This is a genomic window from Corynebacterium vitaeruminis, assembly GCF_001054325.1.
GTDB lineage: Bacteria > Actinomycetota > Actinomycetes > Mycobacteriales > Mycobacteriaceae > Corynebacterium > Corynebacterium vitaeruminis_A.
The window spans coordinates 1-57,671 of sequence record NZ_JVVM01000004.1; the positions used below are offsets into that span (position 1 = coordinate 1).

Genomic DNA, 57,671 nt, shown 5'->3' on the forward strand with positions numbered 1-57,671 from the left:
CTACTTCTCCTGGTCGAAAGTGGTGATGCATTCACCGCCTGAACCTACCGGGCGATTTTTGTCATAAACGCAGTCAGTAACTCGGATCGGTCCACAACCGCCAGCCATAAACGAAAAACGGGCCCGAATAAGGAGCAAAACCTTATCCGGACCCGAATTGCAGTGTTTGATTAACGGTTATACAGCCGTAGGACTCAAATCTAACCAGCTCAAAACCCGCAAGCCTCAAACCTTAAGCGTTCTTTTCCGCCTCTTCGGCTTCCTTCTGAGCCTTCAGAAGGCGAGCGGCGTTACGACGACGCTTGCGCAGCAGGTCAATGCGCTCATCCAGCAGCACATCGAGCTCCTCAATGGAGCGGCGCTCACGGAGCATATCCCAGTGAGTCCTCGGCGGCTTAACCGGCTTAGCTTCAGTGCCTTCGCCCTCGACCAGCTCACCAATCTGGCCATTCTTGCATAGCCATTCACCTGGAATTTCCGCGTCATCCGCGAACGGGACCTCAAAGATCTCGCCGGATTCAGTGCGGTAGCGGACCATCATTCGCGGCGCGAGGTCATGATCGCGATCGGTCTCATACGAAACGGCGCCCATGCGGCTGCCGCGAAGAACTCGATCTGCCATGTGGAACGTGCCCCCTTTGGTAGAAATACTAGACCACATATTATAACGCCTAATTCGTTATTCATGCCATAATTGACTTCTGTGTCAGATCAAAAGCCGAGCACAACTACCGCCAATTGCCAGTGGTGTGGCCGCGAAATGGAGGTCGCCATCCGCGGTCGCCGTCGCAAATTTTGCAGCCAAACCTGCCGGCAGCGCGCGTATGAAAAGCGCACTGGCGTGGCAAAAGGCGCTTCCAAGCCCATCGCCGAGCGGATCAATTCGGACTTCACACCGAAGACCGCCGCTGATGCAACGAGCAGGTCTGCAGCCGATGACGTCGTAAAGCGAATAGGGGATGGGCTCTTTGAAGTGCGCTGTCTCGCCGAGGACTTGCGCACCGCGCTTGACGACGGCATGGAGACCGCTGTTCTACAGGAGATTACGCAGGAATTGATTATGAAAACGCGTGAAGTGGAACGGTTTATCCCATAGCGGATTTAAAGGATAGGATGAGCACTATGAATTCTGGTGTCCGTAAGTCGATTATTACTTTGATAGCCGTTGCAGTTGTTGCGCTCGCAATTGTTATTGTGGGGCCAGTTTTGTACCGCGTTTTCACGCATGAAGGGGTGCGCACTGGGGATTTCGAGGCCACGGAACTGCCTGCGGCGACGACTGACGCGAATGGCACCTGGAAGATTATCGGTGGCGATAACTCTCAGAACACCTCCGTTGGCTTTACTTTTAACGAGGTACTACCGGGCAGCAAGCGCACAACATCCGGTTCGACCCACGATGTCACAGGCGAACTGAAGGTTGCTGACAATAAGCTTGAGGACGCATCTATTGTTGTTGACATGGCAACACTGACCAGCGATATTGAACGTCGCGACATCAACGTCCGCAACAACATTTTCAGTGTCGAGCAGTACCCAGAAGCCAAGTTTGAGCTTTCAGAGCCGCTTGACATTTCAAGCATTCCAGATAACGGCCAGTGGGAGAACATCGAGATTCCGGGACGCCTGACCATTCGTGGTGTCACCAATGATGTCACTGTGCCAATGAAGGCCGCTCGTACCGAAAACCTGGTTTTGCTCTCAGGCAATCTGCCGATTAACCGCCTGGACTACAACGTGCGTCTACCACAGTTCGTAGCTGCAACCATCAACGAGAACGGCGAACTAAATCTGCGTATCGTCGCAGAGAAGCAGGATGCGTAAGCACTATCAGACGCCCCGTTTCGTCACTGTGACGTAATATAGCTATTTAGCCGCACACCACAAAGACCCACGAGAAACGATTCTGGTGGGCCAGTTGGGAGTCACAACGTTATGAACACCTACGAAGCAATGTTGCTCGCACGAAAGGTGCGAATGGTACTACTGATCGTCTTCATTGCATTCATGGCCTACAAGGGCGTGTGGTGGCTCGTGGCCGTCGGCATATTATTGATTGGCATGACACTATGGCAGAACAAGCGACTGCGTGAAGAGATCGCTGTCCGCAATGCGGATGAGCTCGGAGCCGACGCCAAGGCCAATGAATCCGGTGGCGCGGACAAGCGGAACAGGTAAGCCAGCTACGCAACGCCACCATAGGCCGAGCCACCGTAAGCCGCGCCGCCATAGGCCGAGCCACCGGAGGCCGAGCCATCGGAGGCCGAGCCATCGTAAGCCGAGCCGCCATAATCAGACAAACGCCAACACTGAGACAGCCAACCTGGAACGCAAGCACCAAGACAGAAAAGCAGCCAACCTGGGAATTCAGGAAACCCCAGGCCTAACCACTTTCAACATTTGGCCGATAATATACATTATGACATTTTGGCCTTAACGTCCCATCCTCCCCCTTTGCCCGCCGTCATGCCAGATTCGCTCAGTAAATCTGCCAAGTAGGACCGCTCAGTAAACCTACTCAGCAAACAACTATTTTTCGCTACACGTCTATTCAGGAATTTTTAGTAAAATTTCCCGCATGCCTGAACTCTCAGACACATCCAGTAGCTCCGACAGACCCAACACGTCCGACACGTCAGATAGATCTGACTCGTCCGACGACCCTGAGCCTCACGCCAACGTAGACGGGCTCTCTGTAGCCGCAGTAAGCGCAATCACCGAGACAACCGCAACCGCCTCAACGACCGCAACAGCCGCTTCAGGTGATGCCGCGTGATTGTATCCGCGCTCATTGTATTTGCAGTTTTTCTTTTTCTCGTTTTCGGGAACGCCATTTTCGTTGCCGTCGAGTTCTCCTACCTCACGGTTAATAGAAATGACGTCAAGAAAGCCGCAGACTCCGGCTCAAGATCCGCGTACTTGGTAGACCGTGCCCTATCACAGACCTCTACTAATCTCTCCGGCGCACAGCTGGGAATTACGGTCACCAGCCTCCTTGCTGGTTTCCTTACCGGGCCTTCCCTCGGAGTGCTCCTCGAAGCCGCTTTTGGCGGTACCAGCATCTCTCCCACCACCGTCACGGCGATTAGTACCACGGGCGCATTCATCATCGCGACCTTCACTCAAATGGTCTTTGGTGAACTCGTACCAAAAAATTGGGCCATCGCAGAGCCCGGAAAAGTCGTAAACCTTGTGGTCAGGCCACAAAACGCCTTTATGTTCACTTTTGGTTGGCTGGTGTGGTTACTCAACAGTTCGGCTAATTGGGTACTGAAAAAACTCGGCTTCTCCCCTGAGGAAGAGGTCGCCAGTGCCAGGACTGCGGAGGAACTCCGTGCCGTCGTCACGCGCTCTGGCGATGAAGGAACCATCAATCCACAGACAGCGGAGCTGGTCGCTCGGTCCATTGAGTTCGGCGAGCGCACGGCAGCTGATGTGATGACGCCACGCACGCAGATTATCTTCGTTGAAGATCAGAGCGTCGCCGAGATGCTGACGATCGTCGCCGACTCTGGGCACGCCCGCTTCCCCGTTGTTGGCGACAGCGTCGACGACATTCGCGGCGTGGTGCACTACACCGATCTGCTCAGCGCGCCGCATGCACAACGCTTGACGACGTCCGCTGCGAGCCTAGCCAAGGACGTGCTTGTGGTGAACGACTCGACCACACTCGATCCGCTGATGCGCCAACTACGTGAGGACGAATACCAGTTTGCGGTGGTCGTCGATGAGTACGGCGGCACGGACGGCATCGTGACTCTGGAGGACCTCGTTGAGGAAATCGTCGGTGAAATCGACGATGAGCAGGATGATCGCTCGTTACTCTACAGTCGGATCAGCCCCAATACGGTGATTGTCTCCGGCCTTATGCGCCCGGATGAACTCGGAGAGATTCTGAATCTGGTTTTGCCGGAGGGCGATGAATCCGACACGATTGGCGGATTTATTACCGAGCGCTTAGATCGCATGCCGCGTTTCGGCGACACGATTACGGTCGAAGCCACCGACCATGAAAACCTCGATGAGGAAGGCCTGCCCACCACCGCTGAAGCCTCCTTCCGCGTTGAGCGTATGGCGCGCCACCGCGTTGGCCGCATTCGGGTTCAGGTGGATCGCGTCGGAAATAAAGTCGCGCACACGTATGACGGCGCTCATCAGGATGACGCTGATCACGACCGCAGCCAGCACAGCGACAGCGAACGGGAGGGCTAAACCATGCCACTAATTACTCTAATTCTGCTGCTAGCCCTCAATGCCTGGTTCGTCGCCGCTGAATTTGCGATGGTCTCCGCTCGCCGCGACCAGATTGAACCAGATGCTGTCAATGGCTCTACCAGCGCAAAGTACGCGCTGCGCGGTATCGAGAACGTGTCGGTGTCACTAGCTGCAACGCAGCTGGGCATTACCGCCTCTTCCCTGCTCATCGGTGCCGTCGGTGAGCCTGCAATTGCACATTTCTTCGAGCCCTTCATGACAGAATTTGGACTGCCCGCGGGCACTGCTCACGTTGTTGCGCTGGTATTGGCGCTGCTCATCGTCACTTTCTTGCACATGGTCGTCGGCGAAATGGTGCCGAAGAATATCGCAATTTCCGCTCCCAGCCCAACGGCGAAGTTCGTGGCTATCCCACTGCACATCATCGTGCGGGTGCTCAACCCAGTTATTTGGGCGATGAACACGACTGCGAACGCCGTGGTTCGCAAGGTTCTGCGTGCCACGCCAAAGGACGAGGTCGATTCCTCTTTCACCGCTAGTCAGGTTCAGGATTTCGTCGCCGAGTCCGGGCGTCAGGGACTTCTCGACAATGATGAGCTGGCTTTACTCCACAAGGCCCTCGGCTTCGAGCAACTCACCGCCGCTGACGTCACGATGCAACCTGACACGCTCGTCACCGTTGCGCCAGACGCCACCGTCGCTGACATCGAAGCGCTCAGTGCCCGCACGCGTTTTTCCCGCTTCCCCATCGTCGATAGGGACGGCAGTTTCATCGGCTACATTCACGTCAAGGATTTGCTCTCGCTTGACGACGATCACCGCGACCAGCCTTTCCCGCGGAATCTGATTCGCACCTTCGCAAGCGTTAGCCCTGAAGCCAAGCTCCAGTCGGTCATGCGGCTTATGCAGCGCGAACAGGCACACTTCGCATTGGTGACGGAGGAAAATAGTACTTCGGAGAGCTCAGCAGGTTCAGAGAGCTCAGCGGCCTCGGCAGGTGTGGCGAATTCCGTGAACGGCATTGTCGCCCTGGAGGATGTACTAGAAGAGCTCGTCGGCGAAGTCCGCCAGGCAACTGCCTAGCGAGTGCGCCGACGAGCCCCGTCGATTCAAGCTGGTTACTAATTACTGAAGCTAATTAGCTGATTACTTCAGTGCGGCCAGTGCGGAGTCGTAGTCCGGCTCCGTCGTGATTTCATCGACCAGCTGGTTGTAAATGACCTTGCCCTCTTCGTCAGTGACGACAACGGCACGAGCCAGCAGACCGGCGAGCGGGCCATCCTGCTGAACGACACCGAAGGCCTCGCCGAAGCCGTGGCGGAAGTCCGAAGCAACTTCAACGTTATCCAGGCCCTCTGCAGCGCAGAAGCGACCGAGAGCGAACGGCAGATCGCGCGAAACGTTAACTACAACAGTGTTCTCTAGCCCAGCAGCGTCCTCATTGAAGTGACGCACCGAAGCTGCACAGACGCCGGTGTCTACAGACGGGAAGATGTTGTAGACGACCTTCTTACCAGCGAAGGTCTGATTGGTGACCTCAGCGAGGTCACCACCGGTGAGGGTAAACTCCGGAGCCTTGTTGCCCACCTGGGGCAGGTCGCCGGAAAGTTGAACTGGGTTGGACTGAAATGCGGTTTGTGTCATAGCGCCCTTTTTACCGCCTTTCGTCGGGATCCTCCAGGCTCTTTCCGGGAAATCAGTAGAATCGTGACAGAAAAGAAATTCCAGGCCGCGATTTTCAGCGGCTTTCTAGGTTGATTCTCCGAGGAAGGCAACAATGAGTTTGATTACCGCAATTGTGTCCATCGATGTCGAATCCGACAAGATTCCGGAGGCCGCCGAGACCATCGTCGAGATCAACGGGGTGACTGAGGTCTACTCCGTTACTGGTGACTGGGACTTGGTCGTCGTAGTGCGCGCGACTAACCACGATGATCTGGCGGAAATCATTCCAAACCTCATCAGCAAGGTCGACGGTGTCATTCGCACTCAGACCCAGCTGGCTTTCCGCACCTACTCGCAGCACGATCTGGAAAGTGCATTCTCCATCGGACTGGAGTAGGCGCAGCTTCTTCCTCCGAGTAGCTTGGAACGCGCGAGCTACTTAACCACTTCCGCCATCGCGCGGCCTGCCTGGCGGCCACTGAAAATACAGCCACCCAGGAATGTGCCCTCCAGCGCATTGTTACCGTGGACGCCACCGCCGCCGAAGCCAGAGGCCTCACCTGCGGCGTAGAGCCCCTCAAAGGGAGTTCCGTCCGGGTGCAAGCACTGGCCGTCGAGGGTCGTCTCAATGCCGCCGAGCGTCTTGCGGGTCAGCATGCGCAGACGAATAGCAATCAGCGGGCCATTCTTCGGATCCAAAATCGGTGACGGAGGCACGGAGCGGATGATTTTGTCGCCGAGGAAATTCCGGGCCACGTTGACGTAATTGACCTGGTAGTCCTTTGAGAAAGGATTACCGGTCTGCATGTCGCGCTGGCGAATCTGATCCTCGAGCTTCTCCAGGTCAATCTTCGGCGCTGCGGCTCCGGACTCGCTGCCCGAGCCAGACTCTCCGCCAGAGCTCGCCTCGACGATCTCATTCATCCCCTCGACCAGCTTCGGCAGACTGTCGGCGACCACCCAGTCCTCGCCGTTATCCATGAATGCCTGAATAGGCCCGGCGACACCAGCGGTCACCTTGCCAATCAGCTTCTTGATCTCCTTGTCCGTCAGGTCCGGATTCTGTTCGGAGCCAGAGAAGATGAACTCCTTGGCCACGATGTTCTTATTCAGCACAAACCAGGAATAGGAATGGCCGGTCGACAGAATGTGCTTCATCGTGCCAACCGTATCCGCGCCCGGAATATATGGCGCAGGCAGGCGGTTTCCTTCCGCGTCGAACCACATGGCCGACGGCCCCGGGATGATTCGAATACCGTGATTCGGCCACACCGGATCCCAGTTCTTCATACCTTCGGTGTAGTGCCACATGCGGTCGCGGTTGACCAGATTCGCACCGGCCTGCTCCGCAATCTCGATGCCGCGACCGTCAACATGCTCCGGCACACCGCAGACCATATCTTTCGGCATCTCGCCCAGACGCTCGGTCGGCCAGCACTTACGTACGGCTTCCAGATTGCCGCCAACACCGCCCGTCGCAATGCACACAGCCGACCCGCGGATCTCGAAGTTCTTCCCTGTTTCCTCGCGTGACGACGCCACTCCCCGCTCCAAGGATTCACAGGGAACCAGGATCTTGCCACGCACGCCGACGGCGCGGCCATCTTCGACAATCACCTCGTCAACGCGGTGGCGATGGCAGTATTCCACCAGCCCCTTCTTCGCAGCCGCGGCGACCGGTTCTGCGAAAACGCGGACAATCTCGGGACCTGTGCCCCAGGTCAAGTGGAATCGGGGTACCGAGTTGCCGTGACCGTCGGCACGCCCTTCGCCGCGTTCCGCCCACCCGACGACTGGCAGGAACTTCACGCCGAGATTGCGGAGGTAGTTGCGCTTCTCCCCTGCTGCAAAGTTGAGGTAGGCCTTGGCCCACTTGCGTCCCCAGTTATCTTCCTCGCGGTCGAACTGTGCGGAGTTGAACCAGTCAGCTTCGGCGAGCTCGCGGTTGTCCTTAACTCCCAGGCGACGCTGCTCCGGCGAGTCGACGAGGAAGATTCCTCCCAGCGACCAGAAGGCCTGTCCACCGAGGTTGTTGGCGTTTTCCTGATCGACCAGGATGACCTTCTTGCCGGCCTGCGTGGCCTCATACGTCGCGACTAATCCGGCAAGTCCGGCGCCGACGACAACAATGTCTGCAGTACGTGTGGTGCTCTGTGCGTTCATAATTTCGTTTTTAGACCCTAAACAACTTCGCTGGGGTGGTTTTACCTAAAAAACCTCATTTATTTTTACCGACCTTATTTGTCCCGTGAGCGTGCAGCGAACGCTAGAGCTGCCCGATACTAGTGAGGCCTGCGTGGCGCATGCACAAGTTCGACCTGCACAAGCGTGACTCTTTCTGCACGCACGAGCGCTTCAAACAGCGACAGGTAGTAATTCCACATCCTCCGGAACACGCGGTCGTAGCCGATACCAGCAGCTTCACGCGCATGAGCTGCAAAGAAATCGCGCTGGAGCTGCAGGGTCGTCGCGAAGTGCGAGGGAATGTATTCCTCCGCCGCGATGCGCAAACCGGTTTCCCGGTCGACCATCTTGCGCAGCTCCTCCATAGTGAAAAGCTGTAGCTGTGGCCACACGTATGCGCGCACGAGGTCTAAGCTTCGCTCGGCAAGCGCATCAAACTTGTCTGTGGCCACGACCATTTGAACGACAATGGTGCCGCGATCGACAAGTAGACGCTCGGCGCTCTTCAGCCAACGCAGCGCACCCGCACGACCGAAGGTCTCCAGGCGCCCGACGTTGATGACCGCCTCGAAGTCAGACTCGAATTCGCGTGGCGACGGAATGTTGCGGTCCATCTGAATCACATCGACCGCACCGCGCAAGCCGGCCTTTTCCACCCGTTCCAGCACTGTGTCGGTGTGATCATCAGAAACGGTAATAACCTCTGCGCCCGCTCCCCTTTCTGCAGCTCGAAGTCCAATTTCTCCGCCTGCCGACGGCCACTCGGCCACACGGTCGCCGGCCCGCACTCGAGCAAGATCGAGCAGGTGCTCAATATTGCGCACCTGGGCGTGCAGAAAATCAGCACGCGCGACAGACTTCGGGGCATCAACATAAGTCACGTCGACAGGCCAGTGCGAGGGAACTCCGCCCTTGCCAGCACCGCGGGCATAGTTGGGAATCTGTTCACGCGACGAGGTTCGCACTCCGGAGGCAAATAGGCCGGAACCACCCATCAACAGTTCGCCTGCGTAGAGCTCCAGTAGTGAGCTCGGTAACTCGCCTGCCATGTCCGGACCATCAAGGCGTGGACGTGAACGTGCGACTTTCATTAGGCTACGCGCTAGCGGCCCCAACGAGGCAATGTCCAACTCAGCACTGAGTAGTCGACTGAGAAGCTCGGGCAAGTCATCAGTAGACCACTCACCCGCGAGATAGGACTCCCCCAATCCGAGCCATTCCGAATCAGCCAGCCGAGAATAAAAAACAGGATTAATGACGCTGAAAACGACTGGACGCAATGTGACGGAATCATCGGGAGATTCACTGTCACTGCGGGAACTGGCGCCACCGACACCGTCGATAGCCAAATCGGCGTCACTCGTCGACCGAGTAATGAAGGACTCCCCGACAAACTCGCCGGATTCAACCAGTTCAATGCCGTTGTTCTGGCAGAGCCGCTCGAATGAGCGCTCCATTACTTCAGCACGTTTCGCCAGGAAACGGCCCTCTGGAATACGCGCAACCCGAGGCCATCGCTCTGCGTCAATTGCCTGCCGGCTTGCCGAATTCACCCTGCCCGAACCTCCTAACAATCGCGCCGCGTAAAGGTACGAATAACGAACTGAGTTTGTTCTCGAAGCCTACCGCGCAGGGACCCAGAATAGGCGGTGGCGCACCGAGAGGATTACTATTGTGGCTTGCCGGCTAAAAGCCGAATCAAAACTTCGAGAACTTTAAAGTCTGTGAGGAGAAAATACATGACCGAGACTCCGTACCGCCCGCACTCCGGACGTCCGCACGTGGTCGTCATCGGTTCGGGTTTCGGTGGCTTGTTCGCGGCGAAGAAGTTGCAGGACGCCGAGGTCGACGTCACTCTCATCGACCGCACTAACCACCACCTGTTCCAGCCACTGCTCTACCAGGTAGCAACGGGCATCCTTTCCTCGGGCGAAATCGCTCCGTCTACTCGCACCATCTTCGACGGTGTTCAGAACGTTCGTGTTGTCAAGGGCGATGTCACCGACATCGACGTCGAAAAGCAGGTCGTGACTTCGGAACTGGGTCACCAGACTTCCAAGTGGGAATACGACCACCTCCTGGTCGCCGCTGGCGCTGGCCAGTCCTACTTCGGCAATGATCACTTTGCCGAGTTTGCTCCGGGTATGAAGAACATCGACGATGCACTCGAGATTCGCGCCCGTATCATTGGCGCATTCGAGCGCGCCGAGCTGACCGACGATCCGACTGAGCGCGAGCGTCTGCTGACCTTCGTGGTCGTCGGTGCTGGCCCGACCGGTGTTGAGCTTGCTGGTCAGCTGGCCGAGCTGGCTAACCGCACTCTCGCATCGTCTTACCGCAGCTACAACCCGCACGCTGCACGTGTCGTGTTGCTCGACGGCGCACCGCAGGTTCTGCCGCCGTTCGGCAAGCGTCTGGGCCGTAAGGCTCAGAAGTCCTTGGAGAAGATGGGTGTCATCGTCAAGTTGGGCGCGATGGTGACCGACGTCAACGAAGAGGGCGTCACCTACAAGAATATGAAGGATGAAACCGAGGAGTTCATCCCGTCGTTCTGCAAGATTTGGTCCGCTGGCGTGTCCGCCTCCCCGCTGGGCAAGATGATTGCCGAGCAGACTGGTGCCGAGACTGACCGCGCTGGCCGTGTCATTGTCAACGAGGACATGACAGCTGGTGACTGCAAGAACGTTTACGTCGTGGGCGATATGTCCAACCGCGAGAACCTGCCGGGTGTTGCTCAGGTTGCTATTCAGGGCGGCGAGTATGTCGCTGACAACATTGCTGCCGAGGCAGACGGCCGCGATGTCGCGGAGCGCCAGCCGTTCGAGTACTTCGACAAGGGCTCCATGGCAACCGTCTCCCGCTTCTCTGCCGTGGCGAAGATGGGCAAGGTTGAGGTCTCCGGCTTCATCGGCTGGGTCCTGTGGCTGGCTGTCCACCTGATGTTCCTGGTGGGCTTCCGCAACCGCCTCGTCTCCTGCGTCAGCTGGGGTCTGAATGTTCTGGACCGCAACCGTTGGCAGATGGTTTCCACCCGCCAGCAGATGTACGCACGCAATGCAATCAATCGCCTGGCCGAGCTCAACAAGGACAAGGCTGAGCAGGATCTGCCTCTGGAAGTTCGCGACACCCGCCGCGAACACCGCGCAAATAAGAACAAGTAGTTAACTTGCAGGTGGCTAGGTTAGAAAACAGCTAACCAAGGTTAACCACCTGTGAGTTCCCTATCTGGCCCGTTACCACCTACAACGATTTGCTATAGCGACCTGCCCTAAAGAGACTTGTCGAGTACCGCAATTCGTAGGTTGGTGCGGGCCAGCAGTTTTTCATCTGCCTTGCGGGTGTGTTCAATGCGCCACAATTGCATGGTGCGCCCCAAGTATTCTGGCTCGGCCGTGGTAACGATTACCTCGCCAGCTCGAGCAGAGCGGTAAAAATCGGTGTTGTTGTTCACCCCGACGACCGGCTTCTTCGCACCACAGGCAACGAAACCGGCAAGAGAGCCAGCGGTCTCACCTAGCGAGCAGTAAACACCACCATTGGCTAGGCCCCACGGCTGCAAGTGGTCGGCTCCGACCTCGAGCTCCATCTGAATTCGCTCCGGTCCGACATGGACGAACTTCGTGCCCAGCAAGGTATCTAGACCACCGATTCCGTTATCGCCCAAGGTGCTGTTAAAAACAGTCAGCTCCTCATCGCTCAAGGCTTCCTGGCTCGCCTTCGTCACCAGCGCCATATACTTGCGCAGCCCCTTCATCCGTGCCACCTCGGCGGCGGAAGCTGCAGAGTTAGAGCCCTGTGAACTGCCATTATTCGCAAAAGTCTCGTTGGTCATGCCAAACATTGTGCCAGCACACACTATCGTTCGTGGCAGTTTTAGCATTAAAAGCAGCAGCAATTTCTGACTCCCGGATACAACGAATCCGGGCCAGGCTTTAATATGGTGGGCATGACCGATAACAATGAACTCGCACAAATTGGTGTCGTCGGGCTCGCCGTCATGGGCTCGAATATCGCACGCAACTTCGCCCACAAGGGTCACACCGTTGCCGTGTACAACCGCAGCCCGGAGAAAACTCGCACCCTCATCGCTGAACACGGTGATGAAGGCTCATTCATCCCGTCCGAGACCATTGATGAGTTCGTCGCTTCGCTGGAGCGCCCGCGTCGCGCTCTGATTATGGTTCAGGCAGGTGCCGCTACTGATGCGGTCATCGATCAGCTTGCCGACGTGATGGAGCCCGGCGACATCATCATTGATGGCGGTAACTCCCTCTACACAGACACCATCCGTCGTGAGAAGGCTATTCGCGCCCGTGGCCTGCACTATGTCGGCACTGGTATTTCCGGTGGTGAGGAAGGTGCTCTGACCGGCCCTTCCATCATGCCGGGTGGCACGAAGGAGTCCTACGAGTCCCTCGGCCCGCTGCTGGAATCCATCTCCGCTCACGTTGACGGAGTGCCGTGCTGTACTCACATTTCCTCCGATGGTGCTGGCCACTTTGTGAAGATGGTCCACAACGGCATCGAGTACGCGGATATGCAGGTCATCGGCGAGGCCTACCACCTGCTGCGCGAAGCCGCTGGCCTCACCCCTGCCGAGATTGCAGATATCTTCCGCGAGTGGAACGAAGGCGACCTAGACTCCTACTTGGTCGAGATCACCGCTGAGGTTCTCTCTCAGGTCGATGAGAAGACAGGCAAGCCGTTGGTCGATGTCATCGTGGATGCCGCTGGCCAGAAGGGCACCGGCCGTTGGACGGTGAAGGCCGCATTGGACTTGGGTATTCCGGTCACTGGTATTGGCGAAGCCGTGTTCGCTCGCGCGCTGTCGTCTTCCCTTGCTCAGCGTGAGGCCGCGCGGGACCTGCCGTCGGGAAGCCTGGCTAAGGCTCCGGAGGATCGCGATGCTTTTGTGGAGCGCGTCCGTAAGGCTCTGTACGCCTCCAAGATCATTGCCTACTCGCAGGGCTTTGATGAAATTAACGCTGGTGCCAAGGAGTACGGCTGGGAAATTGACCGCGGTGCGCTGGCAACGATCTGGCGTGGTGGCTGCATCATTCGTGCTCAGTTCCTGAACCGCATCAAGGAAGCATACGACCGCAATCCGGAGCTGCCGGCGCTGGTGCTCGATGAATACTTCCGTGAACAGGTCACTGAGTGCCTCGACGCATGGCGCGATGTTGTTGTCACGGCGGCGCAGATGGGTATTCCAGCTCCGGTGTTCTCATCCTCGCTGGCGTACTACGACGGCCTGCGTGCGGAGCGTCTGCCGGCAGCACTGGTTCAGGGTCAGCGTGACTACTTCGGTGCGCACACATATCAGCGCGTCGATCGCGAGGGCGCCTTCCACACCCTCTGGTCGGGCGATCGCTCCGAGGTTGAGGCGTAACATTTAAATTTGTCGCTTCACGCTCTCAAAGTTAAAGGGGTCTGAGATGCCATTTCCAAAGCAGGCAAAGCCTGAATTCGTACCACGAGTTCTTTCCATCGCCGGCACAGACCCAACCGGCGGAGCTGGCCTGCATGCCGATTTAAAGTCAATCGCCGCTGCCGGCGGTTACGGCATGGGCGTAGTCACCGCTTTGGTATCTCAGAACACCGTGGGCGTGCGCGCCGTCCACACCCCACCTGTTGACTTCCTCGTCGAGCAACTGGCTGCCGTAACTGACGACGTCACCATTGACGCGGTGAAGATTGGCATGTTGGGCTCACGCGAGCTCACACAGGTCGTCACCAACTGGCTTCGGCAGACCAAGCCGGCCGTGGTTGTTCTCGATCCGGTGATGGTCGCCACCTCTGGCGACCGTCTGCTCGACGAAGATGCTCTGGACGCAATGCGTGACTTGGTCGCCGAAGCCACCGTCATCACGCCGAACGTTCCCGAACTGGCGTTGCTTGCCGACGGCCCGGAGGCCAATGACCTCACTGAGTTGATTGAGCAGGCGTTAGAATTCGCGAGCAAGAACGACGTCATCGTAATTGCAAAGACTGGCCACCTAAGTGGTGATGAAGCCGGAAATGCCGTGGCCTTCCCCGGTGGACAGGTTTCTTTCAGCTCGTCTCCACGCATTCACACCGAAAACACCCATGGCACGGGTTGTTCGCTGTCCGCTGCTCTTGCCACACGGATCGGTGGTGGCTCTGCGGTTGATGATGCCCTGCGCTGGACTACGCGCTGGCTCAGTGAGTCCATTCGTTTCGCAGACGACCTCCATGTCGGTCAGGGGCATGGCCCTATTGACCACGGCCACAGGGCTCGTCGCCTGGAAAAGGTCGCACTTCGCCGTATGCAGCCAGTACGCCTGAACTCCAATTTTTCCCAGGAGGATTTCGAAGGGGCCGACGCTGAACAGACACCGCGGGAGTTGGAATCGTTCTTCGGTAGCTCCCTCCAGATTGCGCCGGCGGGCCCCTTTACCGCCCAGCTGTGGCGGGACATCGAAGACATCATCACAGAGATTGGCGACATGTTCAGTGTGCGCTCTCTGCTCCGCGGTGACCTTTCCTCGGAGGAAACCGATTTCTTCGTGGCTCAAGAGGCCTGGTACCTACACCAGGTTTTCCCAGTCCTGTCGCATCTGGCAACCAAAGCACCCTGCCCAAAGGAACAGGTTCTGTGGTCATCACTCGCACAGGAAACCCTGGTACGCGCGCTGGAATTGAGTAATAACACGCTGGAAGAGGCCTCTTCGACCGTCGAGGACATCGAGCCCACAACCATCACTCAACTCCTGTTGGACATACATTCTTCCTGTAGCGCCTTCAATACATATCGGGTCGCTGTGACCAGTATCGTCGCCGAAATGTGGATGTCAGCCGAGCTGAATCTGCAAGGAAAATCCCTGGTTGATAGGGATTCCAAGATTGCGGGCTGGGTGGAAGTATATTCCGACCCCGAGTTTATTGACAGTGTTCAGCAGGCTCTCGGAGTCCTTGAAGAGAATATGTCTAGCGCCAGCGAAGCGGAACTGAAGACCATCCGCAACATCTTCCGTCGTGCCGCCGTTCTTGAGCGTGAGGCCTATGCCCAGCCTGGACGCGGTTGGTAATTTTCTTCGGCTGGTAATTTTCCTGTGCGCCGGACACGCCTATTGCATAGCAATCCGGGGATAGCGGTATCCTAACTAGCATGCCCCCTCCTGCTGAGTCCAGTGATTTCAGACAGTTGGGTACGCCGGAAGCGATTGTGAGCATTCTGCGTGCCCAGCACATAACTTCGCCTACCGCCGTGCAGGTCGCGACTTTGCCAGATGCTTTGGCTGGCAAGGATGTTCTCGCACAGGCCCCCACGGGCTCGGGCAAAACACTCGCATTCGGCATTCCGCTGGTCGCGTTGCTCAATAATGCCTCTCCAGCGCTTCCTGGTTTTCCGCGTGCGCTTATTATTTCACCGACCCGCGAACTTGCCGACCAGATTGCCGATGTCCTCGCTGACATCGGTGCTGCAGCAGGTTTGCGTGTCTTAAGCTTGGTCGGCGGTGACTCCGTGGCCAAGCAGCAGACTCTGCTCGCTGCACCAGTCGATATCGCTGTAGTCACACCAGGTCGCGCACACGATTTGCGCCGCCGCGGTCTACTCAACCTTGAGCAGGTCCTTGCCGTTGTCGTGGACGAAGCGGACATGCTCGCCGATATGGGCTTTTTGCCCGATGTTCTCGGTCTTGTCCGCGCGTGTCCGAAGTCGGCGCAGCGCATGGTCTTTTCCGCCACAATTAACGACGATGCCGCGGGCCTTATCCGCGATCGTCGCGCAAGTAGCACCGAAATTGCGAAGCACAAGGTCACCTCATCCCGGCTGACCATGCGCAATATGCGGCATCTACTGCTGCGTGTGGAGGACAACACCGAGGCAGACGAGGCGGTCGCGTGGATTGCCTCCCGCAAGGATCAGTGCGTCATCTTCGCCAATTCCAAAGCGCGCGTCGTGCAGCTGGCTAAGTTCCTCCAGTTCTACGACATCAAGTTAGGTTTCCTCCACGGCGACCGCGGCCAGGCGACCCGGCGTGCAGTCCTCAAGGCCTTTGCCGACGGTGACATTAATGTCCTCGTCACCACAGATGTGGCCGCTCGTGGCATTGATATCGATGCTCTTGACCTAGTTGTACACGCGGATCCGCCGAGGGACTCGGCGACGTATATTCATCGCTCGGGTCGCACGGCTCGCGCGGGTGCTTCCGGCACGGTAGCGATGATTGTCCGTGACCGTCAGGTGGATCAGGCCCGCGAGCTGCTGGCTGGGGCTGGTGTTGAAGCCGAAGAGCTGCGAGCAGCTCCGGGGCTGCCGCGATTTGTCAAGGAACTGGGTGCACGACGTCCGCGCCGGGCTCGCCAAGATCAAACTCAGTCGGCCCGCGGTGCTAGTGGTGCTGGTTACCGCGGGCGCGGAGGTCCGTCGCCAAGTGGAAAGAATCGTGCTGGCGGTCGCGTACACCGCCCTAAGCGAGGGAAAAAGAAGAAGAGATAATCAGTGGATATTGTTCTGAGTATTGTCGCGGTTGTCGGCTTTATCGCGCTAACCGCTGGCACCGGTCTCTTTGTGGCGTTTGAATTCGCGCTGACAGGACTGGAGCGTTCTGCGATTGACGCCGACCGCGCCCGTTCAGCGGATGCACCTGCTGAGGCCGTTCACAAGGCACATAATCGACTGTCCTTCCACCTCTCAGGTGCACAGCTGGGCATTACGTTGACGACGCTGGCAACTGGTTTCCTCGCAGAGCCGGTGCTGGCGCAGTACTTCACGCCAATGCTGCATTGGATGGGTCTCAGCGACTCCGCAGCGGGGCCTACCGCACTGATTCTTGCACTGATTGTGGCCACGATGTTGTCCATGGTCTATGGCGAGTTGGTACCGAAGAACGTCGCGATTACGGAACCGCTGGCGGTGGCGCGTGTCACGGCTCGTCCAGTGATGGCGTTTAACTGGGTGTTCCACTACTTCATTCAGTCGCTGAATGCCTCGGCGAACTGGCTGGTGCGCAAGCTCGGCATTGAACCTGCCGATGAGCTGGCCTCGGCGCGTTCCCCGCAAGAGTTGGAAGCGTTGGTGCGCAATTCTGCGGAGCAGGGTGCATTGGATGAGTCGAAGGCCGCGGTGCTCGAGTCGTCGTTACGCTTTGGCGAAACTACGGCGGAGGACCTGATGACGCCGCGGTCAACGATTACTTCTCTCGATGTCGATGACACTGCGCTGGATCTGCTGGCTGTCGCTATCGATTCGGGGCACTCCCGTTTCCCTATTACTGACGGCGACCTCGATGCCACTGTCGGTGTCGTCCACGTCAAGGACGCATTTGCGGTGCCTGCGGCGAAGCGCTCAACCACCACCATGCGGGAGGTCGCACGGCCTGTGCCAACGCTGCCGCAGTCCCTGGACGGCGATGCCGTGCTGGAGTCTGTGCGTTCGGCAGGTTCGCAGATTGCGCTGGTCGCCGATGAGTACGGCGGCATCGCCGGCATTGTCACCATCGAAGATGTGGTCGAGGAAATTCTCGGTGAGGTCTGGGATGAGTACGACGACAAGGAGTCCGAGCAGGAGGTCAAGCGTGCAATTGAGGGCTGGAACTGCTCCGGCCTTGTGCGTACCGACGAGCTGCCGACCAAGGTCGGATACTTTGCCCCGGAGGGCAGCTTCGAAACCCTTGGTGGTCTGATTATGTTTGCGCTCGGTCGTATCCCCGAGGTCGGTGATGTCGTCCTGCTGCCAGAGACCGAACGCGATTTCATGGACGAGTTCGAATCGGGCATCGCCGGCCGCTGGTACGCACGCATTCTGGCGATGGATGACCGTCGAGTGGATCGTGCCATTTTGATTCCTGTGACCAACGAGCGTGCTAAGGAGATGTTCAACCTATGAGTGACTGGTTTGGAATCCTCCTGACTTTCTTCTTGCTGTTGGTCAATGCGTTTTTCGTCGGCGCGGAATTCTCGCTTATTGCCGCTCGCCGTGATCGCTTGGAGGCGCTGCTGGCTCAGGGCAAGAAGCGCGCTCGCACAGTTATCGATGCTTCCGAGCACCTGTCGATGATGCTCGCCGCCGCACAGCTGGGCATCACTATTGCCTCGCTGCTGCTTGGTAAGGTCTCTGAGCCAGCGCTGGCGCATCTGATGGAAGGTCCCTTCGAGGCGATGGGTATTCCGGAGTCGCTGCTGCATCCGTTGAGCTTTGCCATCGCATTGATGCTGGTGTCGGTGTTGCACATCATGCTCGGCGAGATGGTTCCGAAGAACATCGCGCTGGCTGGCCCAGAGACGATGGCCATGCTGCTTATTCCAGTTCACATGGTCTTCTACAAGCTGACCAAGCCGTTGTTGCTGCTGTTTAACTGGATGGCTCGCCATACGCTGAGGTTGTTCGGCATTGAGCAGCGCGATGAGCTCGACACCACTGTCGACTCCACGGAGTTGGCGTCGATGATTGCGGAGTCTCGTCAAGAAGGACTCCTTGACAGCGAGGAGCACGTTCGCCTTCGTCGCACTTTGGCTTCGGCCACGCGCACCATTGAAGAGGTGCTCATTCCGCATGAGCAGATCCGCTGCGTCCCGACAGCGCCAACTGTGGGCGACCTAGAGATGGCCGTCACCGAAACCGGCTTCTCCCGGTTCCCCGTTGCTGCGGCCAACAATGAGCCCAACGAATACCGTGGCTATGTTCACGTCAAGGATGTCCTCGACCGCGTCATGGACCCTGCCTCTGGCCCAGAAACAGCCATCCCCGATGATGAAATCCGCCCGATGATCGAGATTCCCATCGACGCCACGCTGGATGAAGGCTTGCGCATCATGCGCCGCTACAGCGCGCACATGGCAGTTGCTGTGCGTGCTCGGATGCCGAAACCACACCTGCGCACGAATGCCCCAGCAAGTATCGCTCCGAAGACCGGAACGTTTTCCGGCGCGGAGCAGATTGGCATTGTGGCACTGGAGGACCTCATTGAGGAACAGGTCGGTGTCGTGCGGGACTGGACTCACGAGGTCTCCCCGCGTCGCGGCGCTGCGTCCAAGGGGGCGAAGGCTGGCGCTGGAAAGGCTGGCACTGCGAAGGTCGGTGCTGGAAAAACTGGCGCCAAGGCAAGTGGTGCCAAGAGCGCACCAAAGCAGCACCCAGCCCCACACCCGACCCGGAACCGACCGGGCAACACACAGGGACGTCAGCAGTGACACCTATGCCCAATCCGTCTTTCGATTGGCGCGAAGCCAAAGCAAGACATATCGCCCGCGTCGAGGCTCTGACCCGCGATCACTTGTCTCGTCGCAGCCGTGGCCAGCGCCACCCGGTCTGGGACTTCATCTTCGAGTACTATCCCGTCAAACCCGGTCAGCTCCGCCGATGGTCACCGGGTATCGGCGTGAACCTGCCCGGTGCCACGGCCAAGGACATTAGTCACCTAAAGTTCTTTACCCTCGACACGGACGACGCTCCCGACAGCCCTGCCGACAATGAGCGCACCGATACCGCCTCCGGGACAGCGCGCATGGATGTTGCGGCGTACGTCGATAAGCGAGGCACGACGGTGGCGTACATTGGCAACCTGCTGCGTTCGACGCGCGCGAATCCGGCGCATTTTGACTGCTTTGGTCTGCATGAATGGGCGATGGTCTATCGCCAGCCCGAGCATCGTCATCCGGAGCCATTGCGGCTTGGTCAGGCGGGTACGGACGAGGTTGTCGAGGCCCACACAGTGCGGTGCACGCACTTCGATGCCTACCGCTTCTTCACGCCCGACGCCGTGCCGCTCAACGAGTTTGCGCCCACGCGCGAGACACAGCCGCACTGTGAGCAGATGGGCTGTCTACACGCGAACATGGACTTGTATAAATGGGCGACCAAGCTTGGCGAGGCCGTTCCTGGCGACCTGTGGCTGGATACTTTCGAGCTCGCGTGTAGTGCCCGTGAGCTGGACATGCGTGCCGCTCCCTATGATTTGCGCGATTGGGGCTTTGCTCCGATTCGCATCGAGACGCCCGAGGGCAAGGCCGAGTACGTTCGCCGCCAGCGTGAGCTCAGCTCGCGCGCCGATGTTCTACGCGGCCGTCTTCTCAAGGTGGTAGATGTCGCTCTGTCCAGCCAGTAGAGTTGTCAGCAGTTACGTGCGCGTTTGTGCTTTACGACGAGCACTGCTGCGAGTCGACAGTGCCGAGCACACTCAGCATAGAAAGGGCTAGAACGACATGGGACGACACGCCTCGGGTGAGAACAACTATCGAGTGGCTAAGGGGCCGTTTATTGCCGTCTTGGTCGTAATTGTCCTGGTGGCCGCAGTTTTTGCCTGGGTCAATCTGCGCAAGAGCAACGATTCGTCGATTGATGCCGACCGTGAACGGTGTACGAAGGGTGACCTGACGCTCGTAGTGACCGCTGATCCTGCAGCGGTGGGCTCGGCGCAGAAGCTCGTGCAGGACTATGGCGAGTCGAATCCCGTGGTAAGGGACTTTTGTGTGCGACCACAGATTACTGTGGCAGGTTCCCAGGAGGTTGTGAACGCCCTGACAGAGGCTGAGGGTGCTGAAACTGGTGAAGGGGCACCGGAGGACCCTGCTGCGGATTCAGGTGCGGAGGATCCCTCTGAGGGTGATGTCGGTACCGGAATTATGACGCCGGGCGTCTGGATTCCCGCCGACATCTCCTTCGTGGACCAGGCGAAGAACTCGGACAAGGTCAAGGTCAACGACCCCAAGGTGTGGCTGCCACCGATTGCCGGCGGCGTGGCCTTCACAACCAATCGTGCCGACCAGCTGAGCAACGCCACCTGGGAAGAGCTAGCTGGATTGCGAGTGGCCGCACCCGGTGGCTCCGATGCGGCACTGTCTGCCGTGGTCAGCGCTCGACTGGGAGATGGCCCTGATGCCGCTCACGAACGCGCAGACTTGGGCGCGGTCTACACCTCCAATACCCTGCTGACCATGCTTAGCCAGAATGTCGCCGACTTCGACGGCGTGGCCGCGACCCAGCCCATGCTGCAGATGGCCGGAGAGGGGCTGAAGCTGGTCTCCCCTGCGGATGCACCTCAGCTGCACGCACCAGTTGTCACCTTCGGCTCTGGCGGCAAGATTGATGAGAAAACTGCTCGCGCGGCCGAGGACTTCCGGAACTTCGCGGCAGATCACGGCGCCGACGGCGAAGCTAGTGAGAGCACCTTCAGCCCTAAAGTAGCGGAGAACTTTGGAGTGCTCTCGCAGATCCAGACGGACTCCTTTGCGCTGCCGCCAGCACTGGAGCAGCCGGATGCGCAACAGCCCGCAACTGCGGTAGGCTCGGCGCTCCTACTCGCTGACACCTCCGATGGCGTCGATGTCGGGGCGCTATCCGCTGCTCTGAACGGCGCTATCGATGCCGCACCTGGTGGCCGCTACGGCCTGTGGACCTTCGCGCCGGAGGTGAACCGCCTCGTGGAGCTTCCCGCCCCCGAAGACGAGGCCAACAATGGCGCAGATGCCGTAAAAGGCGCGCTGGTTGAACTTCCGGCCGGTGGTGAGGCGCAGTTCTGGCCAGCACTTATCGACGCCTACCAAGCCGCCCGCGACACCTACTCCCCCGACAAGCCTAATCGTCTCGTTGTGCTCACCACCGGCCGCGATGCCTCGGGCGTCGATGCCGCCGAGTCGGTCGAGCGAATTAAGGAACTCATTAGCCCGGACCGCCCGGTAACGATTGAGGTCATCGTGCTTCCCGACGGCGACAGCTCCATCCCCGAGTTGCAGGAAGTAGCGAATATGACCACTGGTTCCCTGCGCATTGCGGCTGACTATGGCGATGGCCTGGCCTCTCAGTTGGCTGCGGCAATCGGTACCGAGTAACCAGCAAAAACCGCCTCCATCTGGTCCAACCTCGGGAGAGGAAAACGGAACCAGTTGTGGAAGGCGGTTTTCTTTTAGTTTATTTGGCTTGTCCTAGCGGCAGCAGTCGCAGCAACGCCGCTATCTAGCCGTATCGTTGGCTGTTAGGAGATGCGGCGGCGACGGCGCTCAGCCAGCTCGTCGATGCCAGTACCTGGGTTCTCCTGAGTACCGTCGATACGCTCGGATGGGAAGGAGGCGATGGTGCCAGTCAGTTCCTTCATAATGCCCGGGACAGCAATGCCGAACACGCCCTGACCACCGTTGAGCAGGTCGATGACCTCTTCATTAGAGCGGCACTGGTAGACAGTGCGGCCGTCGGAAACCAACGTAATGGTAGCTAGATCGTCGACGCCGAGGTCGCGCAGACGGTCAACAGCCAGACGGATGTTCTGCAGGGAGATACCGGTGTCCAGCAGGCCGCGGACAATCTTCAAAACGAGGATGTCCCGGAAGGAGTACAGACGCTGGGTGCCTGAACCCTTGGCAGTGCGAATCGAAGGTTCCACCAGCTTGGTGCGCGCCCAGTAGTCCAGCTGACGGTAAGAAATGCCCGCTACCTGACATGCGATGGGAACGCGGTAACCAACCTGCTCGTCCGGCCCCATGTCGAACAGGGATTCTTGCACCGCGCGTGGCTCATGCGAGTCCGACGCACGGAGCTCATTGTCACCAAAGAGCGAACCGCTGTTGTCGTCGACCATATAAATTCTCCCGAGGTAGTTTCACTGCCGTTATTTATCTTTCGCCAAGGTTAATCGGCTGTCAATACAACGCAGTACGACACGCCGTATCTCTAAACCTAAAGTTGAGGTTTAGAGTTCGGCGCTGCGGTTTGCCCAGCTCAAGCACAATCTGGAGGTAAAACCGCAGTACGCGATGAAACTATAACTTAAGAAAAATTACCCCTTTTATGGGGCAATTCAGCGATATACCGGAGCAAAGAATCGCCACAACCATCTCAAAGATTGTCAGATTTTCACTTGAGTCACACTGTTAACAGGCGCTCTCGGAACTTTTAGCGGTCGTTATCGGAAGCCGAGTCGGAGCTGCCGTTGGCTTCCTCGTCCGACTCACTGTCAGCGCCATCAGCCCCGTCGGCTCCGCCTTCAGACTTCTTACCCTCCGCATCACCATGTGGCTCCGCGAAGTAGTCAGCATCAATACTGTCGAGAAATTCCGCGAACTCTTCCACCGATGCCTCGACCGAGTCGGTCTCAGCGCCGTCGGCAAGCGAACCGCCATTAGTTGCGACTAGACGCGCCGCTACCGACGTTGCGTCCAGCACGTCGCGCGCGACATAGAGCGGAACTTCTAGCTCGCTGGCGATAAGAATGAGGTCAGAGGGGCGCATGTCAATCTCTGCGCCGCCTTCAAGCACCAGGCTGGCGATGAAAACGCCCTCGTGCACGCCCGTAATCTGACCGCGCAGGGCGCTCTGCCCCACCATGTCCAGCGTATCGACGAAGACCTCATGCATCCCCGGGCGGCGCTGCGTAGCGCCGGTCTCACGGGCGGAGTACTCCGTCGCAGTCGCCAGATCAATCCAAATCGGGATAATCCGGTTGGCCTCTTCGGCGTGCAGGAGCAGTACTGGATCATCCTCGGGAGGATGCGCCATCCAGTCTAGAAACTTGACTTCTACGAGTTTTTCGTCCATAACAGCGATAATTGTAGCGAGCTGCGGTTAACGCGGGACTACTTCCCCAGGTCCTTGTTTACCTGGCGCTTGACCAAAGTGCCGTGCAGCGTAACCATCAATGCGGTCATCTCACGCCCCATTTCCACGGCCTTCTGTTTGCCACTGGCCGCACGCGACTTGCTCAGCGGGCTAGCTGCCAGCGACACCAAATCCGCCTCACGAGCGGCAGCAGTGCGCACAGTCTTGAGGTGGCGGGCATCCAAACCGAACTCAGACAGCTTGACTGCCGTCTCAGTGATTAGCAGATCATCGCCATCGAACATGTTCAGCGTGTCCGGTGTAATCAGACCGACACGAACCAGCTCCGTGATGAACTTCTCGCTAGCTCCAGTGCGCTCTGCCAGCTCCGCCTGCGTCAGCGATACCACTGCAGCTTCGCGGAACTGATCAGCCGTCACCAGCGGGGTGACCGATGCCAGGCCATCGCCGCCAGCATTGCCCGCATCAATTTCGTCGAGCTGTTCCTTAATAACCTTCAGCGGCAAGTAATTATCGCGCTGAACAGTCAAAATGTAGCGCAGGCGGTCAATGTCCGCCTGACTGTAGCGGCGATAGCCCGAGGAGCTACGCGACGGGCACAGCAGCCCCTCCGACTCGAGAAAACGAATTTTGGACAGCGTTACATCAGGGAACTCAACCTTGACTTCCTTCAGCACAGCACCGATGGTCTTCTTCTTGCCCACCGAGCGTGCCTGCTTCGCAGTGCTTTCCGACGAAGCCGGCTGCGAAACCGCTGATTTGTGTACTGCTGCCACTGGTCTTTTCCGAGCCTTTACAAAAATAAGGGGGTTAATGCCGACAGAGGTCGACACTAACCGATGCCGAATTAGTTACCGATAAGGAAGACGAGGCGGAACTTACCGACCTGGACCTCGTCACCATTAGCCAGAGCCGCGGAGTTCTTCGGCTCGCGGTTAACGTAGGTGCCGTTCAGCGATCCCACGTCGACAACCTCGTAGGAGTCACCGCTCTTGCGGAACTCTGCGTGACGACGGGAAACAGTCACATCATCGAGGAAGATGTCGCTGTCCGGGTGACGACCAGCGGTGGTAACTGCCTGATCGAGCAGGAAACGCGAACCCGCGTTTGGCCCCCGCTTGACGACCAGGAGTGCCGAGCCTGCCGGAAGTCCTTCAACGCCGGAGACTGTGGAGTCCGTGTTAGAGCTGGACTCCATTTCCTTCAGCAAATCTGCACGGAAGACCGAGGTGGTCTCGACCGATGCCTCTGGCTGGCCGCTATTGCTAGTCATATCTTTCCCTCCGGGATAACCTTGGGCGATTTACTCGTTACTTTTTAGATAATAGCGCCCCAACCGCTTTCGTGTTGTTATCTAATCCCAACTACGTTGTGACGCAGCTCACCTGCAGGGTATGTACAACATGATTGATATGGGTAAATACCGATATCCGAGCGCTTTCTGCGTGGGTGTACCTAGGCCGGTCACCTGAGAAATATTTTCAAATTGTTACCAACCCGTGGTTGCAGTTCACCTAGATTCCCAGGCGACCACGCCACTCCCGGCCTCCGGCAACCTCGCGGCATTCATCTACCTAAACATCGCTGCAATCGAGCCGACGACCGAGCCGCCGCCATTGCTCAGTGGATTGTCGTTGACCATGTAAGTCCACGTCGAGCTCGGGCGAGCAAGTCCCGTATCCTCCAGGTGTACACCTTCGCTGTCGATTTCGACCTCTTGGAAGGTCTGCACCGACTCTGTGACGGCATTGTTCACCAGGTTCTTAAAGGCGCCGATGGCGGCACGGTGGAACTCATCAATCGGGCTCTCCTTAGCCAGCGCGCGCAGGTGAATCGACTCCCGCAGGTCGTCCAGATCCGCCAGGTGGTCCGACCATCCACGGTCCAAATGGCTCAGCATAATTTCCCGGGCAGCATCCTCGGCGACGTCGCGCCCGACTGCGGCTTCGACTTCCTTCGCCCGCGCCGATGCCAGCTTCGACAGCTCGTCCCAGGCAGCGGTAGTAGTAAGCAGCTTCTCTCGGCGTTCATCCAGAATCTCGCGCTGGTCGCCGATGAGCTTGTTGTACTTCCATGTCGTCGCATGAATCGACAGCATGGTCGCCTCTGTCACCCGCTGCGCGCGGTCGATGAACTGGTAGGCCCTCTTATCGCGGACGCGGCCATCATCCTCAGGCAGTACACTCAGCGTCTCACCGGCAGCACCTTCGGAAATCACCGGATCATCCAGCGAGACAAAGAACACCGACGAGCCCGGATCGCCCTGACGTCCGGCACGGCCACGCAGCTGGTTGTCCAGTCGGTCGGTGCGGTGCTTGCCCAGGCCAATAACGCACAGGCCACCGCGCTCAACTACCGCATCGCGGTTGGACTCGTCTGCCCCGCCGAGCCGGATGTCGGTTCCTCGCCCGGCCATCTGAGTGGACACTGTGACGCGGCCAGTATCGCCAGCATTGGCGATGACTTGAGCCTCCAGCTCGTCGTTCTTCGCATTGAGCACTGAGGATTCGATTCCGCGCAGGACCAGCGCATCGGCCAGCCGTTCCGATTCCGCCACGTCACGGGTGCCTACGAGTATTGGTCGACCAGTGCCGTTGAGTTCCACGACCTCGTCGACAAGCGCGGCGAACGCGTCATCGGTGGTGGCGTAGATGCGGTCGGGCTCGTCGTCGCGGATGCATGGCACGTTGGGTTCGATGACGGAGACGTGGAGTCCGTAGAACTCGCGAAACTGGTCGCCCGCGGAGGTGGCGGTGCCGGTCATGCCGCAGGTGATGTCGTAGCGGCCGACGAGTTGCTGGATGGTCATGGAGTCTAGGATGCGACCGCCCTCCGAGACTTGCAGGCCCTCCTTGGCCTCTACCGCCGCCTGTAGACCGTCCGGCCAGCGCTGCAGTTCCGCCACGCGTCCCTTCGAGGCGTCGATGAGCTGTACCTTGCCGTCGCGCACGATGTAGTCGACATCGCGCTGCAGCAGCTCGTGGGCGTGCAGTGCGACGTTGACCTGAACCAGGGTGGTGCCGACGTGTTCGGCGTCGTACAGCGAGCTGATGCCGAGCAGCCGTTCGACGCGCGCAGCGCCGGTATCGGTGAGGAATACATTGCGGCGGCCTTCGTCAACGGTGTAGTCATCGCCGAGCTGCAGGCGGCGTACCACGTCGGTGATCTGCCCGGTTGGTGCGGTGCCAGGCTCGTTGCCGGCAAGCACGAGCGGGACTAGCGCTTCATCGACCAGCACGGAGTCGGCTTCGTCGATGATGGCGACATCAGCAGGCGATTGCACGCGGTCTTCGATGGTCGGCGCGCAGCGGTCGCGCAGCACGTCGAAGCCGAGTTCGTTGACGGCGGCGTAGACGATGTCTGCCGCATATGCTTTACGACGCTCCCCCGGACCATCCTGCGGCGAAATAGCCGCGACGGTGAGCCCAAGGAACCCGAACAGCGGTTGCATCCACTGCGCGTCGCGGCCTGCGAGGTAGTCGTTGACGGTCACGGAGTGCACGCGGTGGCCACGCAGGGCGAACCCGGCTGCAGCCAGGGCACCGGAGAGAGTCTTGCCTTCACCGGTGGCCATCTGGACAACGTCTCCCTCCATGAGCGCCAGCGCGCCTTGCAGCTGTACATCGAAGGGGCGCATGGACAGGGTGCGTTGGGAGATTTCGCGGAGCGCGGCCAAAAGCTCCGGGGCATCAGTGGAGTGTTGGCGGGCGAAGTCGGCGAGGTCGGCGTCGGAAAGCGCTTGTACCTGTGGCTCGAGCTCAGCGGCGCGTGCCACCAGCCCTACGCTGCGTTTTTGGTTGCGCCCCTGCTTGCCGCCGAGAGCCTTCCAAAACCAATTAAACCCAGCCATCTTTTACCCTTTCCTGCGCACGTGTGGTTGTCGGCGCGTTCTGACTCACCAGCGTAATCAATCTGGACCAGTCTTCGGAGTATCAATCGCTGCCAGCGAATTTGCACCATATGTCTTTAGTCACATCTTGAGTTTGAAACAATGGAGTTAACACTTGTTGCGAGCACTTTCTTGCAAGTATTTTCTTGTGATCATTTTTCGGAAGGACTTGAATCCCCTATGGCAATCGAATTCATCCCCACTGCTGACCTGGTTGACGAAATCGGCCCGGACGTGCGTTCCTGCGATACCCAGATGCGCAACCTCGGCGGTCGCCTGGAGTTCTGTGGCAAGATCTCCACGGTCAAGTGCTTCCAGGACAATGCGCTGCTGAAGAAGGTCCTCTCCGAGCCGTCTGAGGGCGGCGTGCTCGTCATCGACGGTGACGCTTCTGTCCACACTGCGCTGGTCGGTGACGTGATTGCGGGGCTCGGCAAGGACAATGGCTGGGCTGGCGTGGTCGTCAACGGTGCAATCCGCGACTCGAAGCTGATTGGCGAGATGGACTTCGGCTGCAAGGCGCTTGGCACCAACCCGCGCAAGTCCACCAAGACCGGCGAGGGCGAGCGCGATGTCGTTGTCTCCTTCGGCGGCATTGACTTCGTTCCGGGCGAGACGCTCTACGCGGACTCTGACGGCATCGTCGTGCGCTAGTGCGCTAGTGCGGTGCGATAGACGGCACACAAACCGTAAGCAATAGCCGTAAACAAAAACCGCCGCCTCCCGGAATCTTCCAGAAGACGGCGGTTATTTTTGTCGGGCTGACCGGATTTGAACCGACGACCCCCTCACCCCCAGTGAGGTGCGCTACCAAACTGCGCTACAGCCCGTGTGCACGAAAGTGCAACGAGCTATAGGTTACATCATTGGTGTTTGAAGGCGGAAATCGCCCTTGGCCCCTGCCCTGCCTGCCGCGTTACTGCAGGTAGATGGTCACAGGCGTGGATGTCTCCGCCATCTGTCCCTCCGGCGGATCAATCGAGGCAACCTTGCCCATAATCGCGGCCACAGAATTGGTCGGATTGCCCTCTGCGTCAACGACGGTCACGTTCTGGTAGCCGTTGGTACGCAGTTCAACCTCAACCGATGCCGGGCTCTTGCCCACAACTCCCTGCGGGATAGTGCCCCAACCGCTGCTGCGCTCACCGGGCCCCGGAATCGCTGGCGGCGACTCACGAAGTTGGTCCAGCTCCTGCTCGAGGCGCTCACGGGTGTCATTAATCGTGCCCGACGGGTCCACACGGTCCAGCGGGCTGGTCGTGGTTTCTTCAGGCGAGGTTGTCGTCGGCGTCGGGCTTGACGACGTCTCCTGCGTCGGCGCCGCCGTGTTGTCCTTATTGTCCTCGGTTCCGGAAGTAAAGGACAAAACCAGAGCTACCAGCGCGACGACAGCTACCATCGCGGCGATGGCCACGATGGCGACGGTCTTGCCCCAGCCCTTCTTGGAGTCATCGTTGCCGCGGTTGTCGCCATTGTTCGGGTCTGCGTAACCGCCTGCGCCACCTGCAGCATACTGCTGGGTCTGGCCTGCCTGCTGGCTCGCCTGACCATAGCCGCGCTCTTCTTCAGACAGCGGCGCCCAGTACTGGCCACTGCCCTGCGCGCCACCGCCTTGCGCCCCGGCACCAGCACCTGCACCGGCACCGCGGGAATCATCAAATCGCGTTTCATCGCCACGCTGCAGGAATTGCGTCTCAGAGGAGTCGCCACCGAAGTATTCGGTCGGCTGCTCGCCAGCGAAGTCGGCGTCTGGGTTGTACCCGCGATATCCCCCGTCCCGCGGAATGTAGCGAGTCGCGGAGTCATCGCCGTACGAGCTTGAGGAATCGCGCCCGTAGCTGTTGTCTCGGCCATCGTGCTGAGAGCCGTCACGGTTGTTGCCGCGCCTGACCATTGTCAGTTCTCCTTATCGCTAATTTACTAAAACTCCAAAATGCCAACGAAAAGCCCAAAATGCAATTGCCTAAATCACATTTTGGGCTTTTCTCAGCTCAGTTCGAGCGACTAGCAGGGCTTAAAAACACGTCCCAGTGGCGCTTCCTAGCAGCTTCCTACCGGCGCTTCTTCTTTTCGCGGACACGCACCGCGATGCGCACTGGCGAGCCCTCGAAGCCGAACTCTTCGCGCAGCTTGCGCTCCAGGAAGCGACGGTAACCGTGCTCCAGGAAGCCGGTGGTGAACAGCACAATCACCGGCGGGCGCGAGGATGCCTGGGTGGCAAACAGCACGCGCGGCTGGCGACCGCCCCGCAGCGGTGGCGGGTTCTGCTGCATAATCGCGCGCAGCCAGGTGTTCAGGCGACCAGTGGAGATGCGCTTATCCCACGACTCCACAGCCTCCAGCATGGCCGGCTCCAGCTTCTGCACGGCGCGGCCAGTCTTGGCGGAGATGTTCACACGACGAGCCCACGGCACGTGCGAAAGCTGCTCTTCAATCTCGCGCTCGAGAAGATCGCGGCGGTCCTCATCCATGAGGTCCCACTTGTTGTAGGCCACCACGAGTGCGCGACCGGAGTCGATAATCATGCGCAGCACGCGCTGATCCTGCTCCGTGATCTGCTCAGACGCATCGACCAGGAAGATTACGACTTCGGCGTTGTCAATGGTCGAACGGGTACGCAGCGAGGCATAGAACTCGTGGCCCTTGGCGGTCTTGGTCTTCTTGCGGATACCCGCGGTATCCACAAAACGCCACAGCGCCTCGTCCATCTGCACCAGCGAGTCCACCGGGTCAACCGTGGTACCAGCCACGTCGCTGACCACTGCGCGGTCTTCACCGGAGAGCTTGTTCAGCAGCGAGGACTTGCCCACATTCGGCTTGCCCACCAGCGCCACGCGACGCGGCCCGGTCGGCAGCGACTTCGCGCGCGGCACCTCCGGGAAAGCGGCCACGACTTCGTCCATCACGTCGGCATTGCCACGGCCGTGGAGGGCCGAGGTTGGATGCGGCTCGCCAAGCCCGAGGGCCCAGAACTCCGCGACGTCGCCAAGCTGCGAATCCGACTCAAACTTGTTGGCGGCGAGAATAACCGGCTGCTCTGCGCGCTGCAGACGGCGGGCCATGACCTCTTCCGTGGCGGTGATGCCGACGGTGGTGTCAACGACCATGACAATCACATCGGCGGTCTCCATGGCGGTCTCCGCCTGACGAGCAATCGCCGCATGCATACCCTTGGCATCCGGATCCCAGCCGCCGGTGTCCTGCACCCAGAAGCGACGTCCGCCCCATTCGCCCAGGTAGGAGATGCGGTCACGGGTCACGCCCGGGAAGTCTTCGACAACTGCTTCACGACGGCCAATGAACCTGTTAACCATGGTGGACTTACCAACATTCGGTCGTCCCACAATGGCCACGGTCGGAAGAGCTTCTTCCTCCTCGTCGCTCACGCCGAGCGCTGCGAAGGCGTTTTCCAACTCTTCCCAGTCGGCATCGTCGTCGATCTGGCCGGTTTCGGCGCGCTCGATGGCTTCGGAGATGATCGTCTCGTGGTCGGCAATCGTGCGGTCGATGAACTCGTCTGCGCTGGTGTGGCTACCTGCAGTGCCCGGCGCGTTTTCGCTCTCCACGTTTGCTACCAGGTGCCCGGCGGTGTCCTCGTCAGCGTCCTCGAAGTCGCCGTCGTAGTCCTCGTAGTTCTCGGAGTCCTCGGCGCCCTCGTAAGAGCCCTCGAACTCTTCGTTGTCGACATCGTCCCAGTCCATGGTGGACCCCGGGTAGCCGGCCTCAACGACATCGAGGACGTTTTCCACGACCTCGTCGATGTCCATCTCAGAGGTGTCCAGAATGAACGCATCCTCGGCTGGCTTCAGCGGGGAGGTCGCACGGTTGCTGTCGAGTTCGTCGCGGCGGATGACGTCGGCAAGCACGGTGTCGTAGTCAGCCTCACGACCAGCGGCGATGTCCTGGTCGTAGCGGCGGCGGGCGCGGACTTCGGCGGAGGCGGTCATGAAGATTTTCGCCGGGACGTCCGGGAGAACGACCGTGCCGATGTCGCGGCCTTCCACCACACAGCGCACAGCCGATGCGGCCAGTGAGCGCTGGAGTGCGACCAGGTTGGTGCGCACGGCCGGAATCGCGGAGACCGCCGACACGTTGCGGGTGACCTCCGGGCCGCGGATCTCGCCGGAGACATCCTCGCCATCGAGGAGGACAGCGGTGGAGTTCGGGTCATCGGAAACTTCCAGCGGCAGGGCGGCCGTCGCCTTGGCCACGGCTTCCTCATCTGCCGGGTCAATGCCCTGGCGCAGCACCCACAGCGTGGCCACGCGGTACATTGCGCCGGTGTCCAGGTATTTTGCGCCCAGCTCGGTTGCGACCATCCGGGAGACAGTCGACTTGCCAGTGCCGGAGGGGCCGTCAATGGCAACCAACAGCATGTCGTCAGTGTTCTGCTCGCTCATGTGGGCTCCTTCAGCTCCTTGTTGTTCGGCTGCGTGTTGTTCGGCTGCGCCATTTGCAGCTGCGTGGTTTTCTTCGTTCTTTTTCACTAGTGCCATTTACAGCCCCACCGCGTTGTAGAGGGAGGTCAGCTCAGCGCGGTTAAGTGCGCGGAGGGCACCTGGGGTCTGCTCGCCCAGCTGGACAGTGTGAATCTTAGTGCGCACCAGGCGCTCGACTGGGTAGCCCGCGGTCTTGAGCATCCGGCGGACGATGTGCTTGCGGCCCTCGTGCAGCTCGATGCGGACGATAGAGCGGCCCTGCCAGACATCGATGATTTGCGCCATGTCCGCCTTGGCGATGCCATCATCGAGCTCGATGCCCTTTTCCAGCTCGCGCATTACCTTGGGGTCGACCTCGCCGACAACGGTGGCCATGTAGGTCTTGGTAACCTCGTAGCTTGGGTGCATCAGGCGGTTGGCCAGCTCACCGTCGTTGGTCAGCAGCAGCAGCCCCTCGGTGGCCGCGTCCAGACGACCAACGTGGAAGAGACGCTGACCAGCGCTAATCTTCTCACCGATGATGTCGCCCACACACGGACGATCCAAGTCATCGTGCATGGTCGACTGCACACCACGCGGCTTGTTCAGGACGAAGTACTGCATGTCCTCGTTGACGATGACACGGGAACCATCAACGCGAATCACAGACGTGTTCGGGTCCACCCGCACGCCCTGTCGCGTCACGATTTTGCCGTCAACCTCGACGCGGCCTTCGTCGATAAGCTTTTCCGCCATACGACGCGACGCCACGCCTGCCTGCGCGAGCACCTTCTGCAAGCGCACGCCCTCGCCTGCCTGGCTGTGAGCGCGCTTGCCCGAGCTACGACGGTCGGAGTCCACGTGCTGGTGGCGCGCCGGGCGGGCGTTGGATACGTAGATGTCCTTCGCGTGGACGTTGGAGGTCTCCATCTTCGCGCCGCTGTCATGGCGACTGCGATTGCGCTGGGCGTTAGTGGAGCCATGTGCGCGGTTGGAGTGATTGTTACGGTTCTTGTGTGCCGGTGTGCCTTCTCGGCGAGCGGGTTTAGCCACTTGACCTACATCCTTTTCAAGCGTTGGAGATTGTTCTGTTTGTTAGAACTTCAGCGCCAGGCGACGCTGTTCTCTCCCCCGTGGGCCCAAAATGGCCGGTGGAAGCAGGTTAATAAAGAGAATTACAGAGAAAGCCTCGCGCCTTGTCGTTTAGTCACCTTAGCACGTTTCTCGCAAAACACCAGCTTAACGACGTCCTGCGCGACCTCTACTTCAAGGCGCCGCCAGAGCTCCCCTACAGCGCCCCTTAAAGCGCTGCGGCCCACTCACGCACGCCCGGCAGCCACTGCGAAGCTTTCGCCACAAACTCCTGCCGACCCAACCTGCCCGCTCCCGCCTGCACCGAACCCAGCAGCGGCACCCCGGTGATGCGCGGCAGTTCTTCCAGGTTGGTCTCGATAATTGGATCGACCTCCGTCGGCAGCGAACCGCCCACCAGCGCCGTGACATTGACCCCACGGCCCCGCGCCACCTCGACGGTAAGCTCCGCCTCGTTCAGACAGCCCAGGCCCAACCGCGTCACGACCACCATCTGGCTCCCCGGCAGCAACGCCGCCAGCTCCGGCAGCGCCCAATCCTCGCCGAGCCGCACCAGCAAGCCGCCCGCGCCCTCCACGAGGACAACGCGGTTCGGCCCGTCGATAAGCTTGATCTTCTCCGCAATCTTCGTGGCGGTCGGCAGACGCATTCCCGCCCGCTTAGCCGCCGCCACCGGCGCCATCGGCTCGGGATAACGCTCGAAACCATGCAGGTTATCGATCCCCGTCAGCTCCGCGACAGTGTCCAAATCACCGCCGTCAGGGCCCGGAAATCCGGTCTGAATCGGCTTGACGACGTGCACCTCCTTGCCCTCCCCGCGTAGTGCCGCCGCCAGGGCTGCCGTGCCGATGGTCTTTCCAATATCGGTACCGGTGCCGGTGACAAGGACGATGCTCATGGTGGATTATGCTCCTTCTGCTTGTGGTGGTGTGTTGGTTGTGCTTCTTGTTGTGACGCTTCGCTGCGCTACCTACGTTTTTCCTCCGCGGCGACGATGGCGGCGATGGCCTCGCAGATACGGTCGACCTCGTCATTGGTGCTGATATACGGCGGCATGGTGTAAACCAGCTTGCCGAATGGGCGCAGCCACACCCCGGCATCAACAGCCGCTGCGGTGGCCAAGCCCATGTCCACTGGGCGCTGCATCTCCACGACACCGATAGCACCGAGAACACGAACATCGGCCACGGCATCGCTGCTGGCTAGGGGCTGGAGCTGGTTGCGGAGTCGGGACTCGATGCGCGGGACATCCTCACGCCACTGCCCTTCTGCAATCAGGTCGAGCTGCGCACACGCCACCGCACAGGCCAAGGGGTTGCCCATGAAGGTCGGACCGTGCATGATGCCTCCGCCTGGGCCACTAGAAATGGTGCGGGCCACGTCGGCGGTCGTGAGGGTGGCTGCGAAGCTCATAAAGCCGCCGGTCAGCGCCTTGCCGACACACATAATGTCCGGCACAATCCCGGCCGCCTGCGTCGTGAAGAGGTCCCCAGCACGGCCGAAGCCGGTGGCAATCTCATCCGCGATGAGGAGAATGCCATGCTTGTCACACAGCTTCCGGAGTCCCACAAGCAGCTCATGGTCATGGAACCGCATGCCACCAGCGCCTTGGACTACCGGTTCAATGATGACGCCGGCGACGGAGTCGTCGATAAGCGAATCGAAGTGCGCGAGATAGCGTGCGCGTTCCTCTTCGGTTGCGCCGCGGGCGGGTGGTTTGTCGGCGAAGACCTGCGGAGTCCACTGCCCCGTCCACAGCGAATGCATGCCGCCCTCGGGGTCGCAGACGGTCATGGGCGCGCGGGTGTCGCCGTGATAGCCACCGCGCCAGGTGGCCAGGCGGGTGCGCTCAGGATGCCCTTTGGCCTGCTGATACTGCAACACCATTTTGATGGCGACCTCGACGGAGACCGAGCCCGAGTCCGAGTAGAAGATGGCATCGAAGCCGGGGCCTGCGAGCTTTAGGAGCTTTTCCGCCAGCTCAATGGCCGGGCGGTGTGTCAGTCCGCCGAACATGACGTGCGACATGGTGGTGGCCTGCTTCTTCGCAGCTGCGACCAGCTTCGGGTGTGAGTGGCCGTGACAGGCGGCCCACCAGCTACTCATGCCATCGATGAGGGCGCGACCGTCAGCCAGGTGGAGGTAGACGCCCTCTGCGGATTCGACCAGTTTGGGCGCGACCGGTGACGGGATGGGGCCGTATGGGTGCCAGATGTGGTCAGCGTCGAATTGGGCCAGTGCGGCGGCGGATGCTGGTGCAGGCGGCTGTGTGGGCGACTGGGTTGCCGTCTGTGAAGGTGGCTGGGCGTGCTGCTGGGTTTGCGGCGGGGTGGTTTCCGAGGCTGTCATGATACTCAAGCATAGTACCTGTACAGCACCGGACTTGAACACTGTTCGGGGTTGGTGTTTGGGACTGAGTCGGTGCTTGGCTAGGACTTCCTAGGGGCTTCCAGCGAGCCCGGCGAGCCTCGGCGAGCTTCGGCGACTTTACGACAGCTACGTCACCTCGTGGCAGCTGTGGAGGTGGCATGAGGTGACATGGGTGTCGTGAAGTGGAGAATTGGCCTGCGGATGGCAGCGGGCGCGGGGAGCGAGAGCGGAAGCAGGAAGCGGGAGCGGCAGTGGCACCGCCAGCGGGGCCGGCAGCGCCAGCGGGCCAAACCCGACAAACTAGCCAGCTAGTACAACCGCCCCGCTTGGCTCCACACCTGTCGGCGACGCATAGCCAGCTCGGCCGCCTTTCCTGTGATCATGATGGGCGGCCGAGCGAAGGCGTAGTTACCGCTGTAGCGGTTCCCGCCATTTGCTAGGTGACGCCGGATTTCCGCGGCCGCTTGCCGCAAGGTGGCTACGGCCGAGCCGTCGAAAAGCTGTGACCAAACAATTCGGATGACATTCAGTCCGATGTTCTTCAGACGTTTTTCGCGCTCCAGCTCCTTTGCGATTGCCACCTGCGTGTCCGCAACCCCGCCGTCGGTGTATTTCATACGGCCATCAAACTCGACCACCAGCCCAAGTTCGGGGAGGTAGAAGTCCACACGCGCGATGAAGCCACGCTCATCCCGAAAGGACACCTGCTGAAGCAACGGAGCACGAGAATCATCGACGGCGGCTATGCCCGCCTGAACGATTGCCTCCTTAGTAAGCGATTCTCCAATACTCTCCGACAACGCTGTCGCTTGCCGCAGCAACCTCCTGGCCTGCGCATTCCCCGGAGAACGGGGATAAGCTGCCAACGTGGCCAACAGTTCCTCGGTATCGGTGTGGCGCTGGAGGGCGGCGTCGGCAAGCACTAGTGCATTGTGCGGGGTACGAGAACGGCAGACATCGATGACAGACTTTGGGACATCGGTGATAAGGCGGCCATCGACTTCCACAATGTCCTCGGGGAGAATCCGGCCGGAGACGCGGAGGAGGCGGCTGTGTGGCCGATATGGGCCATTCGGTGTGCTTCGCGATTGCCCGTGCGTGCGGCCGGAGTTGGCTATTGCGATGGGAGTGTTGTGGGTGAGCAGAGGTAAACCGTGGAGAGCAGCGGCGGCGTCACGGGTGATTACGGTGGCGGTGCCGCGATGAATGAGCGCTTTGATTTCCAGGACGTAACGCTCGGTGCTGTTTAGGCTGAGCCACCTGTCGACTGGCACGTACGCGCCGTGTGCGAGCCGCAAGAGGCTGCCGGGTTTGACCCGCTGGTGGAGATCTCGGTCAGAGTGCTGGCCGATTCGGGAAATTGCGAATGTGCTGGGGCGGGCACACTCGCGCTGCTGGCCGGTACGGATGATGTCATCGGCGTCGTAGATCCACTGCGGCATCGGATTGCGCTCCTGAGGTCCATGCAACTACTGGTTGGTGGGTGGTGTGTGCTGGGCGGTGCGAGTGGTTGCGTGTTTGTGTGTTTGTGTGTTTGCGAGTGCTACGTTCTCATTTTTGGGCTCACACGGAGGGCCAGGAGGTGTCGATTTGGCGTTGGCTGTGGATGGTTTTCAGTTTTCGGGAGTTATCCACAGGGCGTGCGGTGCGTGTGGTGGGTGCGGTTGGCGCAACAGGGAGCAAAGACCCGCAGTGCGCAGTGAGCGGCAGTGAGCAGCCCCTAAACGCGACTTCACGACACCTATGGCACCTCGTGCCAGCTGTGGAGGTGGCATGAAGTGACACCCATGTCGTGAAGTGGATCAATAACCGTGAAGTGAATCCAATACCGGAGTAAGGCCCGCTATACCCCACCACGCCCGCCACGCCACGCCTAGCCCCCCTCCAAGCCCCGCCTAGTCCAACGGCTCGTCGATCAAGTCGACCTCAGGCAGCAGCGGAGCCAAGTCAGGCAGCTGGTCCAGCGAATCAATCCCCAAAAGCTCCAGGAACAGCGTCGTCGTAACGTAGAGATGCGCACCAGTTGCCGGATCCTCTCCAGACTCAGCAATCAGACCACGCGCGACCAGCGTGCGCATCACACCATCAACATTGACACCGCGCACACCGGAGACCTGCGCGCGCGTGGCAGGCTGTCGGTACGCCACCACTGCCAGGGTCTCCATAGCTGCCCGTGAGAGCTTCGACTGCGAGCCGTCCAGCAAGAAGCGCTCCACCGCGCTGGCGTGCGCGGGAGCTGTGTAGAAGCGCCAGCCCTCATCCGTTTCACACAGCTCAATGCCGCTGCGGCGCGCACGGTATTCGTACTCGATCTCGCGAAGCACGTCACGGATATCGCTTGCGGAAACATCCAGCGCCCGCGCCATATCCTCCGCCGCCACCGGAGTATCAACCACAAGCAGAATCGACTCCACGCCTGCTCGCAACGGGTCAATGGGCGGCAACTGCGCCGAAGAAGCAGACGCAGACTCCGTGGCCTGCTCGGATGGTGCGGAACTGGTTTCGCTCATGCGCGTCAGATTACGCAACCTCCCGCGCCGGGCGCTAATTAGTGACCACTAATCAGTCAGGCCAGCCCAACCCCAACCCGACCAAGCCCAACCCAGCCCACGCCCGCCCGAGCCCAACAGCCAGCACAGACCAACAGCCACCTACTCCCAGTTCGCCGCCGCTACGACAGCCGGGTCCACGTCGAGCCCTGTCCAGGCCACGTGGATTTCCTCCAGTGCCTCTTCCTGCTCCACACCGATCGCCTTGGCGCGGTAGAGCTCCAGCAGCGCGAGAAACCGCCCGACAACCTCCATCGACACGCGACACTCCGATGTCAGCTGCGTAAAGGTCAGCCAGGTCCCCTCGCCTGCTAGCCGCAGCGAGTCCAGAATCTTGCCCGCCTGCTCCGGCACGGACACGGGCACGCCGTGGATGTGCCCGACACCGACTTCCTCCGGCGGCTTCGGCCGCATCACGACGGCCGCAAACTCGGCAAACTCCCCGAGCGTCATGCCCAGGCGCACGGGCGGCAGCAGTTCCTCGAATTGCTTATCGGGCCCCACGGCCCGCGGATAGCGCCGCGGCGCAGTCTTCTGCCACTCCTCAAACTGGTCGGCCACCTTGCCATACGCCTGGTATTGCAGCAGTCGGGCGAACAGCAGGTCGCGCGCTTCTAGCAGTTCGAGGTCTTCTTCGCTGTCGACGTCGCCACGCGGTAGGAGCCGTGCGGTTTTGAGGTCGAGCAGCGTCGCTGCCACGACGAGGAATTCGGTGATTTCGTCGAGGTCACTGACTGCGTCGAGGCTGCGTGTGTATGCGATGAACTCGTCTGTGACCGCCGCCAGCGCGACTTCGGTGACGTCCATCTTTTTGCTGCTGATCAGCTGCAGTAGCAGGTCGAATGGGCCGTTGAAGTTCGCGAGCGCGACGCGGAAGCCGGTGATTTCTTCCTGCACGCCCTCGCTTGACGACAGTTCGGGAGTGTAACTATCCGGGGAAGTCACCTATTATTTGCGGCCTTTGCGCTCGATTACCTCGCGGGCTAGGTTGCGGTACTGTGCCGCAGCTGGGGTGTTCGGCGCCCAGGTCGTGATGGGCTCACCGGCGACGGAGGTTTCCGGAAAGCGGACGGTACGGGTGATGACCGTGTCGAAGACCTTGTCGCCGAAGACCTCGATGAGGCGTTCCATGACTTCCTTGGCGTGGCGCGTGCGGCGGTCGAACATGGTGACCAGAATGCCGGAGACCTCCAAGTTGAAGTTCAGGCGGTCGCGGACCTTGGCCACCGTGTCGGTGAGCAGTGCCAGGCCGCGCAGCGAGAAGTACTCCGCCACCATTGGGATGATGACGCCCTCGGCGATGGTCAGCGCATTGACGGTCAGCAGCCCCAGCGACGGCTGGCAGTCAATGATGATGAAGTCGTAGTCATTCATCACTGGGCGCAGCGCGCGACCGAGGGCCTGTTCGCGGCCGACTTCGTTGACAAGCTGAATTTCCGCCGCCGACAGGTCGATGTTGGCCGGGACGAGGTCCAGGCCGGAGACCTTGGTGTGGTGGATGGCGTCGCGGACGTCGGTGGTGTCGTCGACGATGAGGTTGTAGACGGTCAGGTCGAGTTCTTCATGCGGGACACCCAGACCGGCGGATAGTGCGCCTTGCGGGTCCAAGTCAACGAGCAGGACTTTACGGCCGAACTCCGCCAGTGCTGCGCCCAGGTTGATGGTCGAGGTGGTCTTACCCACGCCGCCCTTCTGGTTACACATTGCCAGGATGACCGCGGGGCCGTGACTGGTCAGGGGTGCGGGTTCCGGCAGCTCACGTGCCGGACGACCGGTGAGACCGAGTTCAACTCGATCGGCCTCAAACAACCCTTCTTCAGCCACAGTCAATCCCTCTTCCTTGAAGATTTCTCATCAATTCTACTGCGCCACGTAATACTGCCACGTAATACCGCCTTATATTACCGCCACGTAGTAGCGCTACATACTACCGCCGCATATTACCGCGAGTATTCAGCCCGTGGGTGAGCCCCCGCCCAGACTCGTCGCATATTCTCCGCGGTAATCATGGTGTAAATCTGGGTTGTCGTCACGGAGGCGTGTCCGAGCAGCTCTTGGACTACGCGCACATCGGCACCACCTTCAATGAGGTGTGTGCCGAAACTGTGGCGCAGGGTGTGCGGGGAAATTTTCACACTCAGCCCGGCGCGCTCACCCAACTCCGCCAGTATATTTCCGGCCGACTGTCGCGACAGCCTGCGTCCCAGCGAGTTGATAAACAGCGCCGGCCCGGAGTTTGCCCGCACCCAGCTCGGCCGCCCGCGTGTCAGCCACGCATCGAGCGCCGCCATGGCCGGCGAGCCCACTGGCACAATGCGCTCCTTGCCGCCCTTGCCATGCAGTAACACGAGGTTGGTTTCGCGGTCCACGTCATCGATATCCAGGCCGGTGACTTCTGAAACTCGCGCACCTGTCGAGTACAAAAACTCCACCAGCGCACGGTTGCGCAGATCGGTCACGTCTGCGGTGTCGTCGTCGGGGATGGACTCGATTAGGCGGGTGACCTCGTCAATGCTGAGTGCCTTCGGATACCGCGAGGGCTGCTTCGGCGGCGCTACTCGCTTGGCAACATCCACCTCCAACGCGCCCTCACCCACCGCAAACTTGTGGAAGCTCCGCACCGCCGACAGCGACCGCGTCACCGACGTTGGAGCCAACGCTGGTCTGCCCGCCGACTTATCTCCCCGCGCGAGATACGCCAGGAACTCTGTTACATCCTGCTCGGTGACCTGCGGCAATTCCGTGCGGCCAATGCCCCGCAGGTAGGTGCGGTACTTCTCCAAGTCGCGCTTATAACTGGCGAGCGTATTCGCCGACAGCCCCTTTTCCACCGCGAGGTAGGTCACGAAGGCGTCGACAAGCGCGTCAATCGAACTCATCGGATACGTTTCAAATCCGCGCCGGCGCCGAGCTGCTCCGTTCGACGCTGAGCCAGGGCCGTCGGTCTGATGTCGAACGGCTCCGCGACCGAGCGCGGCGTGGCACCCCGCAGCAGCACCTCCGCCGCCAGCAGAATGCCGGACAGCGCGATGCCGTTGAGAATCTCTCCGCGCAGCGCCATCGCCACCGCATCCTCGACCGGAACCCATGACGCAGTCATGTCCGCTTCCTCATCGTGGGCTTCCGGCTTATCGACGGCACGGAGACCCCTGGCCAGGTAGATCCGGACCGCTTCCTCTGCGAAGCCGGGCGAGCTGAACATATCGGTAAGCAGGGACCAGGACTCCGCCTCCAGTCCGGCTTCCTCCACTAGCTCACGTTTGGCGGCCTCCAGCGGGTCCTCGTCCGCGACATCGAGGAGCCCGGCGGGCAACTCCACCAGGCGCTTCCCTGCCGCCTGCCGCCACTGATTCAGCAAGTAGAGACGGTTATTCTCATCTGCGGCAACGACCGCGACAGCGCCGAAATGCTCCACAATCTCGCGGGCGGAAATATTTCCACCGGGCATCCGCACCTGGTCGCGGCGGACCGCGAGAATAGGTGCCTCGAGAATGATTTCGGAATCAACAACGTCAAATTGGTGCGCCATGAGTTTCACTCTAATAGGTAGGCCGGATTTGACCTTGTGGACCTAAGCTAAGCGCGCTTGAGGGCTGCGGCGATGAGGCCGTCGAAAAGCGGATGGGCGTTGGTGGGGCGTGACTTCAGCTCCGGGTGCGCCTGCGTGGCCACGAGGTATGGGTGCACGTCTGTGGGGTACTCGACGAATTCGACGAGTTTGCCGTCCGGCGAGGTGCCCGAGATGACCAGGCCGGCTTCTTCGAGCTGGGCGCGGTAGGCGTTGCTGACCTCGTAACGGTGGCGGTGCCGCTCGGTGACCTCGGTGGTGCCGTAGAGGCGCGCGACGACGGAGTCTTCGGCGAGCTTCGCCGGGTAGGAACCCAGACGCATGGATCCGCCCAGGTCAGCCTCGCCAGAGACGGCCTGGAGCTGCTCCTCCATCGTGGCAATCACTGGCTCGGCCGCGTTTTCATCGAACTCGGTGGACGACGCGCCTTCAACACCTGCGGTGCGTGCCGCCTCGATGACAACGCACTGCATGCCCAGGCAGATTCCCAGCAGAGGCGTGCCGGTTTCCTTGGCATATCGGATGGTCGCGATCTTGCCTTCAATGCCGCGCCCGCCGAAGCCACCGGGGATGACGATCGCGTCAACGCCGGCCATATTTTCTTTCAGCCCCTCGGGGGATTCGCAGTCATCGGAGGCAACCCAGCGGATGTTCGCCTTCACACGGTGGGCGAAACCGGCGGCGCGCACAGCTTCCGCGACGGAAAGGTAGGCGTCCGGCAGGTCGATGTATTTACCGACGAGCGCCACCGTGACCTCGTCCTTCGGGTTGTGGACTCGCTCGAGCAGGTCTCCCCACACGGCCCAATCCATGTCGCGGAACGGCAGGTTGAGGCGGCGGATGATGAAGGTGTCCAGGTGCTCGTCGTAGAGGACCTTCGGGATGTCGTAGATGCTCGGCGCATCCGGGCAGGACACCACGCCCTCGCGGTCGATGTCGCACATCAGCGCGATCTTGTTTTTGAGGGAGTCGGGAACGTCGCGGTCGCATCGCAAAACGACGGCATCGGGAACCAGGCCAATCGAGCGAAGTTCGGCCACCGAGTGCTGGGTGGGCTTGGTTTTCAGTTCCTTGGAGGGGCCGAGGTACGGAACCAGTGACACATGCAGGTAGAAGACGTTTTCGCGGCCGACGTCGTGACGCACTTGCCGCGCGGCTTCCAGGAAGGGCTGCGATTCGATATCGCCGACGGTGCCGCCAATTTCGGTGATGACCACGTCGGGCTTTTCACCGTTTGCGTCCGCGTTGCCCATGGCGACGATGCGGGATTTGATCTCGTCGGTGATGTGCGGGATGACCTGGACAGTCTGGCCGAGGAATTCGCCGCGACGCTCCTTGGCGATGACCGAAGAATAGACCTTGCCGGTGGTGACGTTGCCGCCGGCGGAGAGGTTGCGGTCGAGGAAGCGCTCGTAATGCCCCAGGTCCAGGTCGGTTTCCGCGCCGTCTTCGGTGACGAAGACCTCGCCGTGCTGGAAGGGGTTCATGGTGCCCGGATCTACGTTGAGGTAGGGATCGAGCTTCTGCATAGTCACTTTCAGACCACGCGAGGTAAGTAGGCGACCGAGCGACGCCGCGGTTAAGCCTTTGCCCAGGGAGGAGGCTACGCCTCCCGTAACGATGATGTATTTCGTAACCACGGGACTTCAGAATATCGCCTGCGCGGGTATGAGCGCAAGCTATTTTTCACAATGGCGGATAATGTCTTCATATTTGGGTAACTTTTTCGGGTTTTCTACAAGGCTTTACGACGGCCATAGCTGCAGCCACGGTTGCGGTGTGTAAAGGCGATCAAGACTTCGGCCACGGTTGCGGTGCATGGCCGGAGTCGTGGCTACACCTCGGACCGAACCCCACCTGCGGTGCATCAATGCATAAACGTGACTGTGCCGTTACCCTCGGGGCCATGACTGATTTAGCGAATAAGACCATTGCAGTATTCGCCACCGATGGATTTGAGGACTCCGAGCTGACTAGCCCGGCTGAGGCCGTGAAGGATGCCGGTGCAACCGTGCACGTTATCTCCACCGAAGATGGCTCCATTGAGGGCAAGAATGGCACGCAGGTGGACGTCGATAAGCTCACCAGCAGCGTTTCTGCCGATGAGTACGATGCCCTGATTCTGCCTGGCGGCACCGTGAATGCAGACCAGATTCGCATCGATAAGGATGCCGTGGCGCTAGTGAAGGGATTCGCCGCAGCCAACAAGCCGATTGGCGTGATTTGCCACGGCGGTTGGATTCTCACCGATGCGGATGTGCTGAAGGGCCGCACTATTACCTCCTACATCAGCGTCAAGACTGACCTGATTAACGCTGGTGCCAACTGGGTCGATGAGGAAGTTGTCGTTGACGGCAACCTGATTTCCTCCCGCACCCCGGCCGACCTTGAGGCTTTCAACAAGGCTCTCGTGGAGAACTTCTAAGCCACTCGGCTTTTAGCACCACCAAAGGACAGCTGTTGCCATGAGTTCATATTGGGATAACCCAAAGTCGCTGTGGGATCAGATTCCACAGCACAATGAGGAAGATGCTTCCGGGCAGCAGCCTTCCAGGCCGGAACAGCCTGCCGCGCCTGAGCAACCTTCCGCGCCCGAGCAGCCTCCCGCACCGCAGCAGCTTCCGCCACAGCAAGGGCGCCACCGGGGATTGCTCGCGCACAACAACATCGTTATCCAGCAGATTCGAAACTTCATGGCGGATGATTTCGACATACTGGATACCGAGGGCCACTGCATCGGAAAGATCGAAACTACGGGCAGCACGCTGAGCCGAATGTTTATGGGCTCTCGTCGTCTGACAGTGTCCGAGCCGGACGGCACTCCGGTATTCGTTATCACCGACCCGACCGATTTCACCCTTGATCGTTACGAGGTCTACTACCCCGACCCGCATGCGACTGATGCCGAAGGCAAGCAGCAGGGCGGAGTAGGGCCATCGCGCCTTTTGGCAACTATTCAGCAGAAGTTTGCGTTCTTTCAGCGGAAGCTGGAGATTTCCATCCCCGGTTTTGCTGACTGCCGTGTCGACGGAGACCTCTGGCACTACGACGCCACTTTTATGATTAACGACATCAAAGTTGCACAGATGTCACGCAAGTGGTCGGGGTTTGCGAATCTCCTATCCGGCAATGAGCGCTATGTGCTGCAGCTCAAGGAGGATTTGCCGCCACAACTACGCGCGGCCATTATTGGCGCCGCTATTGCCCTGGATTTGATGGCGAAAAAGGCGCAATCCGACTAGCTATTATCGCTGTCGACTCGCGCCCTTTATCAAGAGCTACTGCTCACGAATATCGCTACCGTGATTCTGCAGCCTGGGCAATGCGTCCATCTATTTCAGTGATGCCGTCAGAAACGGCATTGACGTGTTCGGGGCGAACATTAGCGTTGTCATTGATGCCGCCTTCCACAACGGCGGTTACCGGCACGCACGGAACCTCAACATTACGTCCGAGCGCATTCGCTACCAGCGCGATTGCTCGCGGCGAGAAGGTCAGACCAATATGGCCCGACAGATCCGCAGAGCAACCATCCTGTAGGAGGATGTTGTTGGAAGTCGGTGCGTTCCACTGGCTTGCAGCCATTGGCGTGACGGCTTCATCAACCTGAGTCGAGATTGCAACGTAGTTGACGCCCGGCTGCTCCAGGCCACCTTCATTCATCTTGGCCATGAACTGGCTGTGCTGCAGCAGATCCACCAGGCTCGGGCTGACAATGAAACCCGCAGCCTTGTCACCGGCGTTGTCGAACTGGTTGAGCTGCTCCAAACCATAGGAAGCGCCCAGCAGAGTTGTGCCGTGCAGCACGCCCGCCAGGGACACTACGGTGCCAATTCCCCTGCCCTGCTCCTGCTTGGCGTAGGCGGCAGCCAAGGCACCACCGGCAGAGTGACCAACGATGTCGACTGCGGTCGCACCGGTTTCCGCCTTGAGAGTGTCAATCTTCGCAGTCAGCTCAGCCAAAGCAGTGTCCATCGGGGTCATGTTGCGCATCGTTGGAATAGAGCCCAGCACTGAAAACTCATCCGGGCCCAGCTTGCCGACGTTAAATGCGTACAGACACTTCCCCATTGCCTTTAGCTCCGGTGCCATGCGGGCATAGGTCTGGTACGAGTTCGAGTTCATGCCGTGGATCATGACCACCGGATTCTCACCAGGAGCAGGAACACACTGCACATTTGTGCCCTCTGGGCTGATGTTCTCCGTCATCCCCTGATTGACCATGACTGTGGGGAAATCATTTGCCTTTGGCCCCCAGCCACCCATCTCGGTCCAAGACAGGACCTGATCGTTACCAGCTGCCGAAGCCGGTTCGGCAGCCGCGATGGGAGCCGCCGCCAGAGCGACCCCAGCTGCAGCCAACAGTGCCGTGGCTGACCGTGCCAGTTTTGCAAATGCTCGATGAGTGCCCATGATTACTCCTTGCCTAGAGCAGCGAATAGTAAAACGCTTCCAATAAGAACTACGAAAAATAGACAAAGAGTCAGGGATTAGCAGCCAAAATCAGCGGCGCACCCCTGAGCGGGAACTAATTAAAGCTTCGAAAAAGGGTTAACAAAATGTGAACTAAATATAACTATAATCCCATTTACTTAACGATCTCGTAGGTTTTTAAAGTGATGTCAGTCACAGGGCAAAACAGAAGCCCGCTCCCGGCCCATCCCCGCGCACGCAGCGCCGACAGTGGCTGCAAAATATCTCGAGACATACAGGGTCGGGAACCTGCACGAGTATCAGCTCGAAGGCTAACTCAGGGAGCCTACGTCTCCCCCGTTTCCTACTGAAAGCACCAGCAGTCGGCTGCCCAGCACATACGACACCAGCAGCACAGTCATCCCCGCAAAGGTGGAGAGCTCAAATGTGTTTGCCCACCGGATTCCCTGCCCAAACAGAACCAGCACAATGCCAACAAGAGCGGTAATCGCCGTCAGCACCGACAGAGAGAACAGCTGTCCGTAGTGCTGCATCATTGATCGGCTTTGCGCTGTCCTAAATGGCGAAAAATCTAAGCCGTAGTTTTCCTGGTCCAGCCGATTGGCAATTGTGGTCAGTTGAGCTGGAAGGCGTTCTGCCGCAGGAAGTGCAATTAGTGCTCTTTCAACAGTTTCTTGCACCATCGGAGAAACGCTTACTTCCTGCTGGAAAATGTCGCGAGCGATTTCGCGGGACTCGCTAATAAAGTCACTTTGCGGTGCCAGGATCTTCAAGGTTCCTTCAAGTGCACCTAGGCACCGGAAGGCCGCTGCGATTCCCGGAGGCACCTGGAATCCGGCTTGCACGACGACGCGGAAAAGCTCATCGAAGAGTTCGTCGATTGGCAGACTGTCGACGCGCATAATTAGTGCGCCAATTCGAGGCTCTAACAGCCGGGTATCCAGATTCACCGGTTCAATCAGGAGCCGCCGGAGCGCGGCCACAGCCGCAGCACCATCTTGAAGGTCGACTGCTACCAACAGTCCCATCATGGCCTTGCGTGAAGGCCGGTCCACTCGGCCAACCGAACCGAAGTCCAGCAGGACCAGCTTGTTGTCAGGCGTGAGCATGATGTTTCCACCGTGCAGATCGGCATGAAAAATGCCATGCACGAGAACCTGCTGCATCACAGAAGTGACAATCAGCTGATTGAGTGCCTTGCGGGTTTCCTCCGGTAGATTCGCCACCTGCTCATCTGCCGAGGACAGCGGCGTTCCCTCCACCAATTCCATGGTGAGCACTCGCTGCGTCGAATACTCTGGGAAACCTTTCGGCACACCAATCTCGGTCAAGCCGTCCATCAATTCGAGATTCCGCAGCTCAATCCGATAATCCAGCTCTTCATCCAGAGAGTCGCGAAACCCGACAGCAAGATCATGGACGCCAAACGCCTTCGCCCACTGTGTTCTTCTCTCGAGTAGTCGCGCCAACCAGAAAATAATGTCCAAATCGGCAGCTACGACTTCTTCCGCCCCGGAACGCAACACCTTTACCGCGACTTGAGTGCCGTCTTTCAACTGTGCGCGATGCACCTGCCCCAATGACGCAGCAGCCATCGGCGTCTGGTCAATGCATTCAAAGACCTCCTCCGGCGCTGCACCAAGTTCGGTGGTGAGTGTTTTCTTCACAACTTGCCACGGCTCCGATGGGACCTTGCTGTGCAGATTCGAGAGCTCCGCAATATAGTCCGCCGGCAAAACGTCTGGCCTAGTAGCCAGCATCTGCCCAAACTTGACGAAGGTAACTCCACAATCTGTAAGCGCACGCCGAAGTGCAACCGCCGCACTGGTAGCCGTTTCTGGATTTTCAACGGTTCGCGAACGACGGACATAGCGAAAGAGACCATGCTTGAGCGCAATTCGAGCAATGGTGAATAGACGCCGCATTCGCCGGAAATACTGTGGCATGTGCCGAAGAATGTCGACCGGGCCAGGCAGAGACCCTGTTGGAACGAGCATTTCGGTGGCTGCCAATAGGCTCATCTCAATTGCCAGAACCCAGCCCAGGAAAAGCAGGGAAAACGCAATTCCAGCACCTGAGTACTCCGGCGCTAGTGGATCATGAATGCCCGCATGCTCCAGCATGATGAGCAACAATGGGTTCGCAGCCACACTTGTGACCAGCGAAAATAAGATGGTTCGCGGCCAGCCCACCGGGTACCCCAGAGCTCTGCGGGTAGCCCAGGCAACAACAAAAGTGTTGACAATCGCGGACACAATAACCACTAGCACCGACATACCTGCGAGTATACGTAGGCTGAAACTCAGCCAAGCTTCGTAAAAACCGGAACTACTTCCAACAACGAACACGAGAACAGGCGTTCTAAAGGACTAAACCTCTAATCCGGCCTTTTTACTAGTGTTCAGTGCATGACCACGTTTGATTCGCCAATTATTAGGGCGTTCTTCACCGAGGATGACGTTAAGGCGGCGCAGAAGCTTTCAGCGCAATCCCCGTTGGCCGAGGTTGCAGCTGGTTCCTACCGCGCCACCGTGGATAACTTCGAGGTCCAGGTTGATGGGTTCACTTTTCCGGACTGCACTTCATATCAATGCGATGACTTCCGTACAAGGAAGTCATGTGCACACGTCTGCTTCGGCGTCGCAACAATGTTGGCCGAGCACCCCGGTATCGAAGAAGTCTTGTGGCCGGATTCTGATGCGGCTATGAACCCGGATCTGTTGGAACCGGATTGCTACTACGAGCTCAAAATGCTCCCCATGACTTACTCACCTTCATGTCAGGGAGGCCGCACATTGGCAGAGTCAATATCGGATAAGGCGAGCCAATGCCACGGGGTTGTTGACGACGCTCAAATCGCCGATGAGGTAAAACGCCTGTTCCAGGATTACTTCGAACTGCCAGGATCATGGGATCCCGATATTCGTAGGAAGGAAATTGAGGCGTTGATAGCCGAACTTCACGACCTCGGTGTTGACGACAAGGAGATTCGAACTCTCGTGTCAGAACACCCCGGGTATTCAGACGTAATTCCTCGCCGCTGGTGGCCACGGAGTTGGTGGATAACTCGGTTCTTGCCATCTCATTGGCCTAATTGGCGACTGTCTAATTGGCAGCCACAAAGATAGAAGCCGCGCAGGTTGCGAATCCGAGATAGATCGCGCCGACCTCGCGTTACAGAAAAACCCCTTTCCACCTGCTCTTACATTAAGGTATTTCACATGCACAAACGACACATCTTCGCCCTTGCACTCACTATTCCGGCATTGTTCCTTTCCGCTTGCGCCAACGGAGAATCGGAAAAGGCACCGGAGCCGACGACGGTTACAAAAACAGTCACCAGCCCAGAACGCAGCACGAAGTCGACGACGCAATCCACCACCAAATCTCCTACCCCGTCGGCGACCCCGACCCGGACGTCGGAAAGTTCCAAACCCACTGGTTACACCGACGCGCCCAATGGCGAGCCAACGGCTATAAACAAGACGATTTCGCATTGCGCCAAATCTTCGCAGGGCCTCTATGAGCAAGGCACCACCTGGTTTACAGACGGTACTACCGGCTGGACACAGTATTGCGCCAACAATTTCTATGACGGCCCACCTACAAACACTGCCCCAGAGCCACAAAACAACGAGCCGTCCCCATGGGTTCAAGGACAAATTGACTGGTCTAATTGCTTAAACTCTGGATATTCAGAAGAAGAATGCCGCGCGATGTTGAATTAGATGACGCGATATTAACGGGCCTACACCTCGCTAGATGGCGCAAACATCACCGCTCTTAACATTTCGCTTAACGACGGTGCGTTTGGCCCACATTTCTCATCTTGAGCTACCCATAAAAAATTCCACAGGAAAAAGAAACATGTCCAACGAAACATCCCCGCCACCTTTTAATTTGCCACGACTGCTCAGAGCTGACCAGTTTGCTGAGGTGGTTCATCAACTAATCTCCCCACCGAAAGATGGGCATCTGGAGTACGACCAGATAAGTCAGGGCGAAATAATCTCTAAGGCTGTTGAGCACATTGAATCCGCCCTCAATCATGCCGTCGACTCTAGAGAACGTAACGAAGACCCCGCACCATGGCCTAATTTTGAAGAAATTCTTCATGTCACGAACAAGGCAGTGGAAGACGCACTCGAAATTGCCAAATTAGCGGACGGCTGGGACGGCTGCGAGATCGGTGGTGCCTGCGCAGACCTAATTCTGGATATCCACCCGAGAGTTGTCGCAGCTGCAAAGGTGCCGCCCACAGAACTAGCTCAGTGGTTTATAAATTATGACGGTCTAGCAGAGGCCTGGGATTATAAGCTCGATCCGGTGGCATATGCTCCCACACTCGGCCCCATTGGCATGAAAATTATCCTGGACTGGGTGGAACAGCTTCGAGAATCGCTGGCTGATCCGACGAACCGTTCAAATTGGTACCTAAAACAATTAGTCGACCACATGGATGAACGGTTGGCGGTGCTTTCGGAAACTGCTGCTGAGCCCGCTAACCCTTCCGCGTCAGAAAACCACAACCACACTCACAATCTCGAGCACTTTTGATACCAAACCGGATTGACTTAGTGCACAATCCTCCTACAAAATAGAACTTGTGAAGTGGGCCGGAGCCGTTCGGTTATCAAACTATAATGATTAGCCTGACCCTGATTGGTCGGGCGTTTTCGGACGGTATTTACACGCCCGCTTCACACCCCATTCTTTTTAGATGCAATTGCGGAAACGGGGAGACGACATCGTGGACTCTCTGCAAAACTTTAGTTTCTCAAACACTCCCCAACAGGTAAAAGCTAGCGAAAAGCAAGTGCAAAACTCTGCCGGGGGCTTTACCTTCGAGCTCGATGACAAAGCTCGACTGCGTCGTTTCCTCATTCTTGGTGTCGAAGGTGGCACTTTTTACGCAAATGCAAGACACCTTGCGTTCGACAATGTTCAAATCCTCCAGCGTATGGCGGTCAACGACCCAGTAACCTTGGTCGACACGATTGTCGATGTATCCGTCAGCGGCGCGGCCCCAAAGCAGCAGCCTGCGCTCTTTGCACTAGCCTTTGCTGCATCGGTTCCCCAGTCTTCCCAGGCAGCGCTAGCTGCATTGCCACGTGTCGCACGAACAGGCTCGGCTCTGCTGCAGTTCGTCTCCTATGTAGAGAAGTTCCGAGGCTGGGGTCGTGGCCTGCGCCGCGCAGTTGGAAGTTGGTATTCCACGAAGCGCGCTGATGATCTCGCCTACCAAGTGGTCAAATACCGCAATCGTGGTGGCTGGTCGCACCGTGATCTTCTACGCTTAGCTCACCCTTCGACAAGCGACGAGAGCCTCCGCGCAACGTTTGATTGGATTGTGCGTGGCTCCAGTTCTACCTCCTTTAGCGATTCCACTGGTGACACTTCATCCGAGAACATCCCCACAATAATCGAGGGTTTTGCTAAGGCAAGCCACGCGACAACTTCCAGCGAGTGGGCTGCCCTTGTGCGTGGTTATGGACTCAGCTGGGAAATGCTGCCGGATGCAGCCCTAAACGAGCCCGACGTATGGGCCGCCTTGCTTGATACAGATGTTCCGCAAACAGCACTGATTCGCCAGCTCCCGAGGCTTACTCGATTAGGGCTACTTCCTGGTTTAGGCGGACGGACAAGCGATGTCGTTTCGCAAATTACGGATGCGGAGCGCTTACGCAAAGCTCGCATTCACCCTGTGTCTGTTTTGTCTGCTCAACGCACCTACGCCAAGGGACGGTCCTTCCAAGGAACGACGGAATGGGAGCCAACAGCCCGCATATCTGATGCGCTGGATGAAGCGTTCTATTTATCCTTCGGCGCAGTTAAACCAGCCAATAAGCGAACCCTACTTAGCCTAGATGTCTCGGCATCTATGCATTGGCCACTGGGCGGTACACCGCTAACGGCTCGCGATGCGTCTGCAGCGCTTTCCCTTGTGACACTTGCCACCGAATCCGAGTCAATGGTTTTAGGCTTTACCACAAACAGCCTCACTAAGGGGTTCCTGCGAGATGTCGTCACCCCTCTCGACATTTCCGCACGTCAAAGGCTTGACGATGTCCTAGATTATATAGATGGGCTTCCCTTCGGCGGAACAGACTGCTCATTGCCAATGCTTTATGCACTGGAGAATTCTCTGGAAGTAGACACCTTCGTTATCTATACCGACAACGAGACTTGGGCCGGCAAGATGCACCCACACCAGGCACTGCAGCGTTACCGCAAGGAATCTGGAATCGACGCCAAGTTGGTTGTTGCTGGTATGACTGCCACTAAATTCAGCATCGCTAATCCTGACGATGCCGGCATGCTCGATGTTGTCGGTTTCGACGCCGCGGTGCCAAATCTTATTTCTGAATTCTCTCGCGGGTTTTAGTGCCAGGATTTTAGCGCCCACGCGAACGTTCGCTGCGTTTCTCTGCGCGAGTAAGTGATGGAGGTCGAGAAATTTCTTGTTTCGCTCACCCCAATATGCGGATGATTTTCCTGGTAACGCGTTCCCTAAAAACTTACCTGTCGGGGTAGGTCACCAAATACCCCTCCGTCAAAGATTGATTACAAATCCCCGTAGTATTCGCGAAGCTTCACTGCCATCAAAGAGCGGCGCTTCTGCAGGAACTCGTGGTAGTTCTCAACAGTTGTGTCAACAAGCGACCCAGGAATGGCATTAACTTCAAGGTTTCGGTCAAGGTCCTCGCGGGATGTAATCTCGCCGAGCGTCGGCTCACCGGACTCAATTTGGGAGAACACCTCACCCAAATATTCAGAGGGCATGCGGTTGCCGATTCGAATATTTACCGCAGTTTCTGCAAAGGCGTAGTTGGCCACCTGGTTGTAATCGCGCTTGTCGTTGACCCCGTTTTTGCGAAGATAGTCTTTCGGAACCAGGTGATGAATATCGTCTTGGACTTCAATCATCGAACTAACTAACGCGTGCTTACTTAAAAACGCCGTTGCCTGTGCCTTCACCTGCGAAGCCATAAAGGTTCGGAATTGCGGATTATTCACGCTCGAAGAATCGAAACGCTGTGGGAGTGTTACTGCCCAGAAGCTCTCTCCCAGCTCGCCTTCTTCAAGCTCCTTCAACACTGCGGCTGCCCCGACTCGGTCGATTGCACGCAGGTCTCGTTCAAAGGTTGACTCGAAAAGACCTGACGCTCTACCCGTCAACTGCGTCATAGGGACACCCTCTCTTTGTGTGCCATTATTCGGAATGCTTTGTCCGGCGCTGGCGCACTATTACCGATGTTCATAGCTACGAGCCCCGGGGCCTAACGCAGGTGTTGGAGTTTCTTGCTGACTCCCGGATTGATTGGCGCACAGTTGTGTCGGCGCCAATTTCGTTGAATCAAGTGCCAATGGACGTACCGGTTTATGCAGGATACGTATTTAAGAGCATCTGCAAGGTTCTTCTACCAACTACTGGAAAGAAACTGTGACAAGAGAGGAGATGTCGACCGAGGATAGTAATTATTTTAGACTAGAACTGCAAAAAATTTGGTTCTAGGGCATTGAACTGAAAGATTAATTGAATGAGGGGGCTTATAGGTAGCCAATAATAATTTCGAAAATCCACATCTAAAACGAACCACGCCTTCAAATAGAAATTCGATAGAAAGATACAACCCTGTTCCAATTCCTTATTCGCTCGCCCAGAAGGCTATCCTATGAAGCGATTGCGAACGCGAAACAGAGACATCCCGCGGTTTTTCCGCAAATTAAATATCCCGAGACCAATCCCGGTTAATCGTCCTCTAATCCAGATGCGGCAGCAGTCAACGCTTCACGAAGTTCGCGATCCACAGCATAGATATGTAGCCCGTGTACTCCTCGAGTAAGTAAGACATTAAGCTGGTTCTTCAACAGTTCTTCAGCGAACGACTGTTTCGAACCGTCTTTCAACGTTCGTTTATTCTTCACATTTGGGTTCCACGACTCAGATGGATCAAAGATGATCTTTCCATCACGGTATTTGACAGAGGGGCCAATAATGACACCAGCATAATTCAGGTCAAAACCCTGGATAGTAAAAATAGAACCAATTTCATCAATAGTTTGTGGGCGCTCTGCCCAGCTCAGCTGTAGACCTGCAGTCTTCTTCTCAGTACTCTTCTTTTGATTGTTCCATGGCATTGAAAAATCACCGACTCGAACCTGCCAAAGTTCATTCTCCGCAGGTGGCCGTGCACTCGAAAACTGCCAATCATACGTGGCTATTAACCTAGATAATCCTTCCTCTACATTCGAAGCTTTGTCCTTAATTGATTCGTAAAGCTGGTTAGGATCATCGAAAATCTTAATACTATATTTATTATCCTTCGGAATTTTATGGATAATACCGTCATCGACAAATGAGCGTACCCACTGAATGGTATCCTCTGAGGCAAGCATCCTCATCTGAAGCTTTAAATCAATACTTTTATCGACTCGTTGCTCCATCCAATTCAAATCCGCCGGCTCCCACACCTGATTTGCAGCGAGAATCTGGTCAGGATCAAACACTGCTACCACTACATGTGCACGTTCTAGAATATCTTTAAGGTGGTTTTTACCCCTGTACGACTGTTTTCCTTGCGTCCATAGCAAATGAGCTTCGTCGATTAGAACGACATCCACCTTTTCCCCAGGATTCCGATGATTGATAAAGGATGTCGGCTTCATGACTTTAAGATTCTTAGTACTCGAAATGCCGAGTTTTTCAGCAACCTGCTGATAAACAGTAACTTGCTCATCATGGTTGACTAGCATATACGCGTCAAGGGTCGATTTTCCAAGATGTTCTTCAATAGCCGGGAGCTGTTGATTCAAATCATAAAAAACGCTGCTAAGCAGTACTGTCTTGCCAGTTCCAGCAGCGCCTGAAACCATAATCAGCCTAGAGTCGCCGATGGATTGCATTTGATCTACAACTGCATTAATTATCTCGAACTTTGCATCAGACTGCTCTGTAGTTAACTCATGGAAAGGTGATGCTTTAAAAAGTGCAGATTCGCGAATAATACGTTCAGCTGGAAATAGCTGTTGATCCAGAGCATGTAGTTTAGACCATATCTGAGTGAAAGATTTGTCTAAATGCTCTTTGGTGAAGTAATCACCTTGCGCATTTGTTCGCGCATTTTCAGTAGCGACACTGGTCTCACTGGCAGACTTCACCGATTCGTTGCTAGGCAAATACTGCATAAGTCGATTCTCAATATCCAGAGTCAGCGACTTATTAAATAGAGAGTGCCCAATCACGTACATCTGGGTTCCAGCGCCATCACGTAAATCAAGCCAGAGATTTCGCTTGGAGTTAGATGCCTTTGTATCTCCCTCGAGATGCTGGGTCGTTCGCTGGACAATCGAGTTCGTTTCCCCCACATAGACTCGATACGATCCCTTGTTATCCCGCAATGAAATGATGTAGACCGTAGGGTAGTCAATAATAAAATGGCGGTAAGGAGTATCCTTGCCCTTTAGCTCGTCGATGCCACTACTTGCGTAGTCGACTCGCTCAACAAATGCCCTTGGCGCTGGAAGCAGTTTTCTCTTGGTCACGTTACAACCTGTCGTGCTTAAGCGAGCTTCCCGTGCTTTTACTACGCGGATAGCGCACTTCATTTAGGGCGATTTTCTTCGCAATCGCCTCATTAGGATCGATTTCAGCCCTACGAGCCAGTAAAAGGCAGTAGCTCAGCACATCTGCAAGCTCATCCTCGAGGTCAGCTTTCTCATATTCTGCATCCCATTGAAAAAGCTCGAGCAACTCAGCAGACTCAATTGAAATCGCTTTAGCAAGATTCTCAGGAGTATGAAAAACCTCCCACTTTCTGTCAGAAGAGAACTTGAGAAGCTGCTCTACTGTTTCCCGACTAACTTCCATGTGTTTTTACCTCTTCAACTCCCCAACAACCCCAACCTGGCCCGCCGCATCCGACACAGCGTCCACACGCTTCACTGCAGGGGCAGCACCCCAGCGATCGCCCGGCAGAGCACTGACGCCTTCACGGCCGAAGCCATCAGTCCCCACCACAACGTGACCAGCCGTATCCTCACCGGCACCAAAGCCCTCAGCCAGTGCCACAGCCAGATCCGCAACCAAGCCAGCGCCAAACTCAGGGTCCTCGCCCTTATCAATCGCAGCGCGCGAGACAGTGCCGTGATTGCCAACAATCACAATGCCAGCAGCCGGGCGGAGCGTCCCCTCTTCATACTCGACGAACCCGCCGCCCTTGAGAGCCTCCAGCAGCAGTTTTCGGTCAGCAGCGGAAGCCCGCTCTCCCCCATCCTTATCCAGCTCCAACACCGGAGCCAGCGCCTGGCCAGCCTGGCGACCCGGCTCGCGGCGCTCCGGATCCAGCTGCACATCAGCCGGCAGCGAGGTAGAAACCGTATCCTTCAACTCATCCGCACCTGCGGCGGAGAGGAACTTATCGGTCAACTTCAACACGCCGGCATTCGGGGCACCGGCAGCGCGCAGGGTCTCGGAAACCCCTGCAAGCTGCTCATCGGTGGCATCGGGAGTCGCGATAACAAGGACAGGCACATCCTTCAGAGTGTCTTGGACGATCTCCCCGACAATGGGCTCGATGATGCGGTTGGCTTCATCGGCACGCGCTTGCTGCGCATCAGCGCGTGCAACAGCGGCATCGCGCTCAGAGGCGGCGCCAGTGCCGAAATCAATGCCAGCACCGGCAGGGTTCAACACATAAGCACCCAGCGCAGCACCTGCCGCAACACCGAGGGCAGCACCTGTCACACCGGCTGTAAACTTCCCGCTCCTGCGCTTCTTCGCCATCGCCCGTCCCTCATTCCTTTCGCCGACGCCTCAATCAGCACTGACAGCTGAAAACTCAGGCGCTCACAATGCTCAAGATACCGCTATAACTACTTAAACAGCCCCTGGAACCACAGAGCAATGGAGTTCCAGGTATCAATCAGATTCTCGCTGACAGAACCATCACCGGAGGTACCAGCAATAGCGAAGATCACCGCAACGGCGACAAAGATAGCCAGAATCGCCCAGGCCACACCGAAACCACGGCTATTGACCTGGTAGAGGTCGGCGACCATGCGACCGTCGACAAGCTTCTCCCCGACCTTCAAACGCGACAGCAACGCCGACGGCACACCGCTTTGATTTTCAGCGTGGTAGATGCTGTCGATGTTCTGCGGGGCGCCAACGGAGACGACCATGTCGGCGTCGTGATGCGCGGCGAAGACCAGCGCCAGGTCAGTGGCGGAATCGGACAGCGCCGGGAAGGTCATGGCGCCAATGCCGAGGTCCTGAATGCGCTCAAGGCCCACCGCGTGACCATCCGGATCAGCGGGCAGGATCACGCAACCGGCAGACCGCAGCGCCTCAGAATTAATGTTCTCCGGATCACCGATGATGTAGTCCGGCTGGTACTTAAGATCAAAGAGCGTGTCGGCACCGGTGTCGACGCCGATGAGCAGCGGCTCGTACTCGCGGATGAAGTTCTTTAAGTCCTCCAGCGTCTTGCGGTGTCCCTCACCAGGGCTAACCACAACGACCTTGCGGCCGCGCAGCGGCTCCGTCTCGTCCGGAATACCCAGGCCATCGATGTAGAGCGGGGACTCAGTCTTGGCGAATTCCACCAAGTTGCCGGAGAGAGCCTCTAGGCGATCGACCATGCTGGTGCGGCCCTCGTCGAAGGCGCGCTCCAGCTCGTCTTGGTCGACCTCGTCGCCCTGTCCAATTAGGCGGTCACCGTGGTAGAGCTTGCCGTCGTCAAGCCTGCCGTTCTTGCCGTCCTTGAGTTTC

The 57,671-nt window shown here is 58.3% G+C and carries 50 protein-coding genes and 1 tRNA gene (1 of these 51 running past the window's edge); 21 read left to right on the forward strand and 30 right to left on the reverse strand.

The window, feature by feature from the left end:
* Positions 1 to 232: 232 nt before the first annotated feature.
* Positions 233 to 622 (reverse strand): RNA polymerase-binding protein RbpA, encoded by a 390-nt coding sequence (locus tag ADA16_RS00880; RefSeq protein ID WP_048758436.1) that lies wholly within the window; start codon positions 620 to 622, stop codon positions 233 to 235.
* 81 nt (positions 623 to 703) lie between these two features.
* On the opposite strand from ADA16_RS00880, the gene ADA16_RS00885 reads away from it, so the two are divergent.
* The 5 genes from ADA16_RS00885 to ADA16_RS00905 all read left to right on the forward strand — a co-directional run bounded on the left by ADA16_RS00885 (position 704) and on the right by ADA16_RS00905 (position 5,298).
* A complete protein-coding gene (locus ADA16_RS00885; RefSeq protein WP_239659292.1) occupies positions 704 to 1,096 on the forward strand; it encodes a hypothetical protein in 393 nt (130 codons plus the stop codon).
* 17 nt (positions 1,097 to 1,113) lie between these two features.
* Positions 1,114 to 1,824: a YceI family protein gene (locus ADA16_RS00890; protein ID WP_048758438.1), complete on the forward strand. Its 711-nt coding sequence runs from the start codon at positions 1,114 to 1,116 to the stop codon at positions 1,822 to 1,824.
* A gap of 111 nt (positions 1,825 to 1,935) precedes the next feature.
* Complete coding sequence (locus ADA16_RS00895; protein ID WP_048758439.1) at positions 1,936 to 2,178, forward strand: hypothetical protein; 243 nt, start codon at positions 1,936 to 1,938, stop codon at positions 2,176 to 2,178.
* Between the two features lie 594 nt (positions 2,179 to 2,772).
* Positions 2,773 to 4,212 (forward strand): hemolysin family protein, encoded by a 1,440-nt coding sequence (locus tag ADA16_RS00900; protein ID WP_048758440.1) that lies wholly within the window; start codon positions 2,773 to 2,775, stop codon positions 4,210 to 4,212.
* 3 nt (positions 4,213 to 4,215) lie between these two features.
* On the forward strand, positions 4,216 to 5,298 hold the full coding sequence (locus ADA16_RS00905; protein WP_048758441.1) for a hemolysin family protein: 1,083 nt from the start codon (positions 4,216 to 4,218) through the stop codon (positions 5,296 to 5,298).
* Positions 5,299 to 5,361: 63 nt separating this feature from the next.
* Here ADA16_RS00905 and tpx read toward each other — a convergent pair whose 3' ends face one another.
* Complete coding sequence (gene tpx, locus ADA16_RS00910) at positions 5,362 to 5,859, reverse strand: thiol peroxidase (protein ID WP_048758442.1); 498 nt, start codon at positions 5,857 to 5,859, stop codon at positions 5,362 to 5,364.
* Positions 5,860 to 5,992: 133 nt separating this feature from the next.
* Here tpx and ADA16_RS00915 point away from each other — a divergent pair, with 133 nt between their 5' ends.
* Positions 5,993 to 6,277 carry an Lrp/AsnC family transcriptional regulator gene (locus tag ADA16_RS00915; protein ID WP_048758443.1) on the forward strand — a complete coding sequence of 95 codons (285 nt, stop codon included), beginning with the start codon at positions 5,993 to 5,995 and terminating at the stop codon, positions 6,275 to 6,277.
* 38 nt (positions 6,278 to 6,315) lie between these two features.
* Here the strand turns inward: ADA16_RS00915 and ADA16_RS00920 are convergent, their stop codons facing one another.
* Together ADA16_RS00920 and ADA16_RS00925 are read right to left on the reverse strand one after the other, a co-directional pair.
* Entirely contained in the window at positions 6,316 to 8,043 is a 1,728-nt protein-coding gene (locus tag ADA16_RS00920) for an FAD-binding dehydrogenase (RefSeq protein ID WP_048758444.1), read from the reverse strand.
* A 119-nt stretch (positions 8,044 to 8,162) separates the two neighbouring features.
* Complete coding sequence (locus tag ADA16_RS00925) at positions 8,163 to 9,617, reverse strand: class I SAM-dependent methyltransferase (protein ID WP_048758445.1); 1,455 nt, start codon at positions 9,615 to 9,617, stop codon at positions 8,163 to 8,165.
* Positions 9,618 to 9,803: 186 nt separating this feature from the next.
* Between ADA16_RS00925 and ADA16_RS00930 the strand changes: the two genes are divergently transcribed.
* A complete protein-coding gene (locus tag ADA16_RS00930) occupies positions 9,804 to 11,225 on the forward strand; it encodes an NAD(P)/FAD-dependent oxidoreductase (protein WP_048758446.1) in 1,422 nt (473 codons plus the stop codon).
* 107 nt (positions 11,226 to 11,332) lie between these two features.
* On the opposite strand, the gene ADA16_RS00935 is transcribed toward ADA16_RS00930, so the two are convergent.
* Entirely contained in the window at positions 11,333 to 11,896 is a 564-nt protein-coding gene (locus ADA16_RS00935) for a PaaI family thioesterase (RefSeq protein ID WP_239659293.1), read from the reverse strand.
* 105 nt (positions 11,897 to 12,001) lie between these two features.
* On the opposite strand from ADA16_RS00935, the gene gndA reads away from it, so the two are divergent.
* The 7 genes from gndA (at position 12,002) to ADA16_RS00970 (ending at position 21,858) form a co-directional block, all read left to right on the forward strand.
* Positions 12,002 to 13,453 (forward strand): NADP-dependent phosphogluconate dehydrogenase, encoded by a 1,452-nt coding sequence (gene gndA, locus ADA16_RS00940; RefSeq protein ID WP_048758448.1) that lies wholly within the window; start codon positions 12,002 to 12,004, stop codon positions 13,451 to 13,453.
* 46 nt (positions 13,454 to 13,499) lie between these two features.
* The gene (locus ADA16_RS00945; protein WP_048758449.1) at positions 13,500 to 15,113 is read left to right on the forward strand and encodes a bifunctional hydroxymethylpyrimidine kinase/phosphomethylpyrimidine kinase; all 1,614 of its coding nucleotides are present in this window, start codon (positions 13,500 to 13,502) and stop codon (positions 15,111 to 15,113) included.
* An 80-nt stretch (positions 15,114 to 15,193) separates the two neighbouring features.
* Complete coding sequence (locus tag ADA16_RS00950; RefSeq protein ID WP_048758450.1) at positions 15,194 to 16,528, forward strand: DEAD/DEAH box helicase; 1,335 nt, start codon at positions 15,194 to 15,196, stop codon at positions 16,526 to 16,528.
* Between the two features lie 3 nt (positions 16,529 to 16,531).
* Positions 16,532 to 17,917 carry a hemolysin family protein gene (locus ADA16_RS00955; RefSeq protein ID WP_048758451.1) on the forward strand — a complete coding sequence of 462 codons (1,386 nt, stop codon included), beginning with the start codon at positions 16,532 to 16,534 and terminating at the stop codon, positions 17,915 to 17,917.
* Complete coding sequence (locus ADA16_RS00960) at positions 17,914 to 19,221, forward strand: CNNM domain-containing protein (RefSeq protein WP_048758452.1); 1,308 nt, start codon at positions 17,914 to 17,916, stop codon at positions 19,219 to 19,221. Before ADA16_RS00955 ends, ADA16_RS00960 begins: the two co-directional genes overlap by 4 nt.
* Positions 19,222 to 19,226: 5 nt before the next feature.
* Complete coding sequence (locus ADA16_RS00965) at positions 19,227 to 20,135, forward strand: 3-methyladenine DNA glycosylase (RefSeq protein ID WP_204369608.1); 909 nt, start codon at positions 19,227 to 19,229, stop codon at positions 20,133 to 20,135.
* A 97-nt stretch (positions 20,136 to 20,232) separates the two neighbouring features.
* Complete coding sequence (locus ADA16_RS00970) at positions 20,233 to 21,858, forward strand: hypothetical protein (RefSeq protein ID WP_048758454.1); 1,626 nt, start codon at positions 20,233 to 20,235, stop codon at positions 21,856 to 21,858.
* Positions 21,859 to 22,001: 143 nt separating this feature from the next.
* Here ADA16_RS00970 and ADA16_RS00975 read toward each other — a convergent pair whose 3' ends face one another.
* The 5 genes from ADA16_RS00975 to secA2 form a co-directional block, all read right to left on the reverse strand.
* Positions 22,002 to 22,505, reverse strand: coding sequence for a MerR family transcriptional regulator (locus ADA16_RS00975; protein WP_172620271.1), 504 nt, complete (start codon positions 22,503 to 22,505; stop codon positions 22,002 to 22,004).
* Positions 22,506 to 22,915: 410 nt separating this feature from the next.
* Positions 22,916 to 23,557: a bifunctional nuclease family protein gene (locus ADA16_RS00980; protein ID WP_048758456.1), complete on the reverse strand. Its 642-nt coding sequence runs from the start codon at positions 23,555 to 23,557 to the stop codon at positions 22,916 to 22,918.
* Between the two features lie 38 nt (positions 23,558 to 23,595).
* Positions 23,596 to 24,354, reverse strand: coding sequence for a MerR family transcriptional regulator (locus tag ADA16_RS00985; protein WP_048758457.1), 759 nt, complete (start codon positions 24,352 to 24,354; stop codon positions 23,596 to 23,598).
* Positions 24,355 to 24,425: 71 nt separating this feature from the next.
* On the reverse strand, positions 24,426 to 24,851 hold the full coding sequence (gene odhI, locus ADA16_RS00990) for an oxoglutarate dehydrogenase inhibitor Odhl (RefSeq protein ID WP_048758458.1): 426 nt from the start codon (positions 24,849 to 24,851) through the stop codon (positions 24,426 to 24,428).
* 297 nt (positions 24,852 to 25,148) lie between these two features.
* A complete protein-coding gene (gene secA2, locus ADA16_RS00995; RefSeq protein WP_048758459.1) occupies positions 25,149 to 27,428 on the reverse strand; it encodes an accessory Sec system translocase SecA2 in 2,280 nt (759 codons plus the stop codon).
* Positions 27,429 to 27,647: 219 nt separating this feature from the next.
* Here secA2 and rraA point away from each other — a divergent pair, with 219 nt between their 5' ends.
* Positions 27,648 to 28,121 (forward strand): ribonuclease E activity regulator RraA, encoded by a 474-nt coding sequence (gene rraA / locus ADA16_RS01000; protein WP_048758460.1) that lies wholly within the window; start codon positions 27,648 to 27,650, stop codon positions 28,119 to 28,121.
* A gap of 102 nt (positions 28,122 to 28,223) precedes the next feature.
* Here rraA and ADA16_RS01005 read toward each other — a convergent pair.
* The 13 genes from ADA16_RS01005 to ADA16_RS01065 form a co-directional block, all read right to left on the reverse strand.
* Positions 28,224 to 28,297 (reverse strand) — tRNA-Pro (locus tag ADA16_RS01005).
* Positions 28,298 to 28,383: 86 nt separating this feature from the next.
* Positions 28,384 to 29,361, reverse strand: a complete 978-nt coding sequence (locus tag ADA16_RS01010) for a PASTA domain-containing protein (RefSeq protein ID WP_048758461.1) — start codon at positions 29,359 to 29,361, stop codon at positions 28,384 to 28,386.
* Between the two features lie 157 nt (positions 29,362 to 29,518).
* Positions 29,519 to 31,867 (reverse strand): bifunctional cytidylate kinase/GTPase Der, encoded by a 2,349-nt coding sequence (der, locus tag ADA16_RS01015; RefSeq protein ID WP_048758486.1) that lies wholly within the window; start codon positions 31,865 to 31,867, stop codon positions 29,519 to 29,521.
* 96 nt (positions 31,868 to 31,963) lie between these two features.
* Positions 31,964 to 32,815: a pseudouridine synthase gene (locus ADA16_RS01020; protein WP_048758487.1), complete on the reverse strand. Its 852-nt coding sequence runs from the start codon at positions 32,813 to 32,815 to the stop codon at positions 31,964 to 31,966.
* A gap of 370 nt (positions 32,816 to 33,185) precedes the next feature.
* A complete protein-coding gene (bioD, locus tag ADA16_RS01025) occupies positions 33,186 to 33,875 on the reverse strand; it encodes a dethiobiotin synthase (protein ID WP_048758462.1) in 690 nt (229 codons plus the stop codon).
* Between the two features lie 68 nt (positions 33,876 to 33,943).
* Positions 33,944 to 35,326 (reverse strand): adenosylmethionine--8-amino-7-oxononanoate transaminase, encoded by a 1,383-nt coding sequence (locus ADA16_RS01030; RefSeq protein WP_239659294.1) that lies wholly within the window; start codon positions 35,324 to 35,326, stop codon positions 33,944 to 33,946.
* A 329-nt stretch (positions 35,327 to 35,655) separates the two neighbouring features.
* Positions 35,656 to 36,789: a hypothetical protein gene (locus ADA16_RS01035; RefSeq protein WP_048758463.1), complete on the reverse strand. Its 1,134-nt coding sequence runs from the start codon at positions 36,787 to 36,789 to the stop codon at positions 35,656 to 35,658.
* A gap of 453 nt (positions 36,790 to 37,242) precedes the next feature.
* On the reverse strand, positions 37,243 to 37,857 hold the full coding sequence (gene scpB, locus ADA16_RS01040) for an SMC-Scp complex subunit ScpB (RefSeq protein WP_048758464.1): 615 nt from the start codon (positions 37,855 to 37,857) through the stop codon (positions 37,243 to 37,245).
* Between the two features lie 141 nt (positions 37,858 to 37,998).
* On the reverse strand, positions 37,999 to 38,841 hold the full coding sequence (locus ADA16_RS01045; protein ID WP_193387469.1) for a segregation and condensation protein A: 843 nt from the start codon (positions 38,839 to 38,841) through the stop codon (positions 37,999 to 38,001).
* A 3-nt stretch (positions 38,842 to 38,844) separates the two neighbouring features.
* A complete protein-coding gene (locus ADA16_RS01050; protein ID WP_048758465.1) occupies positions 38,845 to 39,720 on the reverse strand; it encodes a ParA family protein in 876 nt (291 codons plus the stop codon).
* A 116-nt stretch (positions 39,721 to 39,836) separates the two neighbouring features.
* Positions 39,837 to 40,775: a site-specific tyrosine recombinase XerD gene (locus tag ADA16_RS01055; RefSeq protein WP_048758466.1), complete on the reverse strand. Its 939-nt coding sequence runs from the start codon at positions 40,773 to 40,775 to the stop codon at positions 39,837 to 39,839.
* Positions 40,772 to 41,425 (reverse strand): NUDIX domain-containing protein, encoded by a 654-nt coding sequence (locus tag ADA16_RS01060; protein ID WP_048758467.1) that lies wholly within the window; start codon positions 41,423 to 41,425, stop codon positions 40,772 to 40,774. Before ADA16_RS01060 ends, ADA16_RS01055 begins: the two co-directional genes overlap by 4 nt.
* Before the next feature lie 47 nt (positions 41,426 to 41,472).
* Complete coding sequence (locus tag ADA16_RS01065) at positions 41,473 to 43,104, reverse strand: CTP synthase (RefSeq protein WP_048758468.1); 1,632 nt, start codon at positions 43,102 to 43,104, stop codon at positions 41,473 to 41,475.
* Positions 43,105 to 43,370: 266 nt separating this feature from the next.
* Here ADA16_RS01065 and ADA16_RS01070 point away from each other — a divergent pair, with 266 nt between their 5' ends.
* Together ADA16_RS01070 and ADA16_RS01075 are read left to right on the forward strand one after the other, a co-directional pair.
* Complete coding sequence (locus ADA16_RS01070; RefSeq protein WP_048758469.1) at positions 43,371 to 43,889, forward strand: type 1 glutamine amidotransferase domain-containing protein; 519 nt, start codon at positions 43,371 to 43,373, stop codon at positions 43,887 to 43,889.
* A 40-nt stretch (positions 43,890 to 43,929) separates the two neighbouring features.
* Positions 43,930 to 44,706: an LURP-one-related/scramblase family protein gene (locus ADA16_RS01075; RefSeq protein WP_048758470.1), complete on the forward strand. Its 777-nt coding sequence runs from the start codon at positions 43,930 to 43,932 to the stop codon at positions 44,704 to 44,706.
* Positions 44,707 to 44,761: 55 nt separating this feature from the next.
* On the opposite strand, the gene ADA16_RS01080 is transcribed toward ADA16_RS01075, so the two are convergent.
* Together ADA16_RS01080 and ADA16_RS01085 are read right to left on the reverse strand one after the other, a co-directional pair.
* Positions 44,762 to 45,877 (reverse strand): lipase family alpha/beta hydrolase, encoded by a 1,116-nt coding sequence (locus ADA16_RS01080; RefSeq protein WP_048758471.1) that lies wholly within the window; start codon positions 45,875 to 45,877, stop codon positions 44,762 to 44,764.
* Between the two features lie 332 nt (positions 45,878 to 46,209).
* A complete protein-coding gene (locus ADA16_RS01085; RefSeq protein ID WP_048758472.1) occupies positions 46,210 to 48,174 on the reverse strand; it encodes an ABC1 kinase family protein in 1,965 nt (654 codons plus the stop codon).
* Between the two features lie 132 nt (positions 48,175 to 48,306).
* Here ADA16_RS01085 and ADA16_RS01090 point away from each other — a divergent pair, with 132 nt between their 5' ends.
* From ADA16_RS01090 to ADA16_RS01100, 4 genes are all read left to right on the forward strand, one after another.
* The gene (locus ADA16_RS01090; protein ID WP_048758473.1) at positions 48,307 to 49,026 is read left to right on the forward strand and encodes a hypothetical protein; all 720 of its coding nucleotides are present in this window, start codon (positions 48,307 to 48,309) and stop codon (positions 49,024 to 49,026) included.
* Between the two features lie 93 nt (positions 49,027 to 49,119).
* Entirely contained in the window at positions 49,120 to 49,626 is a 507-nt protein-coding gene (locus ADA16_RS11085; protein ID WP_152680706.1) for a hypothetical protein, read from the forward strand.
* A 139-nt stretch (positions 49,627 to 49,765) separates the two neighbouring features.
* Positions 49,766 to 50,455 carry a hypothetical protein gene (locus tag ADA16_RS01095; RefSeq protein ID WP_048758474.1) on the forward strand — a complete coding sequence of 230 codons (690 nt, stop codon included), beginning with the start codon at positions 49,766 to 49,768 and terminating at the stop codon, positions 50,453 to 50,455.
* Between the two features lie 193 nt (positions 50,456 to 50,648).
* Positions 50,649 to 52,283 carry a TROVE domain-containing protein gene (locus ADA16_RS01100; protein ID WP_048758475.1) on the forward strand — a complete coding sequence of 545 codons (1,635 nt, stop codon included), beginning with the start codon at positions 50,649 to 50,651 and terminating at the stop codon, positions 52,281 to 52,283.
* 179 nt (positions 52,284 to 52,462) lie between these two features.
* On the opposite strand, the gene ADA16_RS01105 is transcribed toward ADA16_RS01100, so the two are convergent.
* From ADA16_RS01105 to steA, 5 genes are all read right to left on the reverse strand, one after another.
* Positions 52,463 to 53,086, reverse strand: coding sequence for a hypothetical protein (locus ADA16_RS01105; protein ID WP_053084283.1), 624 nt, complete (start codon positions 53,084 to 53,086; stop codon positions 52,463 to 52,465).
* A 564-nt stretch (positions 53,087 to 53,650) separates the two neighbouring features.
* Entirely contained in the window at positions 53,651 to 55,444 is a 1,794-nt protein-coding gene (locus ADA16_RS01110; RefSeq protein WP_204369609.1) for a DUF2075 domain-containing protein, read from the reverse strand.
* Between the two features lies 1 nt (position 55,445).
* The gene (locus tag ADA16_RS01115; RefSeq protein ID WP_048758476.1) at positions 55,446 to 55,769 is read right to left on the reverse strand and encodes a nucleotide pyrophosphohydrolase; all 324 of its coding nucleotides are present in this window, start codon (positions 55,767 to 55,769) and stop codon (positions 55,446 to 55,448) included.
* Between the two features lie 6 nt (positions 55,770 to 55,775).
* On the reverse strand, positions 55,776 to 56,684 hold the full coding sequence (locus ADA16_RS01120) for a copper transporter (protein WP_048758477.1): 909 nt from the start codon (positions 56,682 to 56,684) through the stop codon (positions 55,776 to 55,778).
* 89 nt (positions 56,685 to 56,773) lie between these two features.
* Positions 56,774 to 57,671 carry the 3' portion of a putative cytokinetic ring protein SteA gene (gene steA / locus ADA16_RS01125; RefSeq protein ID WP_048758478.1) on the reverse strand. The gene runs 287 nt beyond the window's last position, so 898 of the gene's 1,185 nt are visible here — the last part of the coding sequence; its start codon lies beyond the right edge, outside the window — the gene reads right to left on this strand; it ends in the stop codon at positions 56,774 to 56,776.

Coding starts and splice junctions, on each gene's coding strand:
- ADA16_RS00975 (WP_172620271.1), bottom strand. CDS start 22,505: ATGGGGCCGGACGAGCAGGTTGGTTACCGCGTTCCCATCGCATGTCAG.
- tpx (WP_048758442.1), bottom strand. CDS start 5,859: ATGACACAAACCGCATTTCAGTCCAACCCAGTTCAACTTTCCGGCGAC.
- ADA16_RS00895 (WP_048758439.1), top strand. CDS start 1,936: ATGAACACCTACGAAGCAATGTTGCTCGCACGAAAGGTGCGAATGGTA.
- ADA16_RS00930 (WP_048758446.1), top strand. CDS start 9,804: ATGACCGAGACTCCGTACCGCCCGCACTCCGGACGTCCGCACGTGGTC.
- ADA16_RS00920 (WP_048758444.1), bottom strand. CDS start 8,043: ATGAACGCACAGAGCACCACACGTACTGCAGACATTGTTGTCGTCGGC.
- ADA16_RS01075 (WP_048758470.1), top strand. CDS start 43,930: ATGAGTTCATATTGGGATAACCCAAAGTCGCTGTGGGATCAGATTCCA.
- scpB (WP_048758464.1), bottom strand. CDS start 37,857: ATGAGCGAAACCAGTTCCGCACCATCCGAGCAGGCCACGGAGTCTGCG.
- ADA16_RS01035 (WP_048758463.1), bottom strand. CDS start 36,789: ATGCCGCAGTGGATCTACGACGCCGATGACATCATCCGTACCGGCCAG.
- rraA (WP_048758460.1), top strand. CDS start 27,648: ATGGCAATCGAATTCATCCCCACTGCTGACCTGGTTGACGAAATCGGC.
- ADA16_RS00960 (WP_048758452.1), top strand. CDS start 17,914: ATGAGTGACTGGTTTGGAATCCTCCTGACTTTCTTCTTGCTGTTGGTC.
- ADA16_RS11085 (WP_152680706.1), top strand. CDS start 49,120: ATGCACAAACGACACATCTTCGCCCTTGCACTCACTATTCCGGCATTG.
- ADA16_RS00905 (WP_048758441.1), top strand. CDS start 4,216: ATGCCACTAATTACTCTAATTCTGCTGCTAGCCCTCAATGCCTGGTTC.
- ADA16_RS01115 (WP_048758476.1), bottom strand. CDS start 55,769: ATGGAAGTTAGTCGGGAAACAGTAGAGCAGCTTCTCAAGTTCTCTTCT.
- bioD (WP_048758462.1), bottom strand. CDS start 33,875: ATGAGCATCGTCCTTGTCACCGGCACCGGTACCGATATTGGAAAGACC.
- gndA (WP_048758448.1), top strand. CDS start 12,002: ATGGTGGGCATGACCGATAACAATGAACTCGCACAAATTGGTGTCGTC.
- ADA16_RS01020 (WP_048758487.1), bottom strand. CDS start 32,815: ATGGAGACCTCCAACGTCCACGCGAAGGACATCTACGTATCCAACGCC.
- der (WP_048758486.1), bottom strand. CDS start 31,867: ATGAGCGAGCAGAACACTGACGACATGCTGTTGGTTGCCATTGACGGC.
- ADA16_RS00970 (WP_048758454.1), top strand. CDS start 20,233: ATGGGACGACACGCCTCGGGTGAGAACAACTATCGAGTGGCTAAGGGG.
- ADA16_RS00915 (WP_048758443.1), top strand. CDS start 5,993: ATGAGTTTGATTACCGCAATTGTGTCCATCGATGTCGAATCCGACAAG.
- ADA16_RS01060 (WP_048758467.1), bottom strand. CDS start 41,425: ATGGCGCACCAATTTGACGTTGTTGATTCCGAAATCATTCTCGAGGCA.
- ADA16_RS01085 (WP_048758472.1), bottom strand. CDS start 48,174: ATGTCGGTGCTAGTGGTTATTGTGTCCGCGATTGTCAACACTTTTGTT.
- ADA16_RS01010 (WP_048758461.1), bottom strand. CDS start 29,361: ATGGTCAGGCGCGGCAACAACCGTGACGGCTCTCAGCACGATGGCCGA.
- ADA16_RS01120 (WP_048758477.1), bottom strand. CDS start 56,684: ATGGCGAAGAAGCGCAGGAGCGGGAAGTTTACAGCCGGTGTGACAGGT.
- ADA16_RS00965 (WP_204369608.1), top strand. CDS start 19,227: ATGCCCAATCCGTCTTTCGATTGGCGCGAAGCCAAAGCAAGACATATC.
- ADA16_RS01105 (WP_053084283.1), bottom strand. CDS start 53,086: ATGACGCAGTTGACGGGTAGAGCGTCAGGTCTTTTCGAGTCAACCTTT.
- ADA16_RS01095 (WP_048758474.1), top strand. CDS start 49,766: ATGTCCAACGAAACATCCCCGCCACCTTTTAATTTGCCACGACTGCTC.
- ADA16_RS00935 (WP_239659293.1), bottom strand. CDS start 11,896: ATGACCAACGAGACTTTTGCGAATAATGGCAGTTCACAGGGCTCTAAC.
- odhI (WP_048758458.1), bottom strand. CDS start 24,851: ATGACTAGCAATAGCGGCCAGCCAGAGGCATCGGTCGAGACCACCTCG.
- ADA16_RS00945 (WP_048758449.1), top strand. CDS start 13,500: ATGCCATTTCCAAAGCAGGCAAAGCCTGAATTCGTACCACGAGTTCTT.
- secA2 (WP_048758459.1), bottom strand. CDS start 27,428: ATGGCTGGGTTTAATTGGTTTTGGAAGGCTCTCGGCGGCAAGCAGGGG.
- ADA16_RS01090 (WP_048758473.1), top strand. CDS start 48,307: ATGACCACGTTTGATTCGCCAATTATTAGGGCGTTCTTCACCGAGGAT.
- ADA16_RS01070 (WP_048758469.1), top strand. CDS start 43,371: ATGACTGATTTAGCGAATAAGACCATTGCAGTATTCGCCACCGATGGA.
- ADA16_RS00980 (WP_048758456.1), bottom strand. CDS start 23,557: ATGGACGAAAAACTCGTAGAAGTCAAGTTTCTAGACTGGATGGCGCAT.
- ADA16_RS01030 (WP_239659294.1), bottom strand. CDS start 35,326: ATGACAGCCTCGGAAACCACCCCGCCGCAAACCCAGCAGCACGCCCAG.
- ADA16_RS00890 (WP_048758438.1), top strand. CDS start 1,114: ATGAGCACTATGAATTCTGGTGTCCGTAAGTCGATTATTACTTTGATA.
- ADA16_RS00950 (WP_048758450.1), top strand. CDS start 15,194: ATGCCCCCTCCTGCTGAGTCCAGTGATTTCAGACAGTTGGGTACGCCG.
- ADA16_RS00880 (WP_048758436.1), bottom strand. CDS start 622: ATGGCAGATCGAGTTCTTCGCGGCAGCCGCATGGGCGCCGTTTCGTAT.
- ADA16_RS01055 (WP_048758466.1), bottom strand. CDS start 40,775: ATGAGTTCGATTGACGCGCTTGTCGACGCCTTCGTGACCTACCTCGCG.
- ADA16_RS01080 (WP_048758471.1), bottom strand. CDS start 45,877: ATGGGCACTCATCGAGCATTTGCAAAACTGGCACGGTCAGCCACGGCA.